This window comes from Stenotrophomonas sp. YJH_SMC_131, assembly GCF_059367975.1.
The window spans coordinates 339,532-395,154 of the sequence record NZ_JCAFRJ010000003.1 but is presented as its reverse complement, the minus strand read 5'-3'; the positions used below and the strand labels follow the sequence as shown (position 1 = coordinate 395,154).

At 67.8% G+C, this 55,623-nt stretch carries 50 protein-coding genes and 1 pseudogene (2 of these 51 cut by a window edge); 35 read left to right on the top strand and 16 right to left on the bottom strand.

Annotated elements, in window-relative coordinates; translation table 11 throughout:
* The 4 genes from AC5P56_RS09195 to AC5P56_RS09180 form a co-directional block, all read left to right on the top strand.
* On the top strand, positions 1–658 hold the 3' portion of the coding sequence (locus tag AC5P56_RS09195) for an XVIPCD domain-containing protein (RefSeq protein WP_495231550.1). 176 nt of this gene lie to the left of the window's left edge; the window shows 658 of its 834 coding nt (coding positions 177–834); the start codon falls outside the window, past its left edge; it ends in the stop codon at positions 656–658.
* 183 nt (positions 659–841) lie between these two features.
* Positions 842–1,987 carry a YncE family protein gene (locus AC5P56_RS09190; RefSeq protein WP_014645745.1) on the top strand — a complete coding sequence of 382 codons (1,146 nt, stop codon included), beginning with the start codon at positions 842–844 and terminating at the stop codon, positions 1,985–1,987.
* A gap of 143 nt (positions 1,988–2,130) precedes the next feature.
* Positions 2,131–2,703, top strand: coding sequence for a hypothetical protein (locus AC5P56_RS09185; RefSeq protein WP_495231549.1), 573 nt, complete (start codon positions 2,131–2,133; stop codon positions 2,701–2,703).
* Between the two features lie 77 nt (positions 2,704–2,780).
* The gene (locus tag AC5P56_RS09180; protein WP_053494895.1) at positions 2,781–3,356 is read left to right on the top strand and encodes a hypothetical protein; all 576 of its coding nucleotides are present in this window, start codon (positions 2,781–2,783) and stop codon (positions 3,354–3,356) included.
* 41 nt (positions 3,357–3,397) lie between these two features.
* Here the strand turns inward: AC5P56_RS09180 and AC5P56_RS09175 are convergent, their stop codons facing one another.
* Together AC5P56_RS09175 and AC5P56_RS09170 are read right to left on the bottom strand one after the other, a co-directional pair.
* A complete protein-coding gene (locus AC5P56_RS09175) occupies positions 3,398–3,814 on the bottom strand; it encodes an XVIPCD domain-containing protein (protein ID WP_069118105.1) in 417 nt (138 codons plus the stop codon).
* A 75-nt stretch (positions 3,815–3,889) separates the two neighbouring features.
* Positions 3,890–4,369 (bottom strand): nuclear transport factor 2 family protein, encoded by a 480-nt coding sequence (locus AC5P56_RS09170; protein WP_069118054.1) that lies wholly within the window; start codon positions 4,367–4,369, stop codon positions 3,890–3,892.
* Positions 4,370–4,590: 221 nt separating this feature from the next.
* Between AC5P56_RS09170 and AC5P56_RS09165 the strand changes: the two genes are divergently transcribed.
* Positions 4,591–5,403, top strand: coding sequence for an alpha/beta fold hydrolase (locus tag AC5P56_RS09165; RefSeq protein WP_014645750.1), 813 nt, complete (start codon positions 4,591–4,593; stop codon positions 5,401–5,403).
* A 231-nt stretch (positions 5,404–5,634) separates the two neighbouring features.
* Here the strand turns inward: AC5P56_RS09165 and AC5P56_RS09160 are convergent, their stop codons facing one another.
* On the bottom strand, positions 5,635–6,897 hold the full coding sequence (locus AC5P56_RS09160; protein WP_197621256.1) for a hypothetical protein: 1,263 nt from the start codon (positions 6,895–6,897) through the stop codon (positions 5,635–5,637).
* Between the two features lie 253 nt (positions 6,898–7,150).
* Here AC5P56_RS09160 and AC5P56_RS09155 point away from each other — a divergent pair, with 253 nt between their 5' ends.
* Positions 7,151–7,795, top strand: coding sequence for a hypothetical protein (locus AC5P56_RS09155; protein ID WP_100449296.1), 645 nt, complete (start codon positions 7,151–7,153; stop codon positions 7,793–7,795).
* 64 nt (positions 7,796–7,859) lie between these two features.
* Positions 7,860–8,828: a polysaccharide deacetylase family protein gene (locus tag AC5P56_RS09150; RefSeq protein ID WP_069118051.1), complete on the top strand. Its 969-nt coding sequence runs from the start codon at positions 7,860–7,862 to the stop codon at positions 8,826–8,828.
* A 3-nt stretch (positions 8,829–8,831) separates the two neighbouring features.
* On the opposite strand, the gene AC5P56_RS09145 is transcribed toward AC5P56_RS09150, so the two are convergent.
* Entirely contained in the window at positions 8,832–9,752 is a 921-nt protein-coding gene (locus AC5P56_RS09145) for a class I SAM-dependent methyltransferase (RefSeq protein ID WP_445392122.1), read from the bottom strand.
* A 65-nt stretch (positions 9,753–9,817) separates the two neighbouring features.
* Entirely contained in the window at positions 9,818–10,234 is a 417-nt protein-coding gene (locus AC5P56_RS09140) for a hypothetical protein (RefSeq protein ID WP_014645757.1), read from the bottom strand.
* A 90-nt stretch (positions 10,235–10,324) separates the two neighbouring features.
* Here AC5P56_RS09140 and AC5P56_RS09135 point away from each other — a divergent pair.
* Positions 10,325–10,593 (top strand): annotated as a pseudogene (locus AC5P56_RS09135) (hypothetical protein).
* Positions 10,594–10,681: 88 nt separating this feature from the next.
* Here AC5P56_RS09135 and dmeF read toward each other — a convergent pair.
* The gene (dmeF, locus tag AC5P56_RS09130; protein ID WP_046428557.1) at positions 10,682–11,644 is read right to left on the bottom strand and encodes a CDF family Co(II)/Ni(II) efflux transporter DmeF; all 963 of its coding nucleotides are present in this window, start codon (positions 11,642–11,644) and stop codon (positions 10,682–10,684) included.
* 48 nt (positions 11,645–11,692) lie between these two features.
* Here dmeF and AC5P56_RS09125 point away from each other — a divergent pair, with 48 nt between their 5' ends.
* Entirely contained in the window at positions 11,693–11,977 is a 285-nt protein-coding gene (locus tag AC5P56_RS09125) for a metal-sensing transcriptional repressor (protein ID WP_041863029.1), read from the top strand.
* A 76-nt stretch (positions 11,978–12,053) separates the two neighbouring features.
* Here AC5P56_RS09125 and AC5P56_RS09120 read toward each other — a convergent pair whose 3' ends face one another.
* The gene (locus tag AC5P56_RS09120) at positions 12,054–12,425 is read right to left on the bottom strand and encodes a MerC domain-containing protein (protein ID WP_046428559.1); all 372 of its coding nucleotides are present in this window, start codon (positions 12,423–12,425) and stop codon (positions 12,054–12,056) included.
* 67 nt (positions 12,426–12,492) lie between these two features.
* Between AC5P56_RS09120 and AC5P56_RS09115 the strand changes: the two genes are divergently transcribed.
* On the top strand, positions 12,493–13,818 hold the full coding sequence (locus AC5P56_RS09115; RefSeq protein WP_014645761.1) for a GTP-binding protein: 1,326 nt from the start codon (positions 12,493–12,495) through the stop codon (positions 13,816–13,818).
* A 186-nt stretch (positions 13,819–14,004) separates the two neighbouring features.
* Here the strand turns inward: AC5P56_RS09115 and AC5P56_RS09110 are convergent, their stop codons facing one another.
* Positions 14,005–15,612 (bottom strand): ATP-binding cassette domain-containing protein, encoded by a 1,608-nt coding sequence (locus tag AC5P56_RS09110; RefSeq protein WP_495231548.1) that lies wholly within the window; start codon positions 15,610–15,612, stop codon positions 14,005–14,007.
* Positions 15,613–15,823: 211 nt separating this feature from the next.
* Positions 15,824–16,723, bottom strand: a complete 900-nt coding sequence (locus AC5P56_RS09105; RefSeq protein WP_014645763.1) for a LysR family transcriptional regulator — start codon at positions 16,721–16,723, stop codon at positions 15,824–15,826.
* Between the two features lie 227 nt (positions 16,724–16,950).
* On the opposite strand from AC5P56_RS09105, the gene AC5P56_RS09100 reads away from it, so the two are divergent.
* Both AC5P56_RS09100 and AC5P56_RS09095 read left to right on the top strand, forming a co-directional pair.
* A complete protein-coding gene (locus AC5P56_RS09100) occupies positions 16,951–18,129 on the top strand; it encodes a serine hydrolase domain-containing protein (protein ID WP_495231547.1) in 1,179 nt (392 codons plus the stop codon).
* Positions 18,126–19,310: an MFS transporter gene (locus AC5P56_RS09095; RefSeq protein WP_111207063.1), complete on the top strand. Its 1,185-nt coding sequence runs from the start codon at positions 18,126–18,128 to the stop codon at positions 19,308–19,310. The genes AC5P56_RS09100 and AC5P56_RS09095 overlap by 4 nt, the downstream gene beginning before the upstream one ends.
* Before the next feature lie 217 nt (positions 19,311–19,527).
* Here AC5P56_RS09095 and AC5P56_RS09090 read toward each other — a convergent pair whose 3' ends face one another.
* Positions 19,528–21,144, bottom strand: coding sequence for an EAL domain-containing protein (locus AC5P56_RS09090; RefSeq protein ID WP_049406911.1), 1,617 nt, complete (start codon positions 21,142–21,144; stop codon positions 19,528–19,530).
* 230 nt (positions 21,145–21,374) lie between these two features.
* Between AC5P56_RS09090 and cycA the strand changes: the two genes are divergently transcribed.
* A complete protein-coding gene (gene cycA, locus AC5P56_RS09085) occupies positions 21,375–22,748 on the top strand; it encodes a D-serine/D-alanine/glycine transporter (RefSeq protein ID WP_032962245.1) in 1,374 nt (457 codons plus the stop codon).
* A gap of 161 nt (positions 22,749–22,909) precedes the next feature.
* Positions 22,910–23,686, top strand: coding sequence for a lytic transglycosylase domain-containing protein (locus AC5P56_RS09080; RefSeq protein ID WP_111206132.1), 777 nt, complete (start codon positions 22,910–22,912; stop codon positions 23,684–23,686).
* Positions 23,687–23,783: 97 nt separating this feature from the next.
* Here the strand turns inward: AC5P56_RS09080 and AC5P56_RS09075 are convergent, their stop codons facing one another.
* Complete coding sequence (locus AC5P56_RS09075; protein WP_164111012.1) at positions 23,784–25,304, bottom strand: hypothetical protein; 1,521 nt, start codon at positions 25,302–25,304, stop codon at positions 23,784–23,786.
* Between the two features lie 165 nt (positions 25,305–25,469).
* Here AC5P56_RS09075 and AC5P56_RS09070 point away from each other — a divergent pair, with 165 nt between their 5' ends.
* Positions 25,470–27,551: an NHL repeat-containing protein gene (locus tag AC5P56_RS09070; RefSeq protein ID WP_041863031.1), complete on the top strand. Its 2,082-nt coding sequence runs from the start codon at positions 25,470–25,472 to the stop codon at positions 27,549–27,551.
* On the opposite strand, the gene AC5P56_RS09065 is transcribed toward AC5P56_RS09070, so the two are convergent.
* A complete protein-coding gene (locus AC5P56_RS09065; protein ID WP_012479004.1) occupies positions 27,529–27,936 on the bottom strand; it encodes a YciI family protein in 408 nt (135 codons plus the stop codon). The two genes, AC5P56_RS09070 and AC5P56_RS09065, sit on opposite strands and share 23 nt — an antisense overlap.
* Positions 27,937–28,678: 742 nt before the next feature.
* On the opposite strand from AC5P56_RS09065, the gene AC5P56_RS09060 reads away from it, so the two are divergent.
* From AC5P56_RS09060 to AC5P56_RS09000, 13 genes are all read left to right on the top strand, one after another.
* On the top strand, positions 28,679–29,092 hold the full coding sequence (locus AC5P56_RS09060; protein WP_014645771.1) for a YciI family protein: 414 nt from the start codon (positions 28,679–28,681) through the stop codon (positions 29,090–29,092).
* A 67-nt stretch (positions 29,093–29,159) separates the two neighbouring features.
* Positions 29,160–29,582 (top strand): VOC family protein, encoded by a 423-nt coding sequence (locus AC5P56_RS09055; protein WP_014645772.1) that lies wholly within the window; start codon positions 29,160–29,162, stop codon positions 29,580–29,582.
* A gap of 36 nt (positions 29,583–29,618) precedes the next feature.
* A complete protein-coding gene (locus tag AC5P56_RS09050) occupies positions 29,619–30,029 on the top strand; it encodes a VOC family protein (protein ID WP_014645773.1) in 411 nt (136 codons plus the stop codon).
* 23 nt (positions 30,030–30,052) lie between these two features.
* Positions 30,053–30,409 (top strand): DUF1428 domain-containing protein, encoded by a 357-nt coding sequence (locus AC5P56_RS09045; protein WP_014645774.1) that lies wholly within the window; start codon positions 30,053–30,055, stop codon positions 30,407–30,409.
* Positions 30,410–30,454: 45 nt separating this feature from the next.
* Positions 30,455–31,717, top strand: coding sequence for an RNA polymerase sigma factor (locus AC5P56_RS09040; protein ID WP_495231546.1), 1,263 nt, complete (start codon positions 30,455–30,457; stop codon positions 31,715–31,717).
* Positions 31,718–31,823: 106 nt separating this feature from the next.
* Entirely contained in the window at positions 31,824–33,020 is a 1,197-nt protein-coding gene (locus tag AC5P56_RS09035) for a hypothetical protein (RefSeq protein WP_053495494.1), read from the top strand.
* Positions 33,011–34,111, top strand: a complete 1,101-nt coding sequence (locus tag AC5P56_RS09030; RefSeq protein WP_014645777.1) for a hypothetical protein — start codon at positions 33,011–33,013, stop codon at positions 34,109–34,111. Before AC5P56_RS09035 ends, AC5P56_RS09030 begins: the two co-directional genes overlap by 10 nt.
* A 98-nt stretch (positions 34,112–34,209) precedes the next feature.
* Positions 34,210–34,896 carry a hypothetical protein gene (locus AC5P56_RS09025; protein WP_049408541.1) on the top strand — a complete coding sequence of 229 codons (687 nt, stop codon included), beginning with the start codon at positions 34,210–34,212 and terminating at the stop codon, positions 34,894–34,896.
* Between the two features lie 16 nt (positions 34,897–34,912).
* Positions 34,913–36,562 carry a CsgG/HfaB family protein gene (locus AC5P56_RS09020; RefSeq protein WP_495231545.1) on the top strand — a complete coding sequence of 550 codons (1,650 nt, stop codon included), beginning with the start codon at positions 34,913–34,915 and terminating at the stop codon, positions 36,560–36,562.
* Between the two features lie 243 nt (positions 36,563–36,805).
* Complete coding sequence (locus AC5P56_RS09015; protein ID WP_032959265.1) at positions 36,806–38,455, top strand: M28 family metallopeptidase; 1,650 nt, start codon at positions 36,806–36,808, stop codon at positions 38,453–38,455.
* 174 nt (positions 38,456–38,629) lie between these two features.
* Positions 38,630–39,889 (top strand): sensor histidine kinase, encoded by a 1,260-nt coding sequence (locus AC5P56_RS09010; RefSeq protein WP_049441365.1) that lies wholly within the window; start codon positions 38,630–38,632, stop codon positions 39,887–39,889.
* A complete protein-coding gene (locus tag AC5P56_RS09005; protein WP_049441363.1) occupies positions 39,879–40,649 on the top strand; it encodes a LytR/AlgR family response regulator transcription factor in 771 nt (256 codons plus the stop codon). Before AC5P56_RS09010 ends, AC5P56_RS09005 begins: the two co-directional genes overlap by 11 nt.
* A 33-nt stretch (positions 40,650–40,682) precedes the next feature.
* Positions 40,683–41,027, top strand: a complete 345-nt coding sequence (locus AC5P56_RS09000) for a hypothetical protein (RefSeq protein ID WP_111205904.1) — start codon at positions 40,683–40,685, stop codon at positions 41,025–41,027.
* A gap of 39 nt (positions 41,028–41,066) precedes the next feature.
* Here AC5P56_RS09000 and AC5P56_RS08995 read toward each other — a convergent pair whose 3' ends face one another.
* Positions 41,067–41,681: a hypothetical protein gene (locus AC5P56_RS08995; RefSeq protein ID WP_014645784.1), complete on the bottom strand. Its 615-nt coding sequence runs from the start codon at positions 41,679–41,681 to the stop codon at positions 41,067–41,069.
* Positions 41,682–41,990: 309 nt separating this feature from the next.
* On the opposite strand from AC5P56_RS08995, the gene AC5P56_RS08990 reads away from it, so the two are divergent.
* A complete protein-coding gene (locus AC5P56_RS08990; RefSeq protein ID WP_049441361.1) occupies positions 41,991–42,920 on the top strand; it encodes an oxygenase MpaB family protein in 930 nt (309 codons plus the stop codon).
* A 77-nt stretch (positions 42,921–42,997) separates the two neighbouring features.
* Here the strand turns inward: AC5P56_RS08990 and AC5P56_RS08985 are convergent, their stop codons facing one another.
* Entirely contained in the window at positions 42,998–43,585 is a 588-nt protein-coding gene (locus AC5P56_RS08985; RefSeq protein ID WP_014645786.1) for a TetR/AcrR family transcriptional regulator, read from the bottom strand.
* A gap of 133 nt (positions 43,586–43,718) precedes the next feature.
* Here AC5P56_RS08985 and AC5P56_RS08980 point away from each other — a divergent pair, with 133 nt between their 5' ends.
* Both AC5P56_RS08980 and AC5P56_RS08975 read left to right on the top strand, forming a co-directional pair.
* Positions 43,719–44,933 (top strand): MFS transporter, encoded by a 1,215-nt coding sequence (locus tag AC5P56_RS08980; protein WP_134808466.1) that lies wholly within the window; start codon positions 43,719–43,721, stop codon positions 44,931–44,933.
* Positions 44,930–46,102 carry an MFS transporter gene (locus AC5P56_RS08975; RefSeq protein ID WP_495231544.1) on the top strand — a complete coding sequence of 391 codons (1,173 nt, stop codon included), beginning with the start codon at positions 44,930–44,932 and terminating at the stop codon, positions 46,100–46,102. Before AC5P56_RS08980 ends, AC5P56_RS08975 begins: the two co-directional genes overlap by 4 nt.
* A gap of 169 nt (positions 46,103–46,271) precedes the next feature.
* Here AC5P56_RS08975 and AC5P56_RS08970 read toward each other — a convergent pair whose 3' ends face one another.
* Positions 46,272–48,383, bottom strand: coding sequence for a M13 family metallopeptidase (locus AC5P56_RS08970; protein ID WP_032959257.1), 2,112 nt, complete (start codon positions 48,381–48,383; stop codon positions 46,272–46,274).
* Between the two features lie 176 nt (positions 48,384–48,559).
* Here AC5P56_RS08970 and AC5P56_RS08965 point away from each other — a divergent pair, with 176 nt between their 5' ends.
* Positions 48,560–51,622, top strand: a complete 3,063-nt coding sequence (locus tag AC5P56_RS08965; protein ID WP_049441356.1) for a bifunctional diguanylate cyclase/phosphodiesterase — start codon at positions 48,560–48,562, stop codon at positions 51,620–51,622.
* A 160-nt stretch (positions 51,623–51,782) separates the two neighbouring features.
* On the opposite strand, the gene AC5P56_RS08960 is transcribed toward AC5P56_RS08965, so the two are convergent.
* Complete coding sequence (locus AC5P56_RS08960) at positions 51,783–52,664, bottom strand: LysR family transcriptional regulator (RefSeq protein ID WP_049408296.1); 882 nt, start codon at positions 52,662–52,664, stop codon at positions 51,783–51,785.
* Between the two features lie 96 nt (positions 52,665–52,760).
* Between AC5P56_RS08960 and AC5P56_RS08955 the strand changes: the two genes are divergently transcribed.
* From AC5P56_RS08955 to AC5P56_RS08945, 3 genes are all read left to right on the top strand, one after another.
* On the top strand, positions 52,761–53,171 hold the full coding sequence (locus AC5P56_RS08955; protein ID WP_197603021.1) for a DoxX family membrane protein: 411 nt from the start codon (positions 52,761–52,763) through the stop codon (positions 53,169–53,171).
* A 31-nt stretch (positions 53,172–53,202) separates the two neighbouring features.
* On the top strand, positions 53,203–53,991 hold the full coding sequence (locus AC5P56_RS08950; RefSeq protein ID WP_197603019.1) for a DODA-type extradiol aromatic ring-opening family dioxygenase: 789 nt from the start codon (positions 53,203–53,205) through the stop codon (positions 53,989–53,991).
* Between the two features lie 117 nt (positions 53,992–54,108).
* Positions 54,109–55,623: the 5' portion of a Na+/H+ antiporter gene (locus AC5P56_RS08945; RefSeq protein WP_014645794.1), read on the top strand. It continues 135 nt past the right edge of the window; 1,515 of the gene's 1,650 nt are visible here — the first part of the coding sequence; it begins with the start codon at positions 54,109–54,111; its stop codon lies off the right edge, out of view.

Below are 55,623 nucleotides of genomic sequence, written 5' to 3'. Positions count from 1 at the left end.
CTCCAACGCCTGCACCGATTTCGCCTGGGGTGCCCTGAACCACGCAGGCCTGCGCCCGGTCGGGCTGGCCGGGGAGATCACCAACTACGAGGGCGCCACCAGGGTCCTGGACAACATCCGCGCCGTCAACGCCATTCCGCAGCAGGTGAAGGGCAGCGAGCTGGACAGGGTGCAGTGGAACCCGATGCCGAAGCAGACCTTCCGCGAGTGGATGTTCACCGAGAACGGCGAGCAGTGGCGCGGCAACAGCACCCTCGCGGCAAGCGGCACGCCCGCAGACCCGGCGCACGGGGATCATGCCCGTCTCAACCAGATCCACCAGCAGGTGGCCGACCTCGGCGCTTTCGGTGCACGCAACGGCAATGTCAGTGCCAGCCTGCTCGCGCTGTCGAAGGAGCAGCAGTTTTCGCGCGTGGACGAAGTGGTGCTGGGCGAGCAGCGCGGTGATACCGCGCCGAAGCTGTTCATCGTGCAGGGTGACCGCAGTGACCCGGCGCACCAGCGCGCCAGCATGCCGGCGGAGCTGGCAGCGCAGGCACCGGTGGAGGCCTCGTTCGAACGGGTCGCGCAGTTGCAGCAGAACCTGCCGCAGCGCGATGTGCAGCGCCTGCAGGAAGAGCAGCAACTGGAACAGAGCCACGGCCCACGGATGGCATAGCCGGCGGGTAGCGCCAAGGTCGAACGTCTGCCATGCCCGCGCCGGCGCACGCCACGCCCCCCACCTGCTACCATTCCCCCGCAACCCCAGCCAGCCCACCCGCGCAGACAGATGCAGGTCGGGCCGTCGCAGTACGGCCCAGCGAGCCAGGACACCTTCCCGTGCCCATTCAAGGACGCTCGCATGTTCCGTACTCCTCTCTTCCGCTCGGCCGCCCTGGCCGTTGCCGTTTCGCTCAGCCTCGGCGCGCCTTCTGCATTCGCCGACAATGCGCCCGCCGCCAGCGCCACCGCCGCCGTGCAGCGCCAGGCCGTGGCCAAGGGCCTGTACGAGCTGGCCTACAGCCCGAAACAGAACGCCTTGTTCGTGGCCTCCTCCGGCGGTTTCGGCGATGACGCCGGCCCGGCCCAGGTGCTGCGCCTGAATCCGGCCACGCTGGCCGTGGAAACCCGCATCCCGCTGGAGCGCAAGGCGTTTGGCGTGGTGCTGGATGACGCCCACAACCGCCTGTACGTGGGCAACACCGTGGACCTGTCGGTGACCGTGGTCGACACCGCGCGGAACAAGGCCGTCGGCACCATCCAGTTGATGGAGAAGAAGACCGGCAAGGACGGCAAGGCCGCCTACACCCACGACCTGCGCGAGCTGGTGGTCGACAGCGCCGCCAACCGCCTGTACGTGACCGGCCACAGCAGCCAGCCGGACGTGAGCAGCGTGCTGTTCGTGATCGATACCACCACGCTGAGGGTGATCAACACCATCGATGGCCTGGGCAATGCCAAGGCACCGGGCCTGGCGCTGGATGTCGCCAACAAGCGCGTCTACACCAGCAACCTGTTGGCCGAGCTGGTGGTGGTGGGCACCGATTCGAACAAGGTGGTGGCGCAGCACAGGATCGCTGCCGAGCAGCCGATGAACATCGCGCTGGACCCGGCCGGCAAGCGCCTGTTCGTGACCGACCAGGGCTCGGAATTCCTGCGTGGCTACCAGGCCAAGAGCAGCGGCCTGGTCAGCAAGCATCCGGGCCAGCGGGTGCTGGTGCTGGACCGCAGTACCGGCAGGGAACTGGCCAGCATCCCGACCGATGCCGGCCCGCTGGGCATCCTGCTGGATGCACCGCGCAAGCGCCTGTACGTGACCAACCGCGAAGCCGGTACGGTTACCGCGTACAACAGTGACAGCTACCAGAAGGTGGCGACCTACAAGGTGCCGACCCACCCGAACAGCCTGGCGCTGGATGCGAAGAACAACGTGCTGTTCGTGAGCATCAAGAACGGCGAGAAGGATGACAAGGGCGCTGACGAGAGCGTGGCGCGCATCCAGCTGTAAGGCGCTGACGCAAGGCCCCGCGCCGTCGCGCGTCGCATGAGGAAGGCAGGGCGCAGGCTCTGCCTTCTTCTTTGCCCGGTTGCAGTGCAATAGGCTGCCCGCTAGGGTTGAAGCCCATGGCAGGGAGCCAAAGGATCTGAATCATGCTGGCTATCCGCCGCTGGCTGCGCGCCGGCCTGATCTTCACGCTGGCGGGTGCACTCGGCGCCTGCAGCCGCATACCGGATGCACCGGAGCCGCTGGATCTGGTCAAGCCGATCAACGTGACCCAGTCTGGCCAAGCGGTGCGGTTCGAGTTCGAGACGAATGCCCGCAACTTCCACCCGGGTCGCACGTATGCGCTGGAGCTGGAGTTGCAGCGCCAAGAGACGCGAAAGCCCGACGAGCCTGACGTGGGCACAATGCGGATCCCGTTCGAGGTGATCCTGCAGCAATGGCGTGCTGATGCCTGGAAGGATGTTCCCACCTACGACAGCTATCAAGCCGGGGTGCTCAATGCCGGTGAGCAGCTTCCGGAATGGCATGCATCCGGCGAATGGCGGTATACGTCGCCGCACATGGGCAGTGATGGCCAGTACACGCTGAGCCTGGTTGCTCTGCCAGTGGAAATTGACTCCCGCTACCGCGTGGACGTGCGCACGGTGCAGAGGACCGAGGCACTGCAGGATTACTCGGCCCGTTTGCGGATCCATGCCGCCCGTCCCGCCGGAAAGTAATCAATCGCCTGGTTGCGGCGCCACTGGTCGCTCGCCAGGATAGGTACTTCATGGCAGGACGCCAAAGGGTCTTCATCATGCTGGGTATCCACCGCTGGCTGCGCGCCGGCCTGATCTTCACGCTGGTGGGTGCACTCGGCGCCTGCAGCAGCCGCATACCGGATGCACCGGAGCCGCTGGATCTGGTCAAGCCGATCAACCTTGCCGAGCCAGGCCAGACGGTGCGGTTCGAGTTCGAGACGAATCCCCGCAGTTTCTATCCGGGTCGACCCTACGTGCTGGATCTTGAGGTGCAGCGACATGGCCCCGGGCCTGACAGTGGGCCTGACATGGACAATGTTCATGTTCCCTTCCAGCTGTCCCTGCAGCGCTGGGTCGCAGGTGCCTGGCAGGACGTTGCAACGTCTGATGTCCATCAGGCAAGGGCGCGCAGTCTGGGTCAGCCGCTCCCCGAATGGCATGAGTCGGCAGACTGGCGCTACGCGCATCAGGTATCGATGGACGCCAGCCGATACAGGTTGAACATCGTCACGCTGCCGATGGAAACCGATGCCCGCTACCGCCTCGATGTGCGCACGGTGCAGCCCACCCTCTTGCTCCAGCATTACCCGGCACAGCTGCGGGTCCACGCGGACCCTCTGTCGGGAAAATGATCAGAGGCTTGCGCCGCTCCGCCAACAACGCTGGAGGCGGCTCAGCCCAGACGGTGTGCCGGGTTCTGCTGCTGCTCCTGCTCACGGGTCTGCTGTTCGGGCACTAACCCCACGGCCGGCTGCTGCGGGGCCAACCCCAATTTCTGCATCGACTGCTCCACCGGCGTCTGTACCGCCACGGCCGTCGGCATCATCGCGCGCAGGTGCGCCGGATTGGCCGGGTCGCCCTGCACCACGAAGACGTTGTGCCCGGCCGGGTGCTGGGCCGTGGCGTTGCTGACCAGCACGTGGTCGACCTGCTGCAGGCCCTGCTCGCGGGCGAGTACGGTCAGGCTGGCGGTCAGGCGCTCGCTGGTCTGGTCGAACGCACGGCCATGCTGGGCATCCAGAGCGGACACGCCCTGGCGGACCTGCTGATGGAGGCCATAGTCGGGGTGGTTGGGGGTGAGTTCTGCCATGGCGATCGAACGGTAGCGGTGGGTCGGGGTCAACCCCGCCAGTATAGATCCGGCCGGTGAAGGGCGCCGGAAAGGTCAGTCCGCCGGCCGGTGGTCATAGCTGATCACCCGTTCGGCCAGCCAGTGCCCGTCCACGCGGCGCCAGACCTGGATGAAACGGGCCTGGCCGACCCAGTGCTCCACGCCGTCCTTGCCGCGCTCGTGGAAGCGGTGGTCGCCGATTTCCAGCGCCCGCTCGTCGTGCAGCGGGAATACCTGCAGCGAGGAGTCCACCAGCTCGCGCCGCAGGCGCCAGCCGCCCTTGCGCGCGTTGTCGCACAGGTTGGCTACGCTGCGGCGGAAATCCTCGCGGTTGCTGGCCGACTTGCCGTCCTTGTCATGGAAGAACTCCATGTCTTCGGTGGTCATCGCGGCGGCCTTGTCGGCATCGCAGGCCTCGAAGGCGACAGCAAACAGCTGGGTATCGGCCTGGCGGATCTGTTCGCGCAGGTCATCGGCGGGCGACGGTGCGGTGGCGAGGCCGGCGGCCAGCAAGGGCAGGGTGAGCAGCAGCATGGCAAGACTCCCGGGGATGGTCTGCGCAGGCTGACATGCCGGTGACCACGGCGGTACGGCGCTGCGACGAAACCGCCTGGGCGCGGTGCAAAGGCCGGCCAGGCCGGTGCGGCTTCGCGTGGCGGCATGTGCAGGCGATGTCATGAGGGGGCGTGATTCCCTCACGGCTGCCACAGGGCGCGGCCGCTAGCCTGCAATCCTTCCCTTCCACAGGAGCGCCCATGCCTGCTTCCCGCATCCGCCTGCATGTTGAAGATACCGGTGGCGACGGCCGCCCGGTGATCCTGATCCACGGCTGGCCGTTGTCCGCCGATGCCTGGAAGACCCAGGTGGCGATCCTGCGCGATGCCCAGTATCGGGTCATCAGCTACGACCGGCGCGGCTTTGGCCGCTCTGACAAGCCGGCCGAGGGCTATGACTACGACACCCTGGCGGCGGACCTGGCGGGGTTGATCGAGGAACGTGACCTGCACGATGTCACCCTGGTCGGTTTCTCGATGGGCGGTGGCGAGGTGGCGCGCTACGTGGCCAACCACGGCCAGGATCGCCTGCACAGTGTGGTGTTCGCTGCGGCGGTGCCGCCGTTCCTGCTTCGCAGTGACGACAACCCGGAGGGGCCGCTGACCCAGGACAAGGCCGATGAAATGCGCAGCGGATTGGAGAAGGATCGCGAAGCGTTCTTCGACGGCTTCACCCGCGACTTCTTCAGCGCCCACGGCCAGCTGATGGTGACCGAAGAAACGCGCCAGGCGGCGATCGCGCTGTGCCATCAATCCGACCAGACGGCGGCACTGGGCTGCATGCACGCGTTTGCCACTACTGATTTTCGGGATGACCTGAAAAAGATCACGGTGCCGACCTTGATCCTGCACGGTGACAGCGATGCCATCGTGCCGTTTGAGGGCTCCGGCCAGCGTACCCACAAGGCCATCAAAGGCAGCGAAGTGGTGATCCTGGAAGGCGCGCCACATGGCTGCAACACCAGCCACGCCGACCGCTTCAATCTGGCCCTGCTGAACTTCCTGAAGCGCTAAGCTGCGGCCATGCGCCAGACGAGAACCCCCCCATGGAAGAAGCCCAACCCCAAGGGCCAGACGTCGCAACCGCTATCGGATGCGCAGAAGGCGGCGGCACGGCAACGTGCTGAGGAGAACGGGCGGCGCTATCCCAACCTGGTCGACAACATGTGGGCGGCGAAGCTGCCGCGTGGGTCGTGAGCGTTGTCGCCGAGCATGGCCCGGCGACAGGCCTATTTCAGTTCTATATTAACTTTGAGTCTGTGCTTTATCTGCCGTCAGTGGGTGCTGACTTGAGTCGCTAGCCTCTTCCGGCGTAGCGACTGCTGCCGAGCAAGCACGAGTTGCAACTCGGGGAAGTGCCGATCGCCGCTGGGAGCTGCCACTCCATGCCGCCGGCCGGAAGCCAGCAAAATCCTCCCGGCGGATGGGGACGCTGCGCATCTCCGTCGGCGTATCGGCGATCCGACAGCCAATCAGGACCTCCGCGCCAATCCTTGAGATCACACTTACCGGCCCTGCGCTGTAAAGGCCGTTGTCGTACGTCGTGACCCGGCATTGGTCGATGATGCCGGCCTCCCGGAGGACGCCGCATCCTCTGGCGGAGAGGATGACGGTTTGGCCTTCCATGCGGCCCAGCTTGAGTGCGGCAAAGCTGAGATCGGCGATATGGTTGAAGGCACCCAGCCCCAAGAGCAGGCTGATAGCGACTACGGTGAGGCCTCCGACGCGGTTCCACGTCTTCTTTCGGCCTGACTGATAGATCACCCAGTTGATGATGGGCACCAGCAGAAGCAGTGCTGAAATGCCCAGTGGCTTGATCTGCGCCTCCGGCGGAGCCAGAAATTCGTAGAGCAACGTTGCGGTCGGAATCACGACCGCGTAGATGGACCACGCGGCAATGGTGAGAATCATTGTCCATGAGAGCCCGCAGTGGCTGAGGAAGCGTCGCCCCTTTAGGGTCTGGGCACTTGCCAGCAGAACCGCCGCCAGCACCAGCGCGACCACGACGTAGACAAGTTCGAATACCAGATGGTCCGACAGGCCGAACAGAAGCACTGCGTGGGTCAGGAACGCGAGCAGGAAGCCTGCACAGATGGCCAGCAGCGAGAGCGCCCAGACGTACCTCCTGCGTTTAGTCAGCGACTGAACTGGTAGTGACGAGCCGCAGCAACCGCACTCGCTCATTACGGCTATCCGGCGTGTTGCGTACTGACGCCGGAGCTCGGGACGCTGAGGTCTGCGGATGACCCTGGCCTCGCTCAGCAGATGGAATGCATAGCCCGGGAGGAATAGCGGGACCAAGAAATAAACCGCACCGATCACGCTGACGGCCAGCATGGAGGCACCGACGACACCGAGGTCGGTAATCGCTAGTTGCGGCACATAGTTCATTCTCACGAACTGAAGGATGAGAAGCAAAAGGCTGCCTATGCCTACGACCCAGCCGTGCTTCCTGATGAGCTTGAGTATGAATCCAATGGTCTTTGCGGGTGATTCCGACGTGCTCATCGGGAAGTCCTTTTCGGTATTGATGCCGTGGGTACCTGCTGCCGCGCTTGCAGCTCCACCGAAACATCGGCCCAAAGCAGGGCATCTTTAGCGGAAGGGTCATGGCATCGTCCGTGAAGAAGCGTTCCGCGCCCTCCGTAGCATCGCTTACGGTCGGCGCTGCTACGCTGCGATGGGCATCGTTGTCGCATCCGCCAGCCGACACGTGCGAAGCGCTTGGTTAGGATGGCTCTTTGCTGTCATGGATGAACCGATGAGCGCCGCCACTTCCCGAATCCGCCGCATCTGTGGGCAGGGGCCGATCCTGTTGATGCTCCAGTGGGTCGCGCTGCTGTCTGTGGTGCTGGCTGCCGGCTTCTTCCATTACCGCGTGGAGCTGTTGCTGGAGCCGGTGACTGTGGCCTGTGGGGGGCCGGACGCGCAGGCGCGATTGCAGGTTGCCGAACAGGTGATGGCGCGTGCGGGCGCACTGGATGACTGGCAACCCCTGGGCTGGATTCCATGGGTAGGCCTGGTGCTGGCCTTGCTGGGAGCCATGGCCGTATGCGCAAGCCGCGCGCTGTGGCTGCGCGATCGGCTGCGCACGGCGAACGTGGCGCTTATGGTGCTGCACGGTGGCGCACTGGCTTTGGCTGGATGGGTACTGCACCTGTACGAGAATGCGTGGAGCAATGTGGCGCGGCTGTCACCCACGGCGTGCCTGGTGGAGCTGGTGTCGGAGGGCGATGTACCGCTGGAGCAGGCGCAGCGCGTGGTGTTCCACATCCTGACGCGGGTGAACGCGCCACTGCTGCGTAATCCGGATGATCTGGCGCTGGTGTTGACGGTGCTGTTGTTGGCCGCGATGGCCGGCGGCGTTGCCCTGTGGCGTGCGATCGCGCGGGCCCGGGCGGGCTGAGCACGCTCGGCGGCGCGCGGCAATCGCGCTACAGTCGACGCCTCGCCACTCCAGGGAAGACCCCATGCGCTTGTTGCTGCGTGCGTTGCCGTTGTTGCTGTTGTCGCTGGCGGTGCATGCCGCCGAGGTGGACCGCCGTATCGCGGTGACCATCGACGATCTGCCATGGGCACGGCTTGACCAGATCGTGCCGCCGGACCTGCAGGCGCGGCATGAGGCGTTGATGGCCCAGCTGCACCAGGCGGGCGTGCCGGTGGTCGGCTTCGTCAACGAGAACAAGCTTGAGGTGGAGGGACAGGTGCAGCCGGCGCGGGTGCAGATGCTGCGCGACTGGCGTGATGCCGGCTATGTGCTGGGCAACCACACCTACTCGCACATGGATCTGAATGCGAAGGGCCTGGCGGCGTTCCAGCAGGATTTCCTGCGCGGCGAGACGGTGCTGCGGCCGCTGCTGGCCGAGAAGGGGCAGGCGCCGCAGTGGATGCGCCACCCTTACCTGCGTGCCGGGCGCACCGCGGATGAGCGCGTGCAGATGGATGCGTTCTTCAAACAGCATGGCTACCGCGTGGCACCGGTGACGGTGGACAACGGTGAGTGGGTGTGGGCGTTCGCCTATGCCAACGTGATGAACGAGCAGGCGGACTCGCCCGCGCGCGCGGCGACGCTGGCGCAGCTGCGCAAGGGCTACGTGCCGTACATGCTGAACAAGCTGGACTATTACGAGAAACAATCGCAGGCGCTGCTGGGGTACGCGCTGCCGCAGGTGTGGCTGATGCACGCCAATGAGCTCAACGCGGCCACCTTCGCCGAACTGGTGGCGGCCACGAAGCGCCGCGGCTATCGCTTCATTTCGCTGGACGAGGCGATGCGTGACCCCGCGTATGCGCGGGGTGCTGAAGGCTACAACGGCCGCTATGGCCCTAGCTGGCTGCACCGCTGGGCGATGGCGGAGAACAAGCCGAAGGACTTCTACGCCGGCGAGCCCGAGGTGCCGGCGTGGGTGATGAAGCTGGCCAAGGTCGATTCGGAGTAAGGCTCAGCGCTTGACGGCCAGCACGCCGTCCAGCGCCAGTTCGGCCTTGAAACCGGCCTTTTCCAGGCGCTTGGCCACTTCGCGCGGCACGTCGCGGCCGCTGGTCAGCCTGTTCGGCGCACCGGTGTAGTGGAACAGGCGGCCGCCCTTGCGGATCACGCGGGCGAGGTGGTCGTAGAACACCTGTGAGTACAGCTCGCCGGCGATGCCGAAGCGCGGCGGGTCGTGCAGGATCGCGTCGACACTGTTGCTGGCCACCTGTTCGATCTGCTGCGAGACGTCACCGTGGCTGAACTGCAGGCGGCCACCGGCGGCAGCCGAGTCCGGATCCGGCGACCACGGGTTGAGCGTGCGCAGCCACATCACATCGGCGTTCTTCTCGAACGAGCGGATCTGGCCGACACCGGCTTCCAGCGCACAGGCAGCGAAGTAGCCGAGGCCACCGCAGGTATCGAGGATGACCTTGCCGGCCGGGGCGACCAGCTCCACCTTGCGGCGTGCATCCTCGAACGGCGACAGCTTCGAGGTCGGCAGCATCTTGATGCCGTCGATCTCGAAGGTCGGTGCGCCCCATTCGGTCGGCACCAGCTTGATCAGCGAGCCGCTGTAGCGCGAGATCGGCGCGAAGTCCTCGCCATCCCAGTAGTACAGGGTGCGGTCCTTCAGCTTGCCCGGCCAGGGATAGGGCTGGCCCCGGAAGTGGAAGCCGTCCGCATCGAGCGCCACGCTGTCCTGGCTGCGCCCGAGGTCGAGCGAGCCCTGCCAGTCGGCGGCGCCCTTTTCATGGGCACGGCGCAGGGTATCGGCGCTGTCGCGGGTCAGCAGGGGGCCGGTGTAATGGGGCACGGCGGGTACCGGGGCGGTTCGGGGGAGGGCATGGTACCGCAGCTGTTGTAGAGCCGAGCCCGCCCTAGGCTCCACCATGCCTGCATCCACGCATGGCGTGGATCTACTGCAAACGTAGCCGAGCGTGGGCTCGGCTCTACAGTTCAATCGCACTTCACCGCATACACCGGCCCAGCCCCGATCAGCATCAGCGCCATGTAGTCGCTGTCGCTGGCCTTGCCCTTCAGCGTCGCGCCCTTGTTGAAGTGGAAGATGCCGAAGCCGCCGGACATGCGGATCAGGGCACTGTCGATCTGGTCGGCGTCGTCGCGGAAGTAGCGGCTGATCTCGCTGGACGTGGCCTTGTGCAGGGCGTTCGGTTCGCGCTGCCACTGCTCGCCACGGCTGAAGGAAACGAAGTACTGGCCGCCTTCCTTGTCGATGCGGAAGTCGGCGGGCTTGCGCGCGCCGGTGGCGAAGCAGCCCTGCAATGGGTCGGCGGAGAAGGGAAGCCGCGCATCGTCGCCGCAGGCAGTGAGCAGCAGGAGGGCACCGGGCAGCAGCAGGCGGAGCGTGCGCATGGGATGTCCCTACAGGGCAGGTGCGGCTAGTGTAGGCAGCACGCGGGCGTGGCCCGTACAGAAATTCGGCAAGGACACAGGGGTTTTCGGATGGCGCAGGGCAAGGCACCGTGGTGCGGCGTGGCCAGTTGGCTGGGGATTGCTGTGGGGTGGGGGGCAGGCACCGTGGCGGCGCAGGCGGCAGTCGCTGCCGGTGGCAATGGCATGGCCGCTGGGCTGGGCGTGGGCGTGCTGGGCGCGGCCTGGCAGTGGCCGCGCGCGTGCGTGGCGAGCGCTGGCCATGGATCGGCATCAGCGGTGCGGTGCTGAGCGCGCTGCCGCTGCTGATGTACCTGCTGCGGATGATGCTGAAGCTCTAGCGGTAGTGCCGGCCGCTGGCCGGCAACTGCAGGTGGCGTGCGGTGTTCATGGGGTTGCCGGCCAGCGGCCGGCACTACCTGGCGTGCATCACTCGCTGCGGTGGATCTCCACCGTTACATGCACCAGTTCTTCGTGGATCGCCAGCGCGTTGCGCACGGTATCGGCATCCAGCGTGGCGTCACTGGTGACCACGCTGGCGCTGACCGCGTACTTGCCGCGACCCACCTGCCAGACGTGCAGGTCGGCCAGGCGTGCCGGCCACGGGCCCTGTTCGATCACCTCGCGTACTTCGGCCACCACCGGCGCGTCCATCTGCGCGTCGAGCAGGATGCGGCCGCTGTCGCGCAGCAGGCCGACCGCCCACACCGTGACCAGTACGGCGCCGACCAGGCCCATCACCGGGTCCAGCCAGGTGAGGCCGAGCAGCTTGCCGCCGAGCAGGGCGACGATGGCCAGCACCGAGGTGGCGGCGTCGGCCAGCACGTGCACGTAGGCCGAGCGCAGGTTGAGGTCGTGACCGTGCGCATGGCCGTGGTCGTGGTGTTCGTGGCCATGCCCGTGGTCATGGCCATGGTGATGATGCGCGTGGCCCGGGCTGTCGTGCAGCCACCAGGCACACAGCAGGTTCACGCCCAGCCCGACCGCCGCGATGGCGATGGCTTCGTTGTAGTGGATCGGTGCTGGTACCCACAGCCGCTCCAGCGACTGCACGGCCATCAGCGCGGCCACGCCGAGCAGGGCGATGGCGCTGGTATAGCCGGCCAGGATCTCGATCTTCCAGGTGCCGAAGGCGAAGCGCGGGTCGTGCGCGTAGCGGCGTGCGCAGCGGTACGCAAACACCGAGAGCCCGAGCGCCAGCGCATGCGAACTCATGTGCCAGCCGTCGGCGAGCACGGCCATGGAGTTGAACCACCAGCCGCCGACGATCTCCACGACCATCATGCTGACGGTGAGCCACAGGGCGCGGCGGGTATTGCGTTCGGCCAGCGGGTTGCCGTCGTCGAAGCGGTGTTCGTGGCGACGGGCGGCGGCAAGGGCGTCCAGGTGCATGGGGGCCAGCGGTGGAGTGGATACCCCCATAGGGTATATGATTCCGGCATGGCTCATGTACACAAGCATCGAAAGCAGTTGCTGACCCGGGTGCGCCGCATCGGCGGACAGGTGGCGGCGTTGGAGCAGGCGCTGGACAGGCCGGAGGGTGAGGCCGGCGACTGTGCGGACGTGCTGGTGCAGGTTGCCGCCGTGCGCGGTGCCGCCCATAGCCTGCTGATGGAGCTGCTGCACGAGCACCTGCAGGAACACGTGGTGGGCGCCGAAGACCCGCAGCAGCGGGCGGCCGAGGCCCAGGTGCTGGTCGAGCTGCTGCGCCGCTACGGCAAATGACCAGGTAGTGCCGGCCGCTGGCCGGCGACTGCAGGTTGTCTTCCCCGTTCATGAGGTTGCCGGCCAGCGGCCGGCACTACCCGTGGCGGTGTCGCGCGTTCCAGATATGCGTGGCGGCCAGCAGCAGGCTGCCGGTGACCGTCATCGGTGTTTCCCAGTCGTGCGAGGGCAGCGCCAACGCGCCGGCCAGCAGCAGGCCGAGCCCGGCGCCGGCGGTGGCCCAGGCCAGCACGGGCAGCGGGTGACGGCGTTCTGCCCGCCACAGCGCGTAGCCGGTCAGCGGCAAGGCGATGGCCACGAACAGCAGATGCACCCATTCCGCTTCGGCCCACGTGCCGAACAGCGGCAGCGCGGCGGCAAGCAGGGGCAGCGCCAGGCAGTGCAGCAGGCACAGGCTGGACAGGGCGACCGCGCTGGCATCAAGCAGGGCGGCAGAAGGCGACTTCATGGGGGGGGGCCTTGCGTAGCAATTGTTATACAGTAACATTTCCGTTCCGCAGCCAACCCGCTCCGACATGAACACTGTTTCCCGCGCCGACCGTCGCCTTCCTGTCACCGTGCTGTCCGGCTTCCTCGGGGCCGGCAAGACCACCCTGCTCAACCAGATCCTGCGCAACCGCGAGGGCTTGCGTGTGGCGGTCATCGTCAACGACATGAGCGAGGTCAACATCGATGCGCAGCTGGTACGCGAGGGCGGCGCCGAACTGCGCCGCACCGAAGAGACGCTGGTGGAGTTCAGCAATGGCTGCATCTGCTGCACGCTGCGCGATGACCTGCTGCAGGAAGTGCGGCGCCTGGCCGATGCGGGGCGCTATGACTATCTGCTGATCGAGTCGACGGGCATCGGTGAGCCGATGCCGGTGGCGGCCACCTTCGCGGTACGCGACGAGCAGGGCTTCAGCCTGAGTGACATTGCGCGCCTGGACACGATGGTGACGGTGGTGGATGGCAGCGCGTTCCTCGCCGACTTCGGCTCGACGCTGCGCCTGGCCGAGCGTGGCCAGCAGGCTGGGCCGGATGACGATCGCGGCGTGGTCGACCTGCTGTGCGAACAGGTCGAGTTCGCCGACGTGATCGTGGTCAGCAAGGTCGATCAGACCGATGACGAAGTGCTGCAGGACACGCTGGCCGTGCTGCGTGGCCTGAACCGCGACGCGAAACTGCTGCTGTCCAGCTTCGGTGACGTGCCGCTGGCCGAGCTGCTGGACACCGGTCGCTTCGACTTCGAGCGTGCGCAACGTGCGCCGGGCTGGGTAAAGGAGCTGCGTGGCGAGCACACGCCGGAAACCGAGGAGTACGGCATCGCCAGTTTCGTCTACCGCTCGCGGCGACCGTTCCATCCCGCGCGTTTCGCCCGCGCGTTGCAGTCGGGCATGCCGGGCGTGATCCGCAGCAAGGGCTGGTTCTGGCTGGCCAACCGCATGGACTGGGTGGGCGAGCTGAACACCGTAGGTGCCGCGACGCGGACGCAGGCGGCGGGATTCTGGTACGCCGCACGCGATCGCGTGCGTGCTGGGCTGGAGGACACGCCGCCGTTGCTGCCGCCCACGCCGCTGCCGTACAGCGACCTGGGCTGGGCGCGGCAGCAGGCCGATTGCTGGAGCGCACCGTTGCCGGGGCCGGAAGACTTCCCGGATGCGGCCGCGCACTCGGCGATGCAACGCCTGTGGCACCCGTTGTGGGGGGATCGCCGCCAGGAGCTGGTGGTGATCGGCGTGCACATGGATGAGCGTGCGGTACGTGCGGAACTGGATGCCTGCCTGCTCAACGACCAGGAGCTGCGTGCGGGCCCGCTGCTGTGGCATCAGTTGCCGCAGGCGTTCCCGGTGTGGAAGCGGTGACGGTGCACTGAGGATCGATGGGTTGCCGGCCAGCGGCCGGCACTACCCCTGGTCGATATGCCATGCGTGGATGGATGCATGGCGGAGTCGAGCATGGCTCGACTCTACAATGTGATCCGTCGCGGCCAATCCTGTAGAGCCGAGCCCATGCTCGGCTGCTGCAGTAGATCCAGGCATGGCGTGGATCTACAAGGCGTCACGCCACTGCCAACCCTCGGCGCTCACCTGCAACACCTGCGTCGGCTGCAACGCCTGCAGCAGGTGCCGGTCGTGGCTGACCATCACCAGCGCTCCCGGCCATGCCACCAGCAGTTCTTCAAGTGCCTGCAACGCGCTCAGGTCCAGTGCGTTGCCGGGCTCGTCCAGCAGCAACAGCTGCGGTGGGGGGGCGGCATACAGCACGCTGGCCAGCGCGCCTTTCACCCGTTCGCCATCGCTGAGGTGATGGGCTGCACGCTGGATGCGCTGCGCGTCCAGCCCGAGCAGGGCCAGCCGTGTGCGCAGTTCACCGGTATCGGCCGCCGGGTTGGCAGCCTGCACGGTGTCGAGAATGCTGCGCTCGCCGGAGAGCCCCAGCAACTGCTGGTCGAGCAGCGCCAGTGGTGCATGCCGTTGTACGTTGCCACTGCGTGCAGGCAACTGGCCGGCCAACACGCGCAACAGCGTGGACTTGCCACTGCCGTTGTCACCAACCACGGCGATGCGCTGGCCGCGGCGGATGTCCAGCTGCAACGGCGCGCGGCAGCCATGCGGCAGCACCAGCGACTCGGCCTGCAGCAGGCGTGCGCTGCCGCGTTCCCCCTCGCCGGCAAACAGTGCGAGCTCCGGTGTGGCGTGAACCGCCGAGGCTGCAGCGCGCAGCTGGTCTGCGCTGGCCTGCAGGCGCTCGGCCTGTACCTGCTGTGCGCGGCCGTGGCTGCCCTCTGCACGTTGTTTCTGTCGGCCGAGCAGGATCGGCGCCTGGTTGGCCTGCTTTGCATCGCGATTGCCACGTGCCTGGCGTTGCTGCTGGCGTTCGTGCTGTTCGCGCGCACTGCGCTGCTGCTGCCGGTGCTGGGCGCGGGCGTGGTCGAGCTGTGCCGCGGCCGCTTCGCGTTCGGCGGCACGCGCGTCGGCGTAGTGCTGCCACGGCCCGCCATAGCGATGCAGCCCGCGCGCGTCGAGCTCGACGATCTGCTGCATGTGCGCCAGCAGTTCGCGATCATGGCTGATCACCAGCAGGCCGCCGCGCCACTGCTGCAACCGTTCGCACAACTGCTGGCGATGGCGGGCATCGAGGTGGTTGCTGGGTTCGTCCAGGATCAGCCAATCAGCGCCGCTGGCCCAGGCGCCGGACAGCGCCACCTGCATGGCCTGGCCACCGCTGAGGCGCGCGGCGGGTTGGGCGGGATCGAGGTCGTCGGGCAGCCGTAGCGCCTGCCATTGCTGCTGCAGGCGCTCGCGCAGGTCCCAACGGTCGCCGACGCAGGCGAAGTCGGCCTCGTCCACGCTGCCGGCTTCGATGCGTTGCAGTGCGGCCAGTTCAGCGCCAACGCCGGCCAGTTCACCGACCGTGCCAGCGGGTGGATAGCCGGGCGTCGGCAACAGGAACACGCGGCCGCTGCCGCGTACCTGCCCGTTCTCTGGCTGCACCCGGCCGGCGAGCAGGCGTGCGAGCACGCTCTTGCCAGCGCCATTGGCACCGACCAGGCCGGTGGCGACCGGATCGAAGGAAAACGTCAGATCGGAAAACAGCAGGCGGCCGTCGGCCAGTCGATACGACACGCGATCGAGCGTGAGGGAATGCGGGGTCATGCGACCTCCAGGGATGCCGGGTTCTCCCCTGCGCGCAGGGGCGGGAAGAGTCAGGCCGTCTGATGGGAAGACGGCGGCATCAATGGCGCATTGGTCGCGAGCCTCTTGGAGGAATGAGGGGGCAGTATAGCGGCGCTGGCTGAATGGTTGCGTGCAGCGGTAGAGCCGAGCCATGCTCGGCTGACCTTAAGCATCCACGCATGGCGTGGATCTACGGCACGGTACCCAGCCGGGCGCCGACGAAGTCGATGAACACCCGCAGCTTCGGCAGTACGTGTCGGCCCGAAGGCCACAGCAGGTGGAAGGTGCCGCAGGAGTGCACATGATCCTCCAGCACGGTGACCAGGCGGCCGTCGGCCAGCGCATCGCGCACCGAGTGCACCGGCACGAAGGCCAGGCCGACATCACGCAGTGCCAGCGCCACCCGCGCTTCGATGGTGTTGGCCACCATGTGCACCGGAAGTTCCTGCGGTGCTTCGTCATCGGGCCAGTGGATCGGCCACGGCTCCAGCTTGCCGGTGCTGGGGAAGCGATAGTGCAGCAGCGTGTGCTGCATCAGTTCCGCCGGCGTGCGCGGAACCCCGCGGCGCTGCAGGTAGCCCGGCGAGGCGATTACACGGCGCGGGAACACCCCCAGCCGGCGTGCGTTCATCCGCGAGTCGCTGGGTTCACCGACGCGCAGCACCGCATCGAAGCCTTCCTCGATGACATCGACCAGGCGGTCGCTGAAATCCAGGTCGAGGCGGATGTCCGGATACGCCGCCATGAACTCGGCCATCAACGGCAGGGTGAGATCGCCGACCAGCGGCAGGCTGATGCGCAGCGTGCCGCTGGGCGTGGCGTGCGGTTGTGCCAGCTCGGTGCGTGCGGCATCGCGCTCGTCGAGGATGCGCCGGCAGCGCGCCAGGAACAGCTGGCCCTCGGCGGTGAGCGTGATGCTGCGCGTGCTGCGGTGGAACAGGCGCACGCCCAGTGCGTGCTCCAGCCGGGCAACGCACTTGCCGGCGGCCGATGCGGAGATGCCCTGCAGGCGCCCGGTCTCGACGAAGCTGCGCGTGTCGGCGGCGTGCACGAAGGTCTGCAGGTTGGCGAGGTTGTCCAGGACTGACATCGGCGTAGGGGCAATGAAAGCGGCAGGGTAGGGGCGTGATCACGGCGGGCGGCGCCGCCACCGCAACACTGTGGTGCAGGGTGGGGGCGCCTGCTGTTGCGGCCTTGCAGTTCCGGCCATCATGCCGATTGCGGACTGCACGGTCCATGATGCCCGGAGCGGCAACCGGCTTTTTGCGCTGCGCCGTGCTGCCTAACGTGGCGGGCCTCTCCCCACGGATCACCGCGATGAATGCCGCTCTTTCCATCGAACCTGCACCGATGCTGCCTTCGGTGCAGCGGCTGCTGCAGCAGGTCCACCCGACGCGCCTGGTCGGTGCGGTGGTGCTGGTGTGCGAGCACGGCGTGCTGCGCCATGCCAGCGCGACCGGGCAGGCCGATCGCGAGTCGGCCCTGCCGATGCAGCGCGATCAGCTGTTCCGGCTGGCATCGGTCAGCAAGCCGCTGTTGAGCACGGTGATCCTGCGCCTGGTGGCCGAGGGCGTGCTCGACCTCGATGCGCCGGTGCAGCGCTGGCTGCCGGACTTCCGGCCGGCGCTGGCCGATGGCCGCAGGCCGCCGATCAGCCTGCGCCAGCTGCTCAGCCACAGCAGCGGGCTGGGCTACCGTTTCCTGGAAGCCGATGCGCACGGACCGTACGCCCGGGCCGGCGTCAGCGATGGCATGGACGCCAACCCGGTGTCCCTGGCCGAGAACGTGCGCCGTATCGCACAGGCGCCGCTGCTGTTCGAACCGGGCAGCCAATGGCTGTACTCGTTGGGCGTGGACGTGGCCGGTGCAGTGGCCGAAGCGGCGACCGGTGAAACGCTGCAGGTGCTGTTCGAGCGTTTGCTGGCTGCCCCCCTGGGCCTGCGCGATACCGCGTTCGCCACACGCGATGCCGCACGGCTGGCCACGCCCTACGTGAGCGGCACGCCGCAGCCGCATCGCCTGCAGGAAGGGGAGGTGGTCGCGCCGTTCGAGGGAACGGTGGGCATCGAGTACAGCCTTGCGCGTGCCCTCGATGCCCGCCGTTTCGCTTCGGCCGGCGCCGGCCTGGTGGGTACTGCCGATGACGTGATGTCGGTGCTGGAGGCGCTGCGTGACGTGCAGCGCTCCGGCCTGCTGCCGCCCGCGCTGGCGGCAGAGATGGCCAGCCCGCAGGTGGGCGAGCAGGGGCCGCCGGAACCGGCCGGCTGGGGCTTCGGGCTGGGCTTTGCACTACTGCGCGAGGCCGCTGCCAGCGGCACGCCGCAGCGCGAAGGCACCTGGCGCTGGGGCGGCGCTTATGGGCACAGCTGGTTTGTTGATCCGGCGCGTGGGCTGAGCGTGGTGGCGCTGACCAACACACTGTACGAAGGCATGGATGGTGCCTTCGTCGATGACCTGCGCGATGCGGTCTATGCGGACCTGGAGGCTGCGCGATGAGCGGCCACGCCATCGATGCGGCCAGCCCGGCCGGTGAGGCCACGCGCTTGCCGTGGGCGGGCCTGCTGGCGCTGGCAGGCGGCGGCTTCATCACCCTGTTGACCGAGACCCTGCCGGCGGGCGTGCTGCGACCGATGGGCGACAGCCTGGGCGTGAGTGATGCGGCGGTGGGCCAGCTGGTGAGCGTGTATGCGCTGGGCTCGGTGATGGCAGCACTGCCGATGACGGCGTTGACCCAGCGCCTGCCGCGGCGTCCGCTGTTGCTGGCGGCCATCGCCGGCTTCGTGGTGGTCAACACGTTGACGGCGCTGAGCAGCAGCTATGCGCTGATCCTTGCTGCGCGTTTCCTGGCAGGCGTGAGCGGTGGCCTGCTGTGGTCACTGGTGGCTGGCTATGCCGCACGCATGGTGGTGCCGTCGCTGCAGGGGCGCGCGATCGCGGTGGCGATGGTGGGGTCGCCGTTGGCGCTGTCACTGGGCGTGCCGGCCGGTACGTTGCTGGGCCAGCAGGTCGGCTGGCGCTGGGCGTTCGCGCTGATGAGCGTGCTGGGCGTGGGCCTGCTGGCGTACGCGCGCTGGGCACTGCCGGCGCTGCCTGCGGCCGGTGCCGGTCAACGTGCGTCGCTGGCCAAGGTCTGGCGCATGCCGGGCGTGCGCAGCGCGCTGCTGGTGATGGTGCTGTACGTGCTGGCGCACAACGTGCTCTACACCTACATCGAACCGTTGGCGGTGGAGGCGGGTGCCGGCCCGTGGCTGGACCGGCTGCTGCTCGCCTTCGGCGTGGCGGCGATTGCCGGCATCGGGATTGCTGGTTGGGGCGTGGATCGCCACCTGCGTGCGCTGGTGTGGGCGGCGGTGATCGGCTTCATCGTACCGGTGCTGGCCTTGCTGGCATGGCCCGGCGTGGCCAGCACGCTGCTGCTGGCGACGATCCTGTGGGGCGTGGCGTTCGGCGCGGTGCCGACCCTGTTCCAGACCGCCTTGGCACGACGCGCCGGGGCCGCTGCGGACCTGGCGCAGTCGATGCTGGTGACCGGCTGGAACCTGGCCATTGCGGCCGGCGGCGTGGCGGGCGGCGTGCTGCTGCAGGCCAGCGGCCCGAGCCAGCTGGGATGGTTGCCGCTGCTGTTGCTGGCGGTGACCGTCGCGTGGTTGCTGGCACGGCCGAAGGCGTGGGCGTAGGCGGCGCTCAACGATGATGCGGTGCCGGCCAGCGGCCGGCACTACCGTGGGCCGCGCCATCCTCGCATGGCGTGGATCTACCGAGCGCAGCGACTCGCGTTTGCTTCTTCTGTTGATTCCGTAGTGGGACCGCCGCCAGAACCTGTCAGAGACCGTCCCGGCCAACGCCGGGATAGCTGTACGCGACCCACCACCAGGGGCTCTGCCGTTGGCCGTCCTACTCGATCCCTTCACGCTCGATCGGCACGCTGCGCGGGTTCTGCATGTGCTCGCGTGCAGCGCCGTACTGCTGCTGCCGCTTGTGGTGGAAGGCGACGAACTCATCACGCGGCAGCGGCCGCGAGAACAGCCAGCCCTGGCCGAATTCCACATGCCGGCTGTGCAGGTAGGCCAGCTGCGCTTCGGTTTCCACGCCCTCGGCCACCACCCACAGGCCCAGCTCCTTGGCCATGTCGATGATGTGCGGCGTGACCGGGCTGGTGGCGCTTTCGGTGCCGATCGCATCGATGAACGACTTGTCGATCTTCAGCGCATCCAGTGGCAGCTGCTGCAGGTACTGCAGGCTGGAGAAGCCGACGCCGAAATCGTCGATCGCCACGCTGTGGCCGGCGCGGCGGGCGGCGGCAAGCATGGTGCGCGCGCGGTCCAGGTCGAGGAAGCCACGTTCGGTGGCCTCCATCCAGATCTGCTGCGGCAGGATGCCGCTGCCGGCCATGTGCCGGGAAATCATCTTCAGGGCGCGGCCGCTGCTGATGTCTTCGGCGGCGAGGTTGATCGCGATGTGCGCGCTGCGGTCGGCCACCAGCAGCTCGCGCATGTCGCGCACCACGTTCTCGATCACCAGGTCGGTGACGTCGGCGATCATGCCGGCCTCTTCGGCCAGCGGAATGAACAGGTCCGGCCGCACCTGGGTGCCATCCGGGCGTTGCCAGCGCACCAGCGCCTCGGCGCCGACGCAGATGCCGGTGTCCAGTTCGATGATCGGCTGGTAATGCAGGTACAGCTCGCGGCGGCGGATGGCGGTGGCCAGCTCACCGCGCAGCGACAGGCGGCGCCGCGACAGCCAGATCACCAGGCCGGCCCCGGCGGCGGCCAGCAGCAGGCCGACCGGCACGTACAGCCATGCCTGCTGGCGGAAGGCGGCGGCCAGCGCGGTGCGCGGCGTGGTGGCGATGGCCAGCCATTCCTCGTTGCGCGCGGTGGCGAACAGCGTGGCGTGATCCAGGCCTTCGCCGGGGTCGCGCAGCAGTGCCTCCAGCAGGTCCGGATCCAGGCCGGGCTGTTTGGCCAGCAGGCGTCCATCGGGGCTGGCCAGCGCCAGCCGCACGTTCGGGTCGGCAATGACATCGACGAAGCGGCGCGGGTCCACCAGTGCGTCGTAGGACCCATACAGGACCGCCAGCACCTGGCGGCGGCCGCTGATTTCCGGGCGCACATCCACTGCAATGCCTGCGCCATCGCTGGTGACGTGGTCCGGCGTGGGTTGATCCACATCGGACAGGAACGGACCCCACGAGGTGCAGCGCAGCTTGCCACCTTCGAAGTAGCCCATCTGGTCGATCGATGGGGTGGTCATCACCAGGGTCTGCATGCGCCGGATGTGTTCGGGGCTGCAGGGTACGTAGGCGCCGGCCTCGGCCGATTTCAGTGCCGCCAGCGCTTCCTGGTAGGACAGGTCGGAGCGGCGCAGGGTGCGATCGGCGATGTCGCGCAGGCGCTGCTGTTCGACGCTGATCGCGCGGTCCCAGGTGGCGTAGGCCATGACCGCGATCGGCAGCGCAGCGGCCAGCAGGGCCAGGGCGGTGCCGCCGATGATGACGCGCAGCCGGCTCATGGCCGGGGCTCCAGCGGGGCGGGCGGGGCAGGGCGCATGGTGGGCCGGTCCTTGGGCAGGTGCGGCTATCTGAGCATGGCGCCGGGCCGGGCGGAATGGGATCAATACGGTATTCGGTCACATTGTGGTGAAAGCGGCCCGCTTTGACGCAATGGGTCCGTCTGGCGCTGGCGCTCGGCGCCGCGGAGGACTACCGTCGAATGCTTCGCCCGCCCCTTTTGCCCGCGCCCATGACCGAGCCCGCAACGCCCCCCGAGCACCTGCGCCGCAGCCTGTCCAACCGCCACCTGCAACTGATCGCCATCGGCGGTGCCATCGGCACCGGCCTGTTCATGGGATCGGGCAAGACCATCAGCCTGGCCGGCCCCTCCATCGTCTTCGTCTACCTGATCATCGGCGCGATGCTGTTCTTCGTGATGCGCGCGATGGGCGAACTGCTGCTGTCCAACCTGCAGTACAAATCCTTCATCGATTTCTCCACCGACCTGCTCGGCCCGTGGGCCGGGTTCTTCTGTGGATGGACCTACTGGTTCTGCTGGATCGTCACCGCCATCGCCGATGTGATCGCCATTGCCGCCTACGCGCAGTTCTGGTTCCCCGGGCTTGAAGCCTGGAAACCGGCGCTGGCCTGCGTGATGCTGCTGCTGGCATTGAACCTGGTGACGGTGAAGCTGTTCGGCGAAATGGAATTCTGGTTCGCGCTGATCAAGATCGTGGCGATCTGCGCGCTGATCATCACTGGCGCCGGGCTGGTGGCATGGGGCTTCACCTCACCCAGCGGCCACACCGCGTCGCTGTCGAACCTGTGGAATGACGGTGGCATGTTCCCGATGGGGCTGGTCGGCTTCTTCGCCGGCTTCCAGATTGCGGTGTTCGCCTTCGTCGGCATCGAGCTGGTCGGCACCACCGCCGCCGAAACCGCCGACCCCGAGCGCAACCTGCCCAAGGCGATCAACTCGATCCCGGTGCGCATCATCATCTTCTACGTGCTGGCGCTGATCGCGATCATGGCGGTCACCCCGTGGCGCCAGGTGGTGCCAGACAAGAGCCCGTTCGTGCAGCTGTTCGTGCTGGCCGGCATTCCCGCCGCCGCCAGCCTGATCAACTTCGTGGTGCTGACTTCGGCCACGTCCTCGGCCAACAGCGGCATCTTCTCCACCAGCCGCATGCTGTACGGCCTGGCCGAAGAGGGCCACGCCCCGCGCGGGCTGTCGAAACTGTCGCGCGCCGCAGTGCCGGCCCGTGGCCTGCTGTTCTCGTGCCTGTGCCTGCTGGGCGGCACGCTGCTGATCTACCTGATTCCCAACCTGGTGACCGCCTTCACCCTGGTGACGACACTGGCGACGGTGCTGTTCATCTTCGTCTGGTCGCTGATCCTGGTGGCCTACATGGCCTATCGTCGTCGCTATCCGGAGCGCCATGCTGCATCGATCTTCAAGATGCCCGGCGGCGTCGCGATGTGCTGGGCCTGCCTGGTGTTCTTCGCCGCCGTGCTGGTGCTGCTGAGCCTGCAGGGCGACACCCGCCAGGCGCTGATCGCCAGCCCGGCGTGGTTCGTGCTGCTGGGCGTGGGCTATTGGGTGCGTCGGAGGACCGCGAAGTGATCCGAAGTGGGGTCAGATCCCGTTGCTCAGCAACGGGATCTGACCCCGGCAGGTCGCGGGAGGTTGCCGGCCAGCGGCCGGCACTACCACGGGTGCAGGACGCCGCCCTGCCGGCCCCATTCACCCAACATTAGCGGGCACGGCCGGATCATCCGGCCGCCATGTCCCCTCGCCCCCTCCTGCTCGCGCTGTTGCTGCTGCCCAGCCTGTGGCCCGGGCTGGCCGCCGCGCGCACCGTCTACCGCTGCGTGCAGGGCAACACCGTCAGCCTGGCCACCGCGCCGGAGCCGGGATCGCGGTGCACGCCGAAGGAGATCGACGACAACGCCGTCCAGACCCCGAACCTGTGGGGCAACATGGGCGTGTTCAGCGGCGTGCTGTACGAGCGCGAACAGGACGGGGCGCTGGTCTACTCCACGCGCAACCTGCCCGGCTCGCGGGTGTTCCTGAAGTTCACCGTGGCCACGCCGCCAGGCGAGCCGGCGCACGAAGGCCTGGGCAAGGTCGGCACGCCGCAGCTGGCGCAGCACGCCAGGCAGTTCAAGGCCGCGTCCAGGGCCACCGGCGTCGATGATGCCTGGCTGCGTGCCATCGCCCACGCCGAAAGCAATTTCGACGCGCTGGCGGTATCCAGCAAGGGCGCACAGGGCGTGATGCAGCTGATGCCCGAAACCGCGCAGGAATACGGGGTGAGCGATCCGTTCTCGCCGCAGCAGTCGATCGAGGGTGGCGCGCGCTACATGCGCGCGCTGCTGCGCCGCTACAACGGCGACCGCCCGTTGGCGGCGGCCGCCTACAACGCGGGCATCGGTGCGGTCACCCGCTACAAGGGCGTGCCGCCCTACGCCGAAACCCTGGCCTACGTGGACAAGGTAATGGCGCTGTACGCACGCTACCGCGAAGCGATGGGCATCCGCACCGAAGTGCCGGCGCGCTAGCGGACGGTGCTGCCTGCACGTGGCGTTGTAGAGCCGAGCCGATGCTCGGCTGCGCCAATTGCAGCCGAGCATCGGCTCGGCTCTACACAAAAGCCGCTCAGCGCGAGGTGGAGGTGCTGACCAGGTCGTAGCGCTCGATGCGGCCGACGCGTGCCACCTCGGCCTGCACGTCGGCACGCTGCTTGAGTGCACGCCACGCGGCATCGATGCGCACATCACCCGGCAATGACGGATACGTGCGCATGTCCTGCAGGCTGGCCAGGGTTTCCCCGCGTTCGATGGGCGAGCGCAGCTGTTCGATCAGCACGGCGGCGGCACCGTCCAGGTTGCCTTCCTCCAGCAGCATTTCGCGATGGAACAGGCGGGCATCCTCGCGCTGGGCCAGGATCACCGCGCGTGCTGCGTCGCGCGCCTCGGCATCACCGCGCTCGCGGGCGGCGGCGAACTGCAGCAGCGCCTGCGCGGCCTTGCCGTAGCCGGCGAGGCCCGGCATGTCATTCACTGCCTGCGCAGCGTCCTGCATGCGCCCCAGCGAACTGAAGACGAAGCCGACATTCATCTGGTGCTCGACACCATCCGGGCCGAGTGCGCCGATGCGTTGGGCCTGTTGCGCCGTGGCCAGTGCCTCATCGGTGCGGCCCAGCCGGCGCAGTGCGGTGAGCCGGCTGTTGAGCAGCCAGGCCACCCATTCCGCTTCGGCGGCGGCAGGTGATTCGCCGTTGCTCGCGGCACCGGCCATGCCCTCGGTCAACGACAGCACTTCCTCGTTGCGGTCCAGCATGAGCAGGGTGGTGCTGAACTCGGCCATGCGCGCGTCCAGTGCACGGTCGAGCAGGCCGGAGACGCGCAGTTCATCGAGGTGGCGCTGCGCCGCCTGCACCGGATCGAAACGCGCATCGCCGCGATCGACATAACGGTCGAAGCGCTTGTCGCTGCGCAGGCGGATGATCTCGGCCGGGCTGTCGATGCGGGCCAGCGTGGCTGGAATGCCGTCGCCACGGCCATTGTCGGCCTGCAGCGTGGCCAGCGTCAGCCACAGCCCGGTGGGTTCCAGGCCGGCACTTTTCCAGCCGTTGTCAAACAGCGCCTGCAGCAGGTCCATGCGCTTCATCGGCTGGTCACGCAGGCGGTACTGCAGGTAGTTGATGGCGTGGTGATCGACCGGCAGCGGCGCGTCGGCATGCTGCAGTGCCTTCACCAGGAAGGTGGTGGCTGCGGCCGGCTGGTTGTCCGACAGTTCCACCGACACCTGGGTAAGCAGGATCTGTGCATCCTCCGGCAGGGCCTCCTGCGCCCGCTGCAGGTAGCGGCGGGCCAGGGCCGGCTTCTTCTGCATCAGTGCGGTCCAGCCAGCGACCTGCGAGGCGCGGCCACGATGCTCGGCATCGAAGTCGTCCAGCAGGGGATCCTCCATCAGCCGTTCCATGCTGATCAGCGCGCCCAGCGTGTTGCCACTGCGTGACTGCTGGATGGCCTCATCCCAGCGCGTGGCATAGGCCTGGTGCATCGCATCGGCGGTGATTGACGGCTTCTGCGGCGCCACCGTGATCGAAGCAGTGGCGGATGTGCTGGCCAATGCGGCCAGCAGCAGGGCGGTGAGCGGGAGAACGCGGGGCATGGAGAATCTCCATCCGTGGGAACCGCATTGAACCTGCTGCAGCCAGCGAGGACAAGCACGACGAAGCGAATTCTGGCGTTCAGCCGCACAATCGGCCGTGGCGGATCGCACGCGCAGCGTCTATTGTCGGTGCCTCTTCAGACAGCAGGCAGGCAGCGCAGCACGATGGCACGGTGGCAATGGATGGCGGCAGGCGTAGCGTTGGCGACGGTAGTGGCATTGGCTGCGACCTGGTGGGAGACACCGCTGCATACGCTGGCTGAACCGGCGGGTCCGGCTCCGACGCCGTTGGCGTGGACCGCGCAGATCGAACCGCTGGCCGGCGATGGCCACCCGGGTGACCGTGATGGCGCGTCCGCGCAGGCACGCTTCGCCGATCCGTACGCGTTGCTGCGCAGTGCCGATGGCAGCGTCTATTTCACCGATGCCGGCGACAACAACCGGATCCGTCGCCGCCTTCCCGATGGCCGCGTTGAAACGGTGGCCGGGCAGGGCGAGGGACGTGTCGATGGCCCTGCACTGCAGGCCAGTTTCAACACGCCTTCGGGCATTGCCGCCGACGCGCAGGGCAACCTGTATGTGGCCGACACCGGCAACCATGCGATCCGCCGCATCAGCACCGATGGCCAGGTGACCACGCTGGCCGGTGGCGAACAGGGCCACGCCGACGGCCCTGCCGCGCAGGCCCGCTTCGATGCGCCGATGGGCATCGCCGTGGATGCGCAGGGCCAGGTTTACGTGGCCGATACGTTCAACGATCGCATCCGGGTGATCGGTACGGATGGCAGCGTGCGCACCCTGGCCGGTGGTGATCGGCCGGGCCTTGCCGATGGCGTGGGCGCCGCTGCGCGCTTCGATACGCCGGTGGCGCTGGCCTTCGACGCGCAGGGCGCGTTGCTGGTGGCCGACCTGTTCAACAACGCCGTGCGCCGGGTGGGTGCCGATGGTACGGTCAGCACCGTGGTCGCCGCCGGTGGCGTGATCAATGGGCCGCTGTCGTTGGCCACCACCCATGACGGCGTGCTGTACGTGGGTGATCTCGATGGCCGCATCGTGCAGGTGACGCCGCAGGGCCATCAGATCGCGCTGGTCGGCAATGGCCGCCTGCCGCGCCTGGCCCGCCCCAGCGGATTGGCGCTGGATGCCGATGGCAGCGTGCTGGTGGCCGACGCCGCCAGCTACCGCCTGCATCGCCTGCGCCCGCTGCCGGTGGGCGACCTGCCGGCACCGGCACTGGTCGGCCCGGCTGCCGATGCCGCGCTGCCGAAGACCGGGGGCCGTTGGCCGCTGGCACCGCAGGACGGCTGGCACGAAGTGGTCGGCACCCTGGGCGAGGTGCGCGGCAACTTCACCGGTGAGAGCCGCCACCACCTGCATGGCGGCTTCGACGTGCGCGGTGATGTGGGCCAGACCGTGCTGGCGATCGCCGAAGGCAAGATCAGCAGCCCGGTGGCCGCCTGGAACCTGGGTGAGCAGGCCGAGGGCCTGGTCGTGGATCGCCTCAAGTACATCCACATGCGGGTCGGCCGAACCCCGCGCGACGAACCCTACGATGCGCGCTGGCAGGCGCTGTACGACGAGCAGGGCAGGCTGGAGCGGATGCGCGTGCGCCGCGGCATGCGCATCCACGTCGGTGACCGCCTGGGCAGCATCAACAACCAGGCGCACGTGCACCTGGCGGTGGGTACCGGCGGCTTCGAGACCAACGCGGTGGCGCTGGGCTTCCAGGGCTACGCCGACCACTTCGCGCCGCGCATCACCGATGTGGCCCTGCTGGACGACAACGACCAGCCGATGGCCGCCGGCAGCGATGGCGTGGTGATGGTGGCGCGCCAGGGCCGCGGCGTGCAGATCGTGGTCGAGGCCTGGGACCAGGTCGACAACAACCTGCCGCGCCGCCGCCTGGGCATGTACCAGGTCGGTTACCAGATCCTCGATGCCGCTGGGCAGCCGCTGCAGGGTTACGAGCAGCCGCGCTGGAACATCGTGTTCAACCGCATGCCGCCGCAGAAGGAAGCTGTGCGCGTGGCCTACGCACCGGACAGCGGCATCACCGTGCATGGCAGCGCGGTCACCCGTTTCCGCTACCTGGCCACCAACACCGTGCGCGACGGCCTGATGGAAACCGGGCGCTGGCAGCCGGCGGCGCTGCCGCCGGGCGAGTACATCGTGCGCGCCAGCGTGCGCGACTACAGCGGCAACGAAGGCGTCGGCCCGCGCGAGATCAGGGTACGGCTGCTGCCATAGCCGCAGCCGGGGCGCCGCAACGTTCGCGCTCGGCGTCCATGTCTTCCAGCGGCCGCACTTCGATGCTGCCGAAGCGCGCCCACGGGAAGTCGCGGGCGATGCGCATGGCTTCGTCGCGGTCGCGGGCGACGATCAGGTTGAAGCCGGCCAGCAGTTCGCGGGTTTCGGCGAACGGGCCATCGAGAACACGGCTGTTGCCATCACGCACGCGCAGGGTCTGTGCAGTGTCGACCGGCTGCAGTTTCTGCGCGGCCAGCAGCGTGCCTTCGGCCTGCAGCTTGTCGGCGTGGGCCAGGCAGTCGCGCATCAGCGCGTTGAATTCTTCGATGGGCAGGGCCTGCAGCAGGGCAGGCTCGATGTAGATCAGAAGCAGGTACTGCTGCATGGCACGGTCCTGGCGGGGGCGGGGTGCCCATGATGGCGCAGGATGGCGCATGGGCATGTTGCAGCGCAGAAGCGCGCCTTCGGCGGGGGCGGCGAACGGCGGAGCCCCTCCGTGGTGTGTTTGGGTGGGTCGCTGAAAGCGGGTTTCCTGAGGGTGGGCCGGGCGGGTGGGATTGGCGAGGACGCCGTGAATCCGTCCCTGGAGGCTTAGCCGCGCCATCCATGGCGCGGATACCCCGCCAACCCCACCCGCCCGGCCCCAGACAGATTCCGGCGGCCGATCCACCACGGGAAATCAACAAGCAAGAGCAAAAGCGGGTCGCTTCGCTCGCAAAGCCGAGCCCGCCAGCCAACCGTCTTTGCTTTTGCTGTTGCTGTTGCTGTCGCCGTTGCTGTTGCCTTTTCTCTTGATCTTCCCGTGGTGGGTACCGGAGGCAGGAAACTGTCCAGGGCCGGGTGGGTAGGCGGGGCGGGGGTGTCCGCGGCATGGATGCCGCGGCCAAGCCCCCATGGATGGGTTTACGGCGTCCCCCGACCCGCCTACCCACCCGGCCAAACCCATGAACCCGCGCTTTCAGCGACCAACCCAACCCACCACGGAGGGGCTCCGCCGTTCGCCGACCTCCGCCGAAGGCGCGCTTTCCACGGAAGAAATAATTTTCAGAGGACGTGTCGATTCCCAGCCCCCTGGTTCGTTGTACCCAATGAAGGGCACGCACCACGCGTCCCCACGGGAGACCGCAATGAAAGTGATGGTGATCGTGAAGGCCAACGCCGACTCCGAAGCCGGCCGCATGCCCAGCGAACAGGAACTGTCCGAAATGGGCGCCTTCAACGAACAACTGGTGGCCGCCGGCATCATGCTGGCCGGTGAAGGCCTGCACGCCACCCAGCGCGGCCGTCGCATTCACTTCGGCGGCGGGGCACCCCAGGTCGAGGCCGGTCCGTTCGGTCCTGCCAGTGAACAGATCGCCGGCTTCTGGCTGTGGGAGGTGCGGTCGCTGGACGAAGCGGTTGAATGGGCCAGCCGCGCACCGTTCGGCAGTGGCGGCACGCTCGAACTGCGTCCCTTGATCTCCGCTGAAGACTTCGGTGAAGCCTTCACCCCCGAATTACAGCAGCAGGAACAGCGTCTGCGTGCACAGCTGGAAGGTTGACCCGATTCATCTCCACGCCGGGCACGACCCGGCGCTACCGCCCTGAACTACATCACGGAGTATTGCCATGAGACTGATTCCCTTCCTCGGCTTCAGCGGCCAGGCCCACGAGGCGATGGCGTTCTACGCCAAGGCACTCGGTGGCCAGGTCACTTCGGAAATGAAATACCGCGACATGCCGCCCTCCGATGGCTCGCCGGGCTGCAACGAGATGCCGCCGGAAACCCTGGACCACGTCGCCCACAGCCAGCTGGAGATCGGCAACGCCATCGTGATGGCGGCCGACGGCCCCGGCGGCGGCGAGGGTGGCTCGACCACCATCAATGTCGATGTCGACAGCATCGAAGAAGCCGAACGCGTGTTTGCCGCGCTGGCCGAGGGGGGCCAGGTGCAGATGCCGATCGCCGAAACGTTCTGGGCGCACCGCTGGGGCATGCTGGTCGACCGCTATGGCAAGCCGTGGATGGTCAACTGCATGAAGCAGCCCTGATTCCTCTCTTTCTTTCATCCACAAGGAGCTTCACCGATGAGTGCACCGCAACCGCAGATGATCTTCGTCAACCTGCCCGTGCAGGATCTGAACGCGTCCAAGACCTTTTTCGCAGCGCTGGGCTACAGCTTCAACCCGACCTTCACCAATGACGATGCCGCCTGCATGGTGATCAGCGAGAGCATCTTCGTGATGCTGCTGACCCAGCCGTTCTTCAAGCAGTTCACCACCAAGCCAATCGCCGACGCACGCAGCCAGACCGAGGTGATCACCTGCCTGTCGGCGGACAGCCGCAAGGCGGTGGACGTGATGGTGGACAAGGCTCTGGCGGCCGGCGCCAGTGAACCGCAGCCCGCGCGCGACTACGGTTTCATGTACCAGCGTGGCTTCCAGGACCTGGATGGCCATCTCTGGGAAATCGCACACATGGACGGCGAGCCGGGCTGACGGCCGCCGCAGGGAGAACCCGCATGGCTTACGTGGACGCTTACGTGCTGCCGTGCCCGCAGGACAAGGTGGCGGCCTACCGTCGCCTTGCCCGCAAGGCCGGTGCGGTGTGGAAGGACCATGGCGCGCTGCAGTACATGGAATGCGTGGCCGACGATGTGGAGCCGGGCAAGAGCACCTCGTTCCCGCGCGCGGTCAAGGCGAAACCGGGCGAGACGGTGATCGTCGCCTTCGTGGTGTTCCGCTCGCGCGCGGCACGCGACCGCATCAACGCAAAGGTGATGGCCGACCCGCGGCTGGCGTCGCTGGGTCCGAAGGACATGCCGTTCGATACCCGGCGCATGTTCTGGGGTGGCTTCAAGCCGATTGTTGAAGCGTGAGCTGCGGCGCTTGTGCGGGCCGGGCGTGCGTGCTGTGATCGGCGCATGCTCGAGCCCGCACTGACGCAGCGTCTGGAAACCCTCTGGCGGATGGAGTCGCCAGTGCTGATTGCGCGCCTGGCGCGGCTGCTCGGTGGCGATGTCGGCCGTGCCGAGGAGCTGGCCCAGGACACCTGGCTGGCCGCGCTGGAGCGTTGGCCGGAGCAGGGTATCCCGGACAACCCCGGAGCCTGGCTGATGACCACCGCGCGCAACCGTGCCATCGATGTGCTGCGCCAGCACCAGCGGGTGACGCAGCAGCATGCGCAGTGGGGCGAGGAACTGCATCCGGCGGCACTGCCGGCGCCGGATGACAGCCAGGCACTGGAGGACGACCTGGGCGATGACCTGCTGCGGCTGATGTTCGTGGCCTGCCATCCCGTGCTGCCGGCCGATGCGCGGGTGGCACTGACCCTGCGCCTGCTCGGTGGCCTGAGCACCGTCGAGATCGCGCGTGCGTTCCTGCAGCCGGAGCCGACCATCGCCCAGCGCATCGTGCGCGCCAAGCGCACGCTGGCGCAGAAGCAGGTGCCCTATGAAGTGCCACGCGCCGACGCGATGCCGGAGCGCCTGGCCTCGGTGCTGGAAGCGATCTATCTGGTGTTCAACGAAGGCTACGCCGCCAGCGCCGGTGATGACTGGATGCGCCCGGCGCTGTGCGAGGAAGCGCTGCGGCTGGCCCGCATCCTGGCGCATCGGTTGCCGGTGCCGCCGGTACTGGGCCTGCTGGCGCTGATGGAACTGCAGGCCTCGCGCGCAGCGGCACGGGTGGACGCGCAGGGCGCGCCGGTGCTGCTGGACCAGCAGAACCGCGCGCGCTGGGACTGGCTGCAGATCGACCGCGGGCAGCAGGTGCTGGCGCGCGCGTTGGCCATCGGTGGCGACCAGGATCCGTATGTGCTGCAGGCGCGCATCGCGGCCTGCCATGCGGCTGCGCGGCGCGCCGACGCGACCGACTGGCCGCGTATCGCCGCGCTCTATACACAGCTGCTGCAGGTGCAACCTTCGCCGGTGGTGGCATTGAACCGGGTGGTGGCGATCCTGCGCAGCGAAGGCCCGTTCGCCGCGTGGGCGCAGCTGCAGCCCCTGCTGGTCGACGCGCGCCTGCGCGACTATGCGCCGCTGCAGGTGGTGCGCGGCGAGCTGCTGCAGGCACTGGGGCGTGAGCAGGACGCACGTGACGCTTTTGGCCAGGCCGCTCGGCTCAGCCAGAACCAGGCCGAGCGCGGACTGCTGCGGCAACGGGCGGGCCTGCCCCCCACGGACTGAGCCGACAAAGGCAGCACTTGTCGCCGGCCGCCTGAGCGGCTATGTTTCGCGCCCAGCGGACGCATCAGCGTCCGCGATCCGTGCGTATTGACCGAGGAGCGGTTGGATGTATTCAAGGACGAAGAGCGCATCGCGCGCTTTTGCGCGCCTGCTTGCCTGTGCCCTGTGCCTGGCCGTATGGCCGATGGCCGTGCAGGCTGCGGACAAATCACAGCAGGCCTATTGGGCCGGTTTTGCCTATACCGCTGACGCCGCCGCCGTGCAGGCGACCACCCCGCATGCGCACGCGGTGCTGGAACGGCGTGGGCTGGTCCCGCTGAACCAGACGCTGGCACAGTCGCTCAAGCGCCACGCACCGGCCCACCTGGAGCTGATCGACCAGCCGGTGGCGATGCTCGACGGCACCACCAGTGCCACCGTGCTGGCCGCTGCGCTGGATCGCGAGCTGGTCTCGGTCGAACCGATCGGCGACCAGTACAAGGTGCTGGTGGAAGTGGCGCTGCAGGCGTTGTTCTTCGACTTCCGCGAGCGCCAGGTGATCGCCTCCTATCCGCTCACCCTGCAGCGCATCGACGTGCAGGACTACCGTCCGGACAACGACGATATCGACGCGATCGTCGCCGATCTGCTGTACGGCGGTGCCGATACCAGCCTGTCGCAGGTACTGGCGGCCAGCCTGGCGCAGGCCCGGTTGCCCGATGCCGCCGTGCGTCGCCTGCAGGTAGGCGGGGTGACCCTGTCCGACGCGGCACGCGCCAAGCTGCCCGATCCGAAGTGGGAAGCACCGCTGCGTGCCACGCTTGCGCACGAACTGTCCAAGACGCTGTCGTCCAACACCGGCGTTGGCCTGCTGCCGCCGGCCTCGGGCCAGGCGATCGGCGGTGCGATGGCCGCCCGCTTTGCCGACGGCAAGGTCTACCAGCTGAAGATTCCCGAACCCGACTACGTCATCCAGCTGCAGGTCGATGCACTGAAGAACGGCGTGATCGAGGAAACCCCGGCGATGAAGACGATGCTGTTCGGCGCCTTCTTCACCGCCAAGGTGAGCGAGCCGTTCTCGGGCAAGGTCTATTTCGAACAGCCGCTGCGCAAGGGGGCCACCAAGGTGGTGCCGGTCACGCAGTGGCAGGTCGACCAGTGGTCGGCCAGCTACGAAACCCTGCTGGCCGGCTTCGACGCCTTCGCCGGCGCCGCCGCCAAGCGTGCCGATTCGCGCGCCTGGCTGGACGAACAGAAGCCGGGCGGCCGCCCGTTGCAGCAGCAGACCCAAGCCCTCCAGGAGTTGATCAAGTCATGTCGTTGATGCGTACCATCCTGCTCATCCTCATCGCGCTGGCGGTGGCCTCGCCGGTCGCTGCGCAGACCGCGAGTTCGCGCGGTACCGGCTCGGCCAGCTACGGCCTGCGCCTGAGCGCCGATACCCGTGCCCAGGCCCTGAACAAGGCCAAGGTCAATGCCCTGGAGGCGTACATCGCCGAAACCGGTGCGGCCAAGCTGCGCCTGTTCGAGGCGCGCCGCGCCGAGTTCATCGGCGAGATCGACCGCTACGTGCTCAGCGCCGTACAGCTGTCGGACACCGAAGACAAGAAGGCCAAGACCTACAGCGTCACCGTCCGCGCCGAGATCAACACCACCCTGCTGCAGACCAAGCTGGATGCGGGTTCGGCCGTGGCCGGCGCCACCGCTGCGCAGCGCTCGTTGCTGACCTTCCTGTTCATGGCGCGCTCGCAGGACACCGTGCAGTCGTTCCAGGACAAGGAATACCGCCGCGTCGACGCCAGCAGCAGCTACAGCGAGAACACCCGTGAAGGCGACAGCTTCCGCGGCAACTCGGTCAGCACCAACGGCAGCATCAACCAGAACGGTTCGGTGTCGGTCACCAGCGGCGGCAGCACCACCGCGCGCGCCGACAACATCACCTGGAAGGTGGCCAACGCCGCCGAAGTCAACACCGCGATGACCGGTGCCTTCAGCGCCGCCGGCTACGAGGTGGTTGAAGCCGAGTACGTGGAAGGCGAGTCGCGCGGCCTGCTCAGCATCGAGCGCATCCGCAAGGACTTCAGCACCGGCAACGACCTGGCCCCGGCCACCCTGCGCGACACCGCCAATGGCATCCGTGCGGCCAACATCCCGTACATCGCCGTCGGCACCCTCGACGTCGGCATGCGTGACCGCGATCCGGCCAGCGGCAACACCCGCGTGTTCGTCACTGTCACCGGCAAGGTGCTGGACGTGACCGGTCGTTTCCCGCGCACCGTGTCGTCGGTCGGCCCGGTGCAGTTCTCCGGTACCGGCCCGAATGAAACCGTGGCCCGTACCAATGCCCTGCAGCTGGCTGCCGAAAAGGCCGCCCAGCAGATGATCAACGAACTGAACGTCAAGGCGGTCCGCTGATCCGCCGCCCCGTTGGGTGCCGAGCTCGCTCGGCATCGCCCCTGGGTTACCGATTCCCCACGTGCCGCACGCGGCCGTTTCTTCCAAAGGACTCTCACATGATCCGCAATACCGCTCTTGCCCTGGCCATCGCGGCCGCCACCCTGTCGATGCCGGCCCATGCCGGCCTGGGCAAGCTGAAGGACCTGGCCGGTGGCTCCACCGGCTCCTCCAGCAGCACCTCCAGCGCCGCTGCCCCGGACGAAGCCGCGCAGGAAGCGCTGGTGCGTCGTTTCGTCAGCTCGCAGTCGCACTCGCTGCAGGCCCAGACCTCGTTCGCCCGTGCCTTCGGCCTGGCCGAGCAGGTGCAGCTGCTGGAAGCCGAGCGCCAGGCGCTGTCGTCGGGTTCGGTCAGCGTCGATGCGATGAAGAAGTCGGTGTCGGTCAGCGAAGCCGCCCAGGCCGCGATCGACGAGCGCCAGGCCGCGCAGCCGGAGCTGAACGCTGAATCCAAGCAGCACTACGCCGAAGGCCTGGTCTCGCTGCTGTCCTCGGCTGCCGAAGCGCAGAAGCTGGGTGGCGAAGCCAGCAACTTCACCGCCGGCATGAAGAACCTGGGCGCCACCCAGATGGCTACCGTCGGCCGCAAGCTGGCCGCTGGTGCATGGGTGGCCAAGGAATCGCCGGGCTTCATCCAGGGCCTGTACGGTTCGACCAAGTCGGCTGTGACCTTCGCCAAGAAGAGCAAGGTCAAGGTGCCGTCCAACGCCGACTCGATGCTGGGCCAGCTGGACAAGATGAACTGATCCGAGGCGAATCCCCATGCGTACGACCTCCCGTTTGATCGGCCTGGGCCTGGCTGCCGCGCTGCTTGCAGCCTGTGGCAAGCAGGACACCCCGGCCGAAGCGCCCGCACCTGCCAAGGACAAGGCAACCAGTGCACTGGCCAGCAATGCGCCAGTGGAAGCAGCGCCCCTGCGCGGCACGCCGGATTTCGGCGGCACCACCCAGGTCGCGCGCGAGGCCGACGGCATCGGCAGCACCCCGGAACTGGCGGTGCTGGCGGCGTTGCAGTCGGCGGTGGCGCAGGTCAACGGCGTACGCGTGGCCAGCCAGATGCAGAGCCTGCGTGCAGGCCTGCATGTGGATGTGGATGACGAACACGTCGGCGATATCCGCGCCGACGCGTTCACCCAGCAGATGATCGCCGGCTCGCGGGGCGCGGTGCTGGGCTATGAAATCCTGTCGCAGGACGAAGTGCGGCAGCTGGATGAAGAAACCATCGCGCGCGTGCGCGCCAGCGACGAAGGCTGGAGCTTCAAGGGTTCGGCCTCTGCCAGCGCGTCCGGCGAGGCCACGGCCAAGGGCGGCGGAGCCTCGGCCAGCGTCAAGGAGAGCTACGACGAGAAGGTCAGCGTCGATGCCAAGCGTGGCGCAAGCTCGTTCGATTCGGACGTGACCCGCCGCAGCATGCGCAGCTACTGGAAGGTGCGCGTGCGTGCACAGATTGCCCAGTACCGTGCACCGGACGAGCAGGGCAAGCCGAAGATCGTGGTCGCGCTGCCGCGCACCAAGGCCGGCAGCTATGCCGTGGGCGATGGCCGCGTGAGTGCCGATGAAGTGGCCGACGCGATCCGCGCGCGCCTGTCCGACACGCTGACCCAGACCCAGCGCTTCATCGTGCTGGATCGCGAGTTCGGCGACGAACTGCAGGCCGAGATCGACCATATCAACAGCGGCAACGTACGCCTGCAGGACACCGCACGCGTCGGCCAGCAGCTGGCGACCGACCTGATCCTGATCCCGACCATCGAACGCTTCGAGTACCCGCGCAGCGTGCGCAACCTGCGCATGTCCGACCGCCAGGTGACCTCGTACTCCGGTGGCGGCCGCATCACCCTGCGCCTGATCAACGCCACCACCGGCCAGGTGGTGATGTCCGACAGCTTCGACCACCAGCTGGCTTCGACCGGCCCGAGCACCCTGCCCCGCGTGGTCAACGGCCGCAACATGGCCGCGGCGATGATGGAATCGCTGTCGGGCCAGATCGGTACCACCATCGTCACCACGCTGTTCCCGGTGTCGGTGGTTTCTGTGGACGGTGACCAGGTGGTGCTGAGCCAGGGTGGCGAAACCCTGCAGGCCGGCCAGCGCTGGCAGGCCGTGCGCCTGGGCGAGGAACTGAAGGACCCGCAGACCGGCCGCTCGCTGGGCCGCAGTGAACACCCGTGCTGCACCATCCGCATCGACCGCGTGGCCGCACAGACCTCGTACGGCACCATCGAAGACGGCGTCGACGCGATGCGCGGCGGTTTCCGCCCGGGCCAGATCGAACTGCGCCAGAAGCTGGGCAGCAAGCCGGCCGCCGCCGCAGGTGCGACTGCCTCGGCCGCTCCCGCCGCCGCCGCACGCCCGGCGGCCAAGCCGAAGCCCAAGCCCGCTGCTGCCCCGGCCGAAGACCCGAACTGGTAACACGCCCAAGCAACACACCGATGGGGTCAGAGCCCTTTTCCGGCGGGAAAAGGATCTGACCCCTTCGTGTTTCCGTGCGTGTCGACCAAGGTCGACACCCACCAACAGCAGTGGGACCCCGCCTACCCTCAGGAAACCAGCTTTTGCTGTTGCTTCGGCTGTTGCCGTTGTTTCGGCAGATGCAGGGCGCAGCCCTGGCGAATCCCATTACACTCCAGAAGGATTTCCCTGCTGGAGAGAGCAATGAAACGAGTGGTACTGGGCGTGCTGGCCCTGTCGGTGTCGAGCGCACTGATGGCGGCCACCCCGAAATTCGATGGCGCGCGGATCTCCGCCGACGTCAAGGAACTGGCCTCCGACGCCTACGAGGGCCGCTCGCCGGCCACCGCCGGCGAAGAAAAGACCATCGCCTACCTCAGCAGGCAGTTTGCCGACGCCGGCCTGCAGCCGGGCGGCGACCTCAAGGACGGCAAGCGCCTGTGGACCCAGGCCGTGCCGCTGCGCAAGGGCGACATCGTCGGCGCACCGCAGCTGGCGCTGCACCAGGGCGGCAAGACCCTGCCGCTGGAGCAGGGCAAGCAGATCGCCGTGCGCGCCGCCATGAACGGCGCCAGCAGCGTCGACATCAGCAAGGCCCCGCTGGTGTTTCTCGGCTACGGCGTGAAGGCACCGGAGCGCAACTGGGACGACTTCAAGGGCGTGGACCTGAAGGGCAAGATCGCCGTGGTGCTGATCAACGACCCGGACTTCGAAACCGGCCAAGGTGATTTCGACGGCAAGGGCATGACCTATTACGGCCGTTGGACCTACAAGTACGAGGAAGGCGCCCGTCAGGGTGCGCTGGGCGTGCTGATCGTGCACGAGACCGCACCGGCGTCGTATGGCTGGGCCACCGTGGCCGGCTCCAACACCAACACCATGTTCGACGTGGTGCGTGACAACCCGGCAGAAAGCCACCCGCTGCTGGAAGGCTGGATCCAGCGCGACCTTGCCGTGGAGCTGTTCCGCTCGGCCGGGCAGGATTTCGAGGCACTGAAGAAGAAGGCGCAGCAGCGCGACTTCACCCCGGTGCCGCTGACCGGCGCCAGCCTGGACGCGAAGTACGCGGTGAAGACCGAAGTGATCACCTCTCACAACGTGGCCGCGCGCCTGGAAGGCAGCCGCCATCCGGACGAGACCATCATCTACAGCGCGCACTGGGACCACATCGGCGTGGGCGAGCCGGACGCGCGCGGTGACCGCATCTTCAACGGCGCGCTGGACAACGCCAGCGGCACCGCCTCGCTGGTCGAGCTGGCCCGTGGCTTCGCCAAGGAGAAGCGCCCGCAGCGCTCGCTGCTGTTCCTGGCGGTCACCGCCGAGGAAAAGGGCCTGCTGGGTTCTGAGTACTACGCCACCCATCCGCTGTATCCGCTGGAAAAGACCGTGGCCGTGATCAACATGGACGGCATGGCGCCGTTCGGCCCGTCGCGTGACTTCGGTATCTACGGTGCCGCGCGCTTCGAGCTGCTGGACCAGCTGAAGGACGTGGCCAAGGGCTGGGATATCCGCTACACGCCGGACCCGAAGCCGGAAGCGGGCCTGTTCTTCCGCTCCGACCACTTCCCGTTCGCCAAGCGTGGCGTGCCGGCGCTGTCCTGGTCGGCCGGCCAGGACTGGGTGGACGGTGGCGTGGCCGCAGGCAGGAAGGCCTCCGAGGACTACACCGCCAAGCGCTATCACCAGCAGGGCGACGAGTGGCAGCCGGACTGGGTGTTTGCCGGTGCCGCGCGCGACCTGGAAGTGCTGTACACGCTGGGCAACCAGCTGGCCAATTCCCGCGATTGGCCGAACTGGAGCAAGGACGAGGCGTTCCGCGCCGTGCGTGACGCCAGCGCCGACCAGCGCAAGTAACGGCGTCCGGTAGTGCCGGCCGCTGGCCGGCATTGCCGCCCCCGGAAACGCCGGGCCGTGCCCGGCGTTTCCATAACGGCTTCCATCCCAACTTTCCCGGCCTTCGTCGCAGCCTGCTTGCTTGCCCGGCGGGCCGCCCTATGCTCGGCTCACCCCCTTCCTCAAGGCGCCGCCGTGTTCGCCAGCCTCTCTCTCCTGATCCGCCACCTGCTGGCCTGGGCTGCCGCGCTGGTTGTCGCCGGCATGGTCTGGAGCGGCATCTTCAGTGGCATGAACGATGGCCCGGGCTGGATCTTCGGGCTGCTGGCGATGTTCCTGATTATTTCCGCGCTGGGCAGTGCCATCACCCACATCCGCCGGGTCTGGCTGGTGGCCGGTCGCCTGGATGCCACCACCCTGTCCGGCCGCCAGCGCCGCCAGATCGAACTGCCGATGGACGCCGGCCACGCCTTCTCGGTGGTGGAGGCGGCGATTTCCGAACTACCGCGCGTCGAAGACGTGGAAAGCTCGGCCGGCAGCCTGCAGGTGCGCGCCTATGTGCGCCGGGTCGACCTCTGGAACGGCCGCCAGCCCTCGCGCTGGAACCTGCCGGCGCGGCTGGCCATCAAGCGCAACAGCGTGCTGGCCACGGTGACACCGGGGCAGGGCACCAGCACCGTGACCCTGCTGTTCGAACCCGATGCCGGCTGGTGGGCCGACCTGCTGGCGCTGGACGAAGGCAGCAACTACGAGAACGCCGAAGCAGTCACCCGTGCGATCAGCCGCCGCGTCGCCGACCAGCGCCGCGACGAACAGGCTGCGGCCGAACAGACCCAGGTGGAAAAGGAACTGTCGGTGGCACGCTTGAACCTGTTGCATGCGCAGGTGGAACCGCACTTCCTCTACAACACGCTGGCCAACGCGCAGGTACTGACCCGCACCGATCCGGCGCGTGCCGAACAGATGCTCGGCCACCTCATTCAATACCTGCGCAGCTCGTTGCCGCAGGTGGACGAATCGGTATCCACGCTGGGCGTGGAGCTGGACCGCACCCGGGCGTACCTGGAAATCCTGCGCATCCGCATGGGCGCACGCCTGGCGGTGGAAATGCAGGTACCGAACGAACTGCACGGCGTGCACCTGCCGGCGATGGCACTGCAGACGCTGGTGGAGAACGCGATCAAGCATGGCCTGGAACCCAAGCCCGGCGGTGGCACGATCTGGATACTGGCGCGCGGCTTCGATGACCACGTGACCGTGACCGTGGCCGACGATGGGCTGGGCTTCGGCCAGGGCACCAGCGGTACCGGCATCGGCCTGAAGAACCTGCGCGAGCGCCTGCGCCTGACCTGCGGCGAGCAGGCCGGCGTGGCGATCGTTGCCAACTTCCCCAGCGGCGTGGCCGCGACCATGACCCTGCCGCAGTCGCACAAGGAGCGCAGCCATGCCGCTTGAAGCCCTGATCGCCGAAGACGAAGAACTGCTGCGGCAGTCACTGGTGGAACAGCTGGGCCGGCTGTGGCCGGAGCTGAAGCTGGTGGCCGAGTGCGAGGACGGTGCCAGCGCGCTGGAGCAGCTGGCCGAGACGCGGCCGGACATCGCGTTCCTCGACATCCGCATGCCCGGCATCAGCGGCATCGAGGTCGCGCGCTCGCTGTCCGAGCTGAGCCCGCGCACCCAGGTGGTATTCGTCACCGCCTACGACCAGTACGCCATCGATGCGTTCGAGCAGGGCGCGATGGACTACCTGTTGAAGCCGGTCAGTGATGAGCGCCTGCTGGCCACCCGCGAGCGCATCCTGTCGCGGCTGCCATCGACGCGACAGGACGATGCCGTGCTGGAGCGCCTGCTGCAGCGGCTGGGCCCGTCGCAGGGCGCAGCGGAGCGCCCGCCACTGGCCTGGATCACCGCCAGCAACGGCCGCGAGACGCAGCTGATCATGCTGGAAGATGTGGCCTACTTCCGCGCCGACAACAAGTACACCACCGTGGTCACCGCTGCCGGCGAAAGCCTGCTGCGCACACCGTTACGTGAACTGCTTGAAGTGCTCGACCCGCAGCACTTCCGCCAGATCCACCGCTCCACCATCGTCAACATGAAGGCGGTGGCAGCGGTGAGCCGCGACGACACCGGGCGCGGCGTGCTGCGCCTGCGCGGGCGCACGGAGACGCTGGTGGTCAGCCAACCGTTCATGAGCCTGTTCCGCGGCATGTAGCCGCGCCGCAGTCTCCGCCGCCATGAGCATTGCATGCGTTTTTTCCTGCTTGTCGGCCTCGCCGCATTGGCGCTTGCCGGTTGCCGGAAGTCCACTGAAACCGCGATCACCCGCACCACTGCCAATAGCGTGGACACGCTGTACAGCAAGCGCACGGTAGTGGACGGCGTGGCGCGTTTCGAGTGCATGGCCAGCCGCAGCGGCCAGTGCCATTACCTGGTGCTGGACCCGGCCTGTCGTCCTGATGCCGCCTGTGCGAAAGCGCCGATACGGTCGTTCGCGTTGGCGGCCGGCACGACCCGGGAGTTCAGGGGCCTGCCGAAGGGCTTCGCCCAGTGCGTCAGCGAGGATCGGAAAGAACAATGCCACCGTGAGTGATCACGGTGGCATTGTGGCTCCCCCCGCTTCCCTGAAGGGTCAGTAGGCAGGCTGTAGTGTCAGGTCGTGGTGGTGCTCGTTCTCGCCCACGTGGTTGAGGCGGCCGACCAGTTCGGAGTGCTGCTTCATGCGCCCGATCTCGGTCATGATGCGGATGTCCTCGTGGCGCAGCTCGCGCTTGGCGGTGACCGCCTGCTTGTAATCGAGCACTTCCGGGTAATGCTCGGCCAGGTCCAGTGCCTCGGCCACGTGCTCGACGCTGTCGGCCTTGGAGCTGATGCGTGCGCGACTGTTGAACGCCTTCATCCAGCGCTCGAAACCGGCCTGCTGATCGAACATGTTGGCCATGAACCAGATCACGAACAGGATCGACACCCACGAGCCGAACACGACTACCACGCGGGTGAACGTGATATGGAAGTCGTCGCGCCAGAGGTAGTTGGCGATCAGGCCAAGAATCAGCAGCGAGGCTGCCTGCCAGCCGACGATCGAGGCGATCAGCCATTGGCACTTGGCCTGGGCCAGCACCGCGACTTCATCGCGGATCTGCTGCTCGCTGAGATTGCGCCAATGCGCGACCTGTTTATCGAACGGGCTGCTGTAGAGCTCGTTGTCGCGAAGCAGAATTCCCAAACCCTTGAACAAAGCAATCATGGCTGGCTCCTTGTGGAACGTGCGTCGATCAGCATTGGACGGTGTGGCGGTTCCAGTTCTAGCACTTCCAGCGAGCCGTGCAATGGGCGCAATGCCAAGCTGCGCAAGGGCTTCCCCTGAATCGGTGAATGTTGTTGCATCGCAGCATCGAAGGCGCTGCCTGCGACAGGATGTCGCAGGGTGAAATGTGCTGCGGCCGCACATGAAACCGTGGCTGAGTACGAAGACTCGCCGCCGGCGTCGTGATCGCCCAGAATCGGGGCCGACCGCGCAACTTGCGGCCATTCTTTCGCTTTTCCTGGACCAGTGATGCCGGCTCTGCTGCAGCGACTCTCCCGCCCCGTCACCGCGCCGATCCGGCGCTGGGTGCTGGAGGCCTTCCCCCGTGGCCAGAGCGGCATCGATTACGACCAGCCGCTGGGTGACCCGGGTTGGTTTGGACCCGACAGCGTGACCTGGCGCCTGCACGCCGAGTTCCCCTCGATGCTGGCCGGTGGCCTGTGCGCGCTGATGCTGCAGACCCTGCATCCGCGCGCGCTGGCCGGGGTCTACGATCACTCCAATTTCCGCCAGGACCTGGTGGGTCGCCTGCGTCGCACCACCGCGTTCGTTGCCGGTACCAGCTATGCGCCCACCGGCGAGGTGGAGGCGCTGGTGGCCAAGGTGCGCCGCATCCATGCACGGATCCGCGGCCAGACCGCACAGGGCGAACCCTACGCCGCCGACGATCCGCAACTGCTGACCTGGGTGCATGTGACCGAGGCGTTCGGGTTCCTTCAGGGCTTCCGCCGGTACGGACGGGAGGTGCCGGCACACATCGCCGACCGTTACTACGATGAGTACCGCGGCGTGGCCGAGGCACTGGGTGCGGTGGACGTGCCGCGCAGCGAAGCGGAAGTGGCGGCGTACTTCTGTGCGCGGCAGCCGGAGCTGCGCGTCGACGAGCGCTCGCGCGAGGTGCTGGAGGTGCTGTCCGGCGTGCGCCTGCCGGTACCGGTGCCGGGGCTGTCGCGCGAAGTGTTCCTGGGTGCAGGCGCGGCACTGCTGCCGGACTGGGCCGAAGGCATGCTTGAACGCAGTGGCCGTCAGCGCGCGCAGGCCGCCGCGTCGGCGAAGCTGATGCAGGGCATGGCGCCGCTGTTCCGCCGTGCGTTGCCCGATGGCCTGGCCAGCCGCGCCTGTGCGCGCATGGGCGTGCCGGTGTCGGTGCTGCGCGAGTGGCCCACCGTTCCCCGGTAGGTGCCAACCTTGGTTGGCACGCGTTGCGCGCGGTGCCGCAGGAGCCGCAGTAGATCCACACCATGCGTGGATGGGCCTTACCCCGCCGACTTCAACCCGCGCAACAGCATCTCCAGCGCCGCCGTCGCCTGCCGCAGGCGCACGTCGCCATCCTCGCCCTCGGCGATCCAGAACGCGGCCTCGGCCAGGCTGCCATAGATCAGCGACGCCAGCGCCTGCGCATTCACCGGCGCCACCACGCCCTGGGCAACCAGATGTTCGATCAGGTGCTGCATCGAGTGCACGCAGTGGCGCTGCGATTCCGGTGAGGCGCCACCGAGCACCGCGCGCGCGTCGCGCAGCACGATGCGCTGGATCTCCGGTTCCAGCGCCATCTCCAGGTACGCGCGGCAACGCTGCACGAAGCCCTCCCAGGCATCGTCGGCGGCATCACTGATCGCCTGCAGGCGCTGGTCGGTCTCGGCATCGAGCTGGGCGACGACAGCTGCCAGCAGACCCTTCTTGTCGCCGAAGTGGTGGTACAGCGCGCCGCGGGTCAGCCCAGCCTGGGCGGTCAGGTCGTCCATCGAGGTGGCGGCATAGCCATGCTCGCTGAACACCCGGCGGGCGGTGGCCAGGAGGGTGGCGCGGGTTTCTTCCATCTCGGCGCGGGTGCGGCGAACCATTCAGAGCTCCTTACATACATAGTGCATGATTATTTACATACGGCGCGTATGAATGTAGGCTCTTATTCATACGCCCTGTATGTATTGTCATGGCGCCCCGTGCGCCAAGCAAGTCGCTGCCTTGGAGAACCTGATGGCCACCCCCTATCGCGACCTGTTCGCGACCCCCGGCACCGCCGGCCTCGCCCTGGCCGGGCTGCTGGCACGCCTGCCGCTGCCGATGACCGGTATCGGCATCATTACCTTGCTGTCCCAGCTGCGCGGCAGCTATGCACTGGCCGGTGCGGTGTCGGCCACCTTCGTGCTGACCTATGCGTTGCTGTCGCCGCAGGTGTCGCGCTGGGTCGACCGGCGCGGGCAGGGCAGGGTACTGCCATGGGCCACTGCGGCCAGTGCGTCCGGTCTGCTGTTGCTGCTCGCGTGCACGCTGCTGGCCGCGCCGGACTGGACGCTGTTCGTTGCGGCGATGCTGGCCGGCTGCATGCCCAGCGTGTCGGCGATGGTGCGAGCGCGCTGGACCGCGACCCATCGCGGACGACCACAGCTGCAGACCGCGTATTCGCTGGAGACCGTGTTCGACGAGGTGACCTTCATCGCCGGGCCACCGTTGTCCGTCGGATTGTCGGTGGCGGTATGGCCACAGGCTGGCGTACTGGCGGCCGCCCTGCTGCTGGTGGCCGGCGTCGCCGCACTGGTGCTGCAGCGGGGCACCGAGCCGCCGATACAGCACTACGAAGGTGCAACATCCTCGCACTCGCTGCTGCGGCAACCGGAGATCCGCCTGCTGGCGTTGCTGATGCTGGCGATGGGCGTGATCGTCGGCACCGTCGACATCACCAGCGTGGCATTGGCCGAGCTGCGCGGACAGCCACTAGCTGCCAGCTGGGTGCTGTCGGCCTACGCGCTGGGCAGCTGCGCGGCGGGGCTGCTGTTTGGTGCCCTGAAGCTGCCGATGCCGCTGCCGCGCCTGTTGCTGGCCGGAGCAGCGGCCACCGCATTGACCACGTTGCCGCTGCTGTGGGTCGGCAGTCTGCCGGCACTGGCCGCTGCGGTACTGCTGGCCGGGGTGTTCTTCGCGCCGACGATGATCGTGGCGATGTCGCTGGTTGAACAACGCGTGCCCGAAGCACGCCTGACCGAAGGCATGACGTGGCTGCTGGCCGGCCTCAACATCGGCGTGGCGCTGGGCGCGGCGCTGTCTGGACAGAGCGTCGATGCGGCGGGCGTGCGCAGCGGTTTTGTGGTTGCGCTGGCGGCAGGCGGTGGCGTGCTGCTGTTCGCCTTGCTCGTGCAACGTGCGCTGCGCCCGTCTGCCGCGTCCACATCTCCTGAAGGAATCATTCCGTGAGCGCTTCATCGCCTGCGCATGCCGCGTCTGTGCCCCGCCATCCGTGGTGGGCGGTCTCCGCCGTCGGCCTCGCCACGTTCTCGGTGGTCACCACCGAAATGCTGCCGGTCGGCCTGCTGACTCCCATCGCCGAAGATCTCGGCGCGTCCACCGGCACCGCCGGCCTGATGATCTCACTGCCCGCCCTGCTGGCGGCAGTGTTCGCCCCGCTTGCGGTGATCGCAGCCGGTGGCATCGATCGTCGCCGCATCCTGTGTGCGCTGTTGGGCCTGCTGCTGGTCGCCAACCTTGCGTCGGCGCTGGCACCTGGCATCGGCTGGCTGTTGGCCGCGCGTGTGCTGGTGGGGTTCTGCATGGGCGGCATCTGGACCAATGCCGGTGGGCTGGCAGCGCGCCTGGTACCTGCGCAGCGCATCGGTCTGGCCACCTCGATCATCTTCGGGGGCGTGGCCGCAGCTTCGGTGCTCGGCGTTCCGTTGGGCGCGCTGATCGGGGATGCATTGGGCTGGCGCAGCGCGTTCGTGGCGATGACGTTGTTCAGTGCGGCGGTGATGCTGCTGCATCTGCGGGTGGTTCCCGCGTTGCCGGTCAGCACATCGGTGCGCCCGCGTCAGTTCGTGCAGCAGCTTGGCCAGCGCAACCTGCGGCGTGGCCTGTGGCTGACCGGGCTGCTGGTGTCCGGGCACTTCATCGCCTTCACGTACGTGCGGCCGCTGCTGACGTCCGTATCGGGCGTGGATGCGTCGTGGATAGGTGCACTGCTGTTTGGGTACGGCCTGGCTGGCATCGCCGGCAACTTCATCGCCGGGCCGCTGGCTGCGCGCCATCCATGGGGCACGCTGCTGGCGATAGCCTCGGGCCTGCTGCTGACGCCTCTGCTGTTCCTGTGGGTGGGAAATGCGCCCTCCGCAGGTATTGCAGTGCTGCTGCTGTGGGGTCTGGCCTATGGCGGTGTATCGGTGGGCCTGATGAGCTGGATGATGAAGGCGGTGCCGCAGGCCGTGGAGATCGCCACCGCGTTGTATGTGGCGGTATTCAACATCGGCATCGCAATGGGTGCGTGGGGTGGTGGCCGCCTGCTGGATGGCGTGGGCCTGCATGCGAATCTGTGGGCTGCGGCGGTGTTGGCTGGGAGTGCCCTGCTGATGGCTGCCATCACCCGCAGGTAGATCCACGCCATGCGTGGATTCCTACCCCGTGCCGACCAAGGTCGGCACCCACCAGAGCAAAGTATGTGCCGACCAAGGTCGGCACCCACCAGAGCGGAGTATGCGCCGACGAAGGTTGGCCGCTACCCGGAAATGAAACGGGCGCCTTGCGGCGCCCGTTCCGGTTACATCACCACACCTTGACCCGCTTGTCCGGGGCCAGGTACAGCTTCTGGCCTTCCTTCACTTCGAACGCCGGGTACCAGGCGTCGATGTTGCGCACGGTCAATGCGCGGAACTGGCCCGGGGCATGCACATCGGTCAGCAGCGAATTGCGCAGCGCCTGCTCGCGGCTCTTGCTGCGCCACGCCTGGGCGAAGCCGAGGAAGAAGCGCTGGTCCGGGCTGAAGCCTTCCAGGGTCTGGCCCGGCTTGCCCTGCAGCGACAGCTGGTAGGCATCGTAGGCGGTACCCAGGCCAGCCACGTCGGCGATGTTCTCGCCCAGGGTCAGCTTGCCGTTCACGTGCACGCCGGGGAACGGCTCGTAGCTGCTGAACTGCGCGGCCAGCGCATCACCGGCGGCGTTGAACTGCTTCAGGTCCTCGGCGGTCCACCAGTTGTGCAGCTTGCCGGTCTCGTCGAACAGCGCGCCGGCGTTGTCGAAGCCGTGGCTGATCTCGTGGCCGATCACCGCACCGATCGCACCGTAGTTCACCGCGTCATCGGCAGCGCCGTCGAAGAACGGCGGCTGCAGGATCGCGGCCGGGAACACCAGGCGGTTCTCCAGCGGCACGTTCATCGCATTGATGGTCTGCGGCAGCATCGCCCACTCGCTGTGGTCGACCGGCTTGCCCAGCTTGGCGATGTTGCGCTGGTACTCGAACAGCTCGGCGCGCTGTGCATTGCCCAGCGGGTCATCACGGCGGATCTCCAGGCCGGTGTAGTCGCGCCACTTCTCCGGATAGCCCATGCCCACGGTCAGGCCCGTGACCTTGGCCTTGGCATGCGCCTTGGTCTGCGGCGACATCCACGACAGCGCGTCGATGCGCTTGGCAAAAGCGGCGATGATGTTCTTCGCCATCTCGTCCGCACGCTCCTTGGTCCTGGCGTCGAAGTGCTTTTCGACGTAGCGCTTGCCGATCGCTTCGCCGACGGCATGGTTGGCATCGTCCACCGCGCGCTTCCAGCGGTCGCTCTGCTGCGGCGTGCCGCTCAGCGCGGTGCCATGGAAGGCGAAGCGGGCATCGGCGAACTTCTTCGGCAGGTAGGCGGCGGCACGGTCCAGCGCGTGGAACGCCAGGTAGTCCTTCCAGGCGTCCAGCGGCTCGGTGGCGACCAGCCTGGACAGGCCGGCCACGGCCTTGGGCTGCCACACGATGAAGTCCTGCTGGTTGCCCAGCGCCGCCGCATCGAGGAAGGCGTTCCAGTCCAGGCCCGGCGCCTTCGCATTGAAGTCGGCCTGGGTCCAGGGGTTGGCGCCCTTGGTCACGTCGTTGGTTTCTTCCTGGGTGGCATGTGCTTGCGCGATCTTCGTTTCCAGCGCGAGGATGCGCTGCGCCTTGCCGGCCGGGTCGGCGACGCCGGCCAGCTGCAGCATCTGTGCGATGTAGGCCTGGTACTGCTTGCGCAGTTCGGCCATGCGGCCATCGCCCAGGTAGAAATCGCGGTCGGGCATGCCCAGGCCGCCCTGCACCAGGTACGGCGCGGTGCGATCCGGCTGCAGCATGTCCACCGACACCCACAGGCCGAACAGGCGGTCGGTGTAGAAGTTGGTGGCGTTGAGCAGGTCGACGTCGGCGCGCAGGTCGCCGCCGAGTGCGCGGGCCAGCCCGGCCTTGTCGGCGATCGCATCGATGGCCTTCAGCTGCGGCTGCACCGGCGCCAGACCGTGCTGCTCGATGCCGGCTTCGTCCATGTAGGCGGCGTAGTAGTCGCCGATCAGCTTGTCGTCGCCGCTGGCCTGGGTGTTGCCGGCGGCCCCTTCCAGGATGGCGCGGGTGTCGGCCAGGGTCTTCTCGGCAATGACATTGAAGCTGCCGAAGCGCGAGCGGTCGGCCGGAATCTCGGTGTTCTTCACCCAGGTGCCGTTGGCGAAGCCGAAGAAGTCGTCGCCGGCGGCGATGCTGCGGTCCATGCCGCTGGCATCGAAGCCGAAACTGCCCAGCATCGGCTTGGCCGCAGCGGGGGCGGCATCGGCCGGCGCGGTGGCACCGACGGCCGGGTCGGCCGGGCGGTCACAGGCGGCCAGGGACAGGCTGGCAACAATGGCCAGCGCCAGGGTGGGACGGCGCAGCTTGGACATGGACTTCTCTTGCAGCGGAAAACCCCAAGTCTAATCCGCTCCGGCGCCACTGGCCGCCCCCCTGCGGGGCCCGCCCTGTGCAGGATCTGGCTGAACGTGCGGATGCGATCTTCACGCCGTCACCGGGGTGGTGCATGCTGGACCCTCGAGCCCTGCGCGGACACGGGGAGGTGGCCATGCAGGACGGGGTCAGGCGTCAAGAATGGCGTCCGCCGGCCGTTGAGGTCGGGGACGTGGAGGATTCGTTCGCGCATGAAGCCAGCCGACTGCACAAGGAACATCAACCGATGCCCGCGCTGAAACGGGCGTTGGCCCGGCCGCTGCGCGCCATCACCTGGGGCGGTGTGCTGCTGGGCGTACTGCTGGTGACCGGTCTGGCCCTCATGCTGGTCAACGACCACCACCGCCGCCTGGAAGCGGCGCAGCGGCAGAGCCGCGCGCTGGCGGTGGGCAGCGAGCGCCTGCTGGCGCTGGAGCTGCGCAACCTGGAGCGGGCCATGACCGGCATCGCCGCCGACGCCGCGGAACTGTTCCGCAGCGTGCCGGCACAGGCGCCGGCCTTGCTGGATGCCTCCATCGGCGGCGTGCTGGGCCGGCACGCCGAACTGCACAGCATCGTGGTGCTCGACAGCTATGGCCGCGCATTGACGGCCGGCAAGGGCGACCTGCAGTTGCCGTTGTGGACCGATCCGCAACGGCGCGGCTCGGGCAGCGCGCTGTACATCGGCCCGCCGCAGCGTGCCAGCGACGGGGGCTGGGTGGTCCCGCTGGCGCTGCCGATGGCCGATGGGCGCTGGCTGCTGGCACGGCTGCGCTGTGGCGAACTGCAGCGCATCGTCGGCGGCCTGGATGTCGGTCCCAACGGATTGGTCTCGATCAGCGATGCCCAGGGCTACATGCTGGCCCGCGTACCCGATCCGCATGGCACGGTGGGCCGCCGCTACGACCTGCCGCGCCGGGACCTGCTCGGCACGCAGGCAGTGGTCGAGCTGGGCAGCATGCCCGGCGTCGTCGACGGCGTGCCGCGCATCCTCACCATCAGCACGCTCGAACGCAGCCCGCTGGCGGTGCAGGTCGGCCTGGCCGACGAAGATGTACTCGCACCGTGGTGGCCGTACCTGAAGGCGTCGGTGGCGATCGTACTGGCCTACATCGCGGTGTTGCTGGTACTGCTGTACGCCGTGCGCCGCAGCACCCGCAGCCAGCAGGCGATGGCCGAGGAACTGAAGACGGGCCACGCCGAGCTGCGCCTGGCGCACCAGGTCGGGCGTGTCTGCACCTGGTACGTGGATGAGGACGCCGCGCTGCTGCGCTGGTCGCCGCTGGCCCGCGAGATCTTTGGGGTACAGACCGACGCCTTGCCGGTCGCGGATTTCTTCGCGCGCGTGCATCGCGATGATGCCGCGCGCCTGCAGCAGGCCTTTGACCAGGCCTTCGCCGGCAGCGCTGTGCTCGACCAGGTGTTCCGCCTGGTGCTGCCCGGGGGCGAGGTGCGCTGGGTCGGCGCGCGCGGGCAGCGGGTGGAAGTGGCCGACAGCGAACGGCGCATGATCGGTGCGCTGACCGACCTGAGCGAACGCTATCAGGCGCGCGAGCAGATGAGCGAAGTGGAACGCCGCTTCCGCCTGCTGTTCGACCGCAATCCTGCACCGTTCTGGGTGTTCGACCCGGATACGCTGCGCTTCATCGAGGTCAACGACGCTGCAGTGCGCCAGTACGGCTACAGCCGCGACGAGTTCCTGGCGATGAGCATCCTCGACATCCGCCCGCGCGAAGGCTGGGACGAAGTGCGTGGTGCCATCCAGCGGGCGAAGGTGGGCGATCCCCCCGACGCGACCGTCCGTCTGCACCGGCGCAAGGACGGCAGTGTGTTCGAGGTGCGCGCACACCTGTCCAAGCTCGACTTCGACGGGCAGCCCGCGTGCCTGGTGCTGGCCGAGGATGTCAGCGAGCGGCTGGCCTACGAGCGCGACCTGGCCTATCAGGCACGGCACAACCCGGCCACCGGCCTGCTCAATGTGCGCGCCCTGACCGAACAGTTGGACGAGCAGGAGGAGGGCTACACCATCGCCTTCGTGCAGCTGCGCGGGCTGCAGCTGGTGGCCGATACGCTGGGCCGCGAGATCGGCGATGCGGTGCTGCAGTCGATGGCGACCCGGCTCGGGGGCCTGGGCGCACGCTGTGGCACGCTGGCGTTCCAGCCGGCCGAGGATTTCGTCTTCGCCATCGGTGCCGAGCACGATACCCAGCGCGTGCTGGACGACCTGCTGCAGATCGTGTCGGCGCCGATGCGCGGCAAGGACTCGCTGCACCAGTTCGAGCCGCGCATCGGCGTGGCCGTGCACATCGCTGGTGACGGGCACACGGCCGAGCAGGTGATCGGCATGGCCGCGCAGGCCGCGCATGCGGCGCGCGCCGAGGGCAACGTGGTGGTCTGGTTCGACGCGGCCGTGACCACGCGCCTGGCCGACCGCCTGCGCCTGGCCGGGCGCATCCATGCCGCCATCGACAACGAATTCCAGCTGTATTTCCAGCCGATCCGGCATGCCGGCGATGGCAGCCCGGCAGCGCTGGAGGCACTGCTGCGCTGGCCGCAGGCCGATGGCAGCTTCATCCCGCCCAACGAGTTCATCCAGCTGTGCGAGGACACCGGGTTGATCCTGGCACTGGGCCGCTGGGTGATCCGCGCGGCGGCGAAGGCGCAGCGCCGTCTGGTCGAGGCCGGGTGGGGTGAGTTGCCGATCGCGGTCAACGTGTCGGCGGTTCAGTTCTTCAACAGCGACCTGGTGGCCGAATTCACCCGTGCCCAGCAGGATTTCGGCCTGGCCCGTGGCGCGCTGCACGTGGAGCTGACCGAGAGCAGCCTGATGCGCAAGCCGGCACAGGCGATGCAGACCATGCAGCGCCTGCACGAGCAGGGCATCCGCGTGTCGCTGGATGATTTCGGCACCGGCTATTCCAGCATGTCCTACCTGCAGCACCTGCCGCTGGACATCCTGAAGATCGACCGCAGCTTCGTCGCCGACGTGGAAACCAATCCACGCAATGCCTCGATCTGCCGCGCGCTGCTGTCGCTGGGCCACAGCATGGGCCTGACCATCATCGCTGAAGGCGTGGAGACGCCGGGGCAGCTGGACTGGCTGGCTGCGCATGGCTGTGACCAGGTGCAGGGCTACCTGTTGGGGCGGCCGGCGCCGCTGGAACAGATCATCGACGCGCTGGATGAGGTTCCCGCCTGATCGGGTTTCGTATGTGCCGGCCAGCGGCCGGCACTACCCGACCGAAGCACGACGGGGCTTCGTATGTGCCGGCCAGCGGCCGGCACTACCCGACCGAAGCATGACGGGGTTTCGTATGTGCCGGCCAGCGGCCGGCACTACCGGCAAGCGCCAGACTCGGCTACACCCCGGTATCCACCAGATGGTCGATGAAACTGCGCACCTTCGGTGCCAGGTGGCTGCGGCTGGTATAGACCGCGAAGATGCCGATCGGCGAGGCCTCCCATTCCGGCAGCACGCGCACCAGGCGGCCATCGGCCAGCGCGTCTTCCAGCAGGAAGTCGGGCTGCAGGATGACGCCCATGCCGGCGATCGCCGCTTCACGCAGCACGTCGCCGTTGTTGGCGTGCAGCAGGCTGTTCACCGCTACTTTCACTTCGCCGCCCGGCCCCTGCAGCGGCCAGTGGTCACCGGCGGCCCAGTAGCTGTAGCCCAGGCACGCGTGCGCCTGCAGGTCCTGCGGGGTCTGCGGGGCGCCGCGTGCGGCCAGGTAGGCCGGCGCGGCGCACAGGCTCACCCGCGATTCGCCCAGGCGGCGGGCGATCAGGGTGGGGCCCGGCTCGCGGGTGATGCGGATGGCCACGTCGTAGCCTTCCTCGACCATGTCCACCAGGCGGTCGGACAGGGCCAGGTCCAGTTCCACCTGCGGAAAGCGTTCGCGGTAACTGGCCAGCAGTGGACCGAGGCGGGCGATGCCCCAACTGACCGGTGCATTGATGCGCAGCATGCCGGAGGGCTCCAGCGCCTGCGCGCCGATGCTGGCCTCCAGCGCGTCGAACTCGGCCAGCAGGCGCACGCATTGGGCGTAGTAGGCGGCGCCGGTGCTGGTGGGGCTGACCCGCCGCGTGGTGCGATGGAGCAGGCGGGTGGACAGGCGCTTTTCCAGTGCGGCGACCTGGCGGGTAACGCCGGCGGTGGACATGTCCAGGGCCTGGGCGGCGGCGCTGAAGCCGTTGCGCTCGACCACCGCCACGAACACGCGCATCGCCTCAAGGGTGTCCATTGTTGCGCCTTCTGAAATAAATACGGTCAATCGATCGTATTTATCGGCCTGTGAAGGCGCAATAACCTGAGCCCACTCCCTTCAAGGTGCTTTCCGATGCACGCCACGACCGCTCCTGTTTCGCCGCTGGCCCCGTATGGCGCCACCCTGCTGCGCCTGGCACTGGGCGTGCTGTTCCTGGTCCATGCGCTGACCAAGCTGCTGGTATTCACCCCGGCCGGCACGGCAGCATTCTTCGAGTCGCTGGGCCTGCCCGGCGTGCTCGGCTACCTCACCCTCGGCGTCGAGCTGGTGATCACTGTCGCGCTCCTGCTGGGCATCTATGCGCGCTGGGTGGGCCTGGTCGGCGTGCCGCTGCTGCTGGGCACCATCGTCACCGTGCACGGCGCCAACGGCTTCGGTTTCGCCAATGCCGGCGGCGGCTGGGAATACCCGGCGTTCTGGGCGCTGGCGCTGCTGGTGCTGTTCCTGGTCGGCGATGGCAAGTGGACCCTGCGTTCGCGCTGATCGCCGCCTGATCCTGCAACTGGAGAATTCCATGTCCCGCCTGCCTTCGCTGTACATCTCCCATGGTTCGCCGATGACCGCCCTGCATCCGGGCCAGGTCGGTGTGCGCCTGGCCGAGCTGGCGCGCGACCTGCCGCCGCCGCGCGCCATCGTGACGGCCTCGGCGCACTGGCTGGGCCGGCAGCCGCTGGTCGGCGCACATCCGCAGCCGCCGACGATCCACGACTTTGGTGGCTTCCCGCGCGCGCTGTTCGAACTGCAATACCCGGCGCCGGGTGATCCGGCACTGGCCGAAGAAGTGGCCGGCCGCATCGCCGCCGCAGGCCTGACAGTGGCCATCGACCCGCAGCGTGGCCTCGACCACGGCGCGTGGGTACCGCTGCGGCTGTTGTTCCCGCAGGCCGACATCCCGGTGGTGCCGGTGTCGATCCAGCCGCTGCTCGGCCCCGAGCATCAGTTCGCGCTGGGCCGCGCGCTGGCACCACTGCGCGAACAAGGCGTGCTGCTGGTCGGCTCGGGCAGCATCACCCACAACCTGCACGACTGGGGCGACTACCAGGACGGCAAGGAAGCGCCATACGTGCGGCCCTTCATCGAGTGGGTGGAGCAGCGGCTGGCCGCTGATGACCGCCAGGCGCTGTTCGATTACCGCCGGCAGGCCCCGTTCGCCGAGCGTGCGCACCCGACCGACGAGCACCTGCTGCCGCTGTTCTTCGCGATGGGAGCGGCCGGCGAGGGCGGTTTCGGCGCACGCCGCATCGACGCCGGCATCGATGCCGGCTTCCTGGCCATGGATCTGTACCGGTTCGACGGGGCATGAGCCGGGGCTGACGCGCGGCGGCCCCGGCCGTCGCGGTCAGGGCCGCATGTGGTAGTTTTTTCCGGGTTTCCGGCGCTGGCCCTCGTGCCTCCCCACGCGCCGCTTCCTGGAAGAAGCATGCATACCATTGAAGTCGTCCTGGCGATGCTGGTGGCCGTTGTCGCCAGCGGCTACCTGGTTCGCGTCCTCCCGTTCTCGCTGCCGTTGCCGCTGGTGCAGATCGGCCTGGGCGCGGTGATCGCCGGCGTGTTCAACCGCGGCCATGCGCTGGAGCCGGAAGTGTTCTTCCTGCTGTTCCTGCCGCCGCTGCTGTTCCTGGATGGCTGGCGCATTCCCAAGCAGGGCCTGTTCCGCGACAAGGGCGCGATCCTCGAACTGGCGTTCGGCCTGGTGGTGTTCACTGTGATCGGCGCCGGCCTGCTGATCCACTGGATGATTCCGGTGATGCCGCTGGCAGTGTGCTTCGCGCTGGCGGCCATCGTCTCGCCGACCGACCCGGTGGCGGTCGGGGCGATCGCCTCCAAGGCACCGATCCCGAAGCGCCTGATGCACATCCTGGAAGGCGAGTCGCTGCTCAACGATGCGTCCGGCCTGGTCTGCTTCCGTTTCGCGGTGGCCGCGGTGATGACCGGCTCCTTCTCGCTGGCCACGGCCTCGCTGACCTTCCTGTGGGTGGCGGTGGCCGGCCTTGCCGTGGGCGTGGCGGTCACCCTCGGCGTGTCCACCTTCCAGCGCTGGTTGTGGCGCCGCTTCGGCGAAGAGCCGGGTGCGGCGATGCTGGTCAACCTGCTGATTCCGTTCGCGGCCTACCTGCTCGCCGAAGAAATCCATGCCTCGGGCATCCTCGCTGCGGTCGCCGCCGGTATCGCGATGAGCTACGTCGAGCTGACCGGCCGTGTCTCCGGCAGCATGCGCGTGCAGCGCGCGGGCGTCTGGAACATGCTGCAGTTCAGCTTCAACGGCATCATGTTCGTGTTGCTGGGCGAGCAGCTGCCGGGCATCGTCGAGCGCGCCACCACCACCATGAACGAGTCCGGCCACCAGAGTGCATGGTGGCTGCTGGTATACGTGGTGGTGATCAACCTGGCGCTGATCCTGCTGCGCCTGCTGTGGGTATGGCTGTCGCTGCGCTGGAACCTGCTGCGCGCGCGCCGCCGTGGCCTGGAGCGGGGCGAGGCGCCGAACTGGCGCATCGTGGTGGCGACCTCGGTGGCTGGTGTGCGCGGCGCGATCACCCTGGCCGGTGTGTTGACCCTGCCGCTGTTCCTGCCCGATGGCAGTGCGTTCCCGGCGCGCGACCTGGTGATCTTTCTGGCCGCGGCGGTGATCCTGTTCTCGCTGATCGGCGCCAGCGTGGCGCTGCCGCAGCTGCTGAAGGGCCTGCAGCTGCCAGCCGATTCGGGCGAGCGCAAGGAAGAGGACCTGGCACGCAAGCTGTCCTCCAAGGCCGCGCTGGCCGGGGTCGAACGCATGCGCCAGCAGCTGGTGATGAACCAGAACACCGAGAACGTGCAGCTGTACAACGATGCTGCCTCGCGGGTGAGCCTGCTGTACCAGCGGCACTTGGAGAAAGACAACGACGGCCCCGACGTGGACCCGGAGAAGGTGCGGCGCATGGAGCTGGGCTACCGC

Excerpts from the sequence above, each read along its gene's own strand:
- dmeF (WP_046428557.1), bottom strand. The coding sequence starts at position 11,644 with ATGCACCTGGACGCCCTTGCCGCCGCCCGTCGCCACGAACACCGCTTC.
- AC5P56_RS09075 (WP_164111012.1), bottom strand. The coding sequence starts at position 25,304 with ATGCCCCGCGTTCTCCCGCTCACCGCCCTGCTGCTGGCCGCATTGGCC.
- AC5P56_RS09040 (WP_495231546.1), top strand. The coding sequence starts at position 30,455 with ATGCTCGAGCCCGCACTGACGCAGCGTCTGGAAACCCTCTGGCGGATG.
- AC5P56_RS08980 (WP_134808466.1), top strand. The coding sequence starts at position 43,719 with ATGGCCACCCCCTATCGCGACCTGTTCGCGACCCCCGGCACCGCCGGC.
- AC5P56_RS09180 (WP_053494895.1), top strand. The coding sequence starts at position 2,781 with ATGCTGGGTATCCACCGCTGGCTGCGCGCCGGCCTGATCTTCACGCTG.
- AC5P56_RS09030 (WP_014645777.1), top strand. The coding sequence starts at position 33,011 with ATGTCGTTGATGCGTACCATCCTGCTCATCCTCATCGCGCTGGCGGTG.
- AC5P56_RS09115 (WP_014645761.1), top strand. The coding sequence starts at position 12,493 with ATGAACACTGTTTCCCGCGCCGACCGTCGCCTTCCTGTCACCGTGCTG.
- AC5P56_RS08990 (WP_049441361.1), top strand. The coding sequence starts at position 41,991 with ATGCCGGCTCTGCTGCAGCGACTCTCCCGCCCCGTCACCGCGCCGATC.
- AC5P56_RS09015 (WP_032959265.1), top strand. The coding sequence starts at position 36,806 with ATGAAACGAGTGGTACTGGGCGTGCTGGCCCTGTCGGTGTCGAGCGCA.
- AC5P56_RS08985 (WP_014645786.1), bottom strand. The coding sequence starts at position 43,585 with ATGGTTCGCCGCACCCGCGCCGAGATGGAAGAAACCCGCGCCACCCTC.
- AC5P56_RS09080 (WP_111206132.1), top strand. The coding sequence starts at position 22,910 with ATGTCCCCTCGCCCCCTCCTGCTCGCGCTGTTGCTGCTGCCCAGCCTG.
- AC5P56_RS09160 (WP_197621256.1), bottom strand. The coding sequence starts at position 6,897 with ATGAGCACGTCGGAATCACCCGCAAAGACCATTGGATTCATACTCAAG.
- cycA (WP_032962245.1), top strand. The coding sequence starts at position 21,375 with ATGACCGAGCCCGCAACGCCCCCCGAGCACCTGCGCCGCAGCCTGTCC.
- AC5P56_RS09145 (WP_445392122.1), bottom strand. The coding sequence starts at position 9,752 with ATGGTGGAGCCTAGGGCGGGCTCGGCTCTACAACAGCTGCGGTACCAT.
- AC5P56_RS09170 (WP_069118054.1), bottom strand. The coding sequence starts at position 4,369 with ATGCTGCTGCTCACCCTGCCCTTGCTGGCCGCCGGCCTCGCCACCGCA.
- AC5P56_RS09185 (WP_495231549.1), top strand. The coding sequence starts at position 2,131 with ATGCTGGCTATCCGCCGCTGGCTGCGCGCCGGCCTGATCTTCACGCTG.
- AC5P56_RS09150 (WP_069118051.1), top strand. The coding sequence starts at position 7,860 with ATGCGCTTGTTGCTGCGTGCGTTGCCGTTGTTGCTGTTGTCGCTGGCG.
- AC5P56_RS09020 (WP_495231545.1), top strand. The coding sequence starts at position 34,913 with ATGCGTACGACCTCCCGTTTGATCGGCCTGGGCCTGGCTGCCGCGCTG.
- AC5P56_RS08965 (WP_049441356.1), top strand. The coding sequence starts at position 48,560 with ATGCAGGACGGGGTCAGGCGTCAAGAATGGCGTCCGCCGGCCGTTGAG.
- AC5P56_RS09045 (WP_014645774.1), top strand. The coding sequence starts at position 30,053 with ATGGCTTACGTGGACGCTTACGTGCTGCCGTGCCCGCAGGACAAGGTG.
- AC5P56_RS09090 (WP_049406911.1), bottom strand. The coding sequence starts at position 21,144 with ATGAGCCGGCTGCGCGTCATCATCGGCGGCACCGCCCTGGCCCTGCTG.
- AC5P56_RS09055 (WP_014645772.1), top strand. The coding sequence starts at position 29,160 with ATGAGACTGATTCCCTTCCTCGGCTTCAGCGGCCAGGCCCACGAGGCG.
- AC5P56_RS09005 (WP_049441363.1), top strand. The coding sequence starts at position 39,879 with ATGCCGCTTGAAGCCCTGATCGCCGAAGACGAAGAACTGCTGCGGCAG.
- AC5P56_RS09065 (WP_012479004.1), bottom strand. The coding sequence starts at position 27,936 with ATGCAGCAGTACCTGCTTCTGATCTACATCGAGCCTGCCCTGCTGCAG.
- AC5P56_RS09025 (WP_049408541.1), top strand. The coding sequence starts at position 34,210 with ATGATCCGCAATACCGCTCTTGCCCTGGCCATCGCGGCCGCCACCCTG.
- AC5P56_RS08995 (WP_014645784.1), bottom strand. The coding sequence starts at position 41,681 with ATGATTGCTTTGTTCAAGGGTTTGGGAATTCTGCTTCGCGACAACGAG.
- AC5P56_RS09035 (WP_053495494.1), top strand. The coding sequence starts at position 31,824 with ATGTATTCAAGGACGAAGAGCGCATCGCGCGCTTTTGCGCGCCTGCTT.
- AC5P56_RS09000 (WP_111205904.1), top strand. The coding sequence starts at position 40,683 with ATGCGTTTTTTCCTGCTTGTCGGCCTCGCCGCATTGGCGCTTGCCGGT.
- AC5P56_RS08950 (WP_197603019.1), top strand. The coding sequence starts at position 53,203 with ATGTCCCGCCTGCCTTCGCTGTACATCTCCCATGGTTCGCCGATGACC.
- AC5P56_RS09175 (WP_069118105.1), bottom strand. The coding sequence starts at position 3,814 with ATGGCAGAACTCACCCCCAACCACCCCGACTATGGCCTCCATCAGCAG.
- AC5P56_RS08960 (WP_049408296.1), bottom strand. The coding sequence starts at position 52,664 with ATGGACACCCTTGAGGCGATGCGCGTGTTCGTGGCGGTGGTCGAGCGC.
- AC5P56_RS09190 (WP_014645745.1), top strand. The coding sequence starts at position 842 with ATGTTCCGTACTCCTCTCTTCCGCTCGGCCGCCCTGGCCGTTGCCGTT.
- AC5P56_RS09050 (WP_014645773.1), top strand. The coding sequence starts at position 29,619 with ATGAGTGCACCGCAACCGCAGATGATCTTCGTCAACCTGCCCGTGCAG.
- AC5P56_RS09100 (WP_495231547.1), top strand. The coding sequence starts at position 16,951 with ATGAATGCCGCTCTTTCCATCGAACCTGCACCGATGCTGCCTTCGGTG.
- AC5P56_RS09095 (WP_111207063.1), top strand. The coding sequence starts at position 18,126 with ATGAGCGGCCACGCCATCGATGCGGCCAGCCCGGCCGGTGAGGCCACG.
- AC5P56_RS09060 (WP_014645771.1), top strand. The coding sequence starts at position 28,679 with ATGAAAGTGATGGTGATCGTGAAGGCCAACGCCGACTCCGAAGCCGGC.
- AC5P56_RS09120 (WP_046428559.1), bottom strand. The coding sequence starts at position 12,425 with ATGAAGTCGCCTTCTGCCGCCCTGCTTGATGCCAGCGCGGTCGCCCTG.
- AC5P56_RS09110 (WP_495231548.1), bottom strand. The coding sequence starts at position 15,612 with ATGACCCCGCATTCCCTCACGCTCGATCGCGTGTCGTATCGACTGGCC.
- AC5P56_RS08955 (WP_197603021.1), top strand. The coding sequence starts at position 52,761 with ATGCACGCCACGACCGCTCCTGTTTCGCCGCTGGCCCCGTATGGCGCC.
- AC5P56_RS09165 (WP_014645750.1), top strand. The coding sequence starts at position 4,591 with ATGCCTGCTTCCCGCATCCGCCTGCATGTTGAAGATACCGGTGGCGAC.
- AC5P56_RS09140 (WP_014645757.1), bottom strand. The coding sequence starts at position 10,234 with ATGCGCACGCTCCGCCTGCTGCTGCCCGGTGCCCTCCTGCTGCTCACT.
- AC5P56_RS09070 (WP_041863031.1), top strand. The coding sequence starts at position 25,470 with ATGGCACGGTGGCAATGGATGGCGGCAGGCGTAGCGTTGGCGACGGTA.
- AC5P56_RS09105 (WP_014645763.1), bottom strand. The coding sequence starts at position 16,723 with ATGTCAGTCCTGGACAACCTCGCCAACCTGCAGACCTTCGTGCACGCC.
- AC5P56_RS08970 (WP_032959257.1), bottom strand. The coding sequence starts at position 48,383 with ATGTCCAAGCTGCGCCGTCCCACCCTGGCGCTGGCCATTGTTGCCAGC.
- AC5P56_RS09125 (WP_041863029.1), top strand. The coding sequence starts at position 11,693 with ATGGCTCATGTACACAAGCATCGAAAGCAGTTGCTGACCCGGGTGCGC.
- AC5P56_RS09155 (WP_100449296.1), top strand. The coding sequence starts at position 7,151 with ATGAGCGCCGCCACTTCCCGAATCCGCCGCATCTGTGGGCAGGGGCCG.